This is a genomic window from uncultured Roseobacter sp. (assembly GCF_947501835.1).
In the GTDB taxonomy this organism is placed as follows: domain Bacteria; phylum Pseudomonadota; class Alphaproteobacteria; order Rhodobacterales; family Rhodobacteraceae; genus Roseobacter.
Genome location: NZ_CANMXR010000002.1, coordinates 396,908 through 452,693, shown reverse-complemented (window position 1 = coordinate 452,693; position 55,786 = coordinate 396,908). Strand labels below are relative to the sequence as shown.

Annotated in this window: 59 protein-coding genes (2 of these 59 cut by a window edge); 25 read left to right on the top strand and 34 right to left on the bottom strand. The window is 60.0% G+C overall.

Features of this window, described 5'->3' with window-relative positions; genetic code table 11:
• The 7 genes from Q1A20_RS06140 to Q1A20_RS06110 all read right to left on the bottom strand — a co-directional run.
• A protein-coding gene (locus Q1A20_RS06140; RefSeq protein WP_299916376.1) for a pitrilysin family protein crosses the window boundary here: on the bottom strand, positions 1-91 show its beginning. The gene continues 1,229 nt to the left of window position 1, outside the view; the window shows 91 of its 1,320 coding nt (coding positions 1-91); it begins with the start codon at positions 89-91; its stop codon lies beyond the left edge, outside the window.
• Positions 88-1,422, bottom strand: a complete 1,335-nt coding sequence (locus Q1A20_RS06135; RefSeq protein ID WP_299916374.1) for a pitrilysin family protein — start codon at positions 1,420-1,422, stop codon at positions 88-90. Before Q1A20_RS06135 ends, Q1A20_RS06140 begins: the two co-directional genes overlap by 4 nt.
• 111 nt (positions 1,423-1,533) lie before the next feature.
• Entirely contained in the window at positions 1,534-2,034 is a 501-nt protein-coding gene (locus Q1A20_RS06130) for a DUF3035 domain-containing protein (RefSeq protein ID WP_299400917.1), read from the bottom strand.
• 51 nt (positions 2,035-2,085) lie between these two features.
• Positions 2,086-2,571, bottom strand: coding sequence for a signal peptidase II (gene lspA, locus Q1A20_RS06125; protein ID WP_299916372.1), 486 nt, complete (start codon positions 2,569-2,571; stop codon positions 2,086-2,088).
• A gap of 13 nt (positions 2,572-2,584) precedes the next feature.
• Positions 2,585-4,171 (bottom strand): bifunctional phosphoribosylaminoimidazolecarboxamide formyltransferase/IMP cyclohydrolase, encoded by a 1,587-nt coding sequence (purH, locus tag Q1A20_RS06120; protein WP_299916371.1) that lies wholly within the window; start codon positions 4,169-4,171, stop codon positions 2,585-2,587.
• Positions 4,172-4,191: 20 nt separating this feature from the next.
• Entirely contained in the window at positions 4,192-5,937 is a 1,746-nt protein-coding gene (locus Q1A20_RS06115; protein ID WP_299501035.1) for a heparinase II/III family protein, read from the bottom strand.
• Between the two features lie 119 nt (positions 5,938-6,056).
• Positions 6,057-7,328: a transcription antitermination factor NusB gene (locus Q1A20_RS06110; RefSeq protein ID WP_299916370.1), complete on the bottom strand. Its 1,272-nt coding sequence runs from the start codon at positions 7,326-7,328 to the stop codon at positions 6,057-6,059.
• Positions 7,329-7,411: 83 nt separating this feature from the next.
• Between Q1A20_RS06110 and Q1A20_RS06105 the strand changes: the two genes are divergently transcribed.
• Positions 7,412-7,603 carry a DUF1674 domain-containing protein gene (locus tag Q1A20_RS06105; RefSeq protein ID WP_298968442.1) on the top strand — a complete coding sequence of 64 codons (192 nt, stop codon included), beginning with the start codon at positions 7,412-7,414 and terminating at the stop codon, positions 7,601-7,603.
• Positions 7,604-7,692: 89 nt separating this feature from the next.
• Here Q1A20_RS06105 and Q1A20_RS06100 read toward each other — a convergent pair whose 3' ends face one another.
• Positions 7,693-8,049: a dihydrodipicolinate reductase gene (locus tag Q1A20_RS06100; protein ID WP_299735573.1), complete on the bottom strand. Its 357-nt coding sequence runs from the start codon at positions 8,047-8,049 to the stop codon at positions 7,693-7,695.
• 84 nt (positions 8,050-8,133) lie between these two features.
• Positions 8,134-8,952 (bottom strand): 4-hydroxy-tetrahydrodipicolinate reductase, encoded by an 819-nt coding sequence (gene dapB, locus Q1A20_RS06095; RefSeq protein WP_299916368.1) that lies wholly within the window; start codon positions 8,950-8,952, stop codon positions 8,134-8,136.
• An 87-nt stretch (positions 8,953-9,039) separates the two neighbouring features.
• Here dapB and rbfA point away from each other — a divergent pair, with 87 nt between their 5' ends.
• The 12 genes from rbfA (at position 9,040) to Q1A20_RS06035 (ending at position 19,280) form a co-directional block, all read left to right on the top strand.
• Entirely contained in the window at positions 9,040-9,462 is a 423-nt protein-coding gene (gene rbfA / locus Q1A20_RS06090; RefSeq protein ID WP_298968448.1) for a 30S ribosome-binding factor RbfA, read from the top strand.
• Positions 9,462-10,196 (top strand): phosphodiester glycosidase family protein, encoded by a 735-nt coding sequence (locus Q1A20_RS06085; RefSeq protein WP_299916512.1) that lies wholly within the window; start codon positions 9,462-9,464, stop codon positions 10,194-10,196. Before rbfA ends, Q1A20_RS06085 begins: the two co-directional genes overlap by 1 nt.
• 107 nt (positions 10,197-10,303) lie before the next feature.
• On the top strand, positions 10,304-11,215 hold the full coding sequence (truB, locus tag Q1A20_RS06080) for a tRNA pseudouridine(55) synthase TruB (RefSeq protein WP_299400929.1): 912 nt from the start codon (positions 10,304-10,306) through the stop codon (positions 11,213-11,215).
• 187 nt (positions 11,216-11,402) lie between these two features.
• Positions 11,403-11,891 carry a hypothetical protein gene (locus tag Q1A20_RS06075; protein ID WP_298968452.1) on the top strand — a complete coding sequence of 163 codons (489 nt, stop codon included), beginning with the start codon at positions 11,403-11,405 and terminating at the stop codon, positions 11,889-11,891.
• A gap of 90 nt (positions 11,892-11,981) precedes the next feature.
• On the top strand, positions 11,982-12,503 hold the full coding sequence (locus Q1A20_RS06070; RefSeq protein WP_299916366.1) for a DUF1643 domain-containing protein: 522 nt from the start codon (positions 11,982-11,984) through the stop codon (positions 12,501-12,503).
• A 107-nt stretch (positions 12,504-12,610) separates the two neighbouring features.
• Complete coding sequence (locus Q1A20_RS06065; protein ID WP_299400931.1) at positions 12,611-13,312, top strand: hypothetical protein; 702 nt, start codon at positions 12,611-12,613, stop codon at positions 13,310-13,312.
• A gap of 163 nt (positions 13,313-13,475) precedes the next feature.
• Positions 13,476-13,745, top strand: a complete 270-nt coding sequence (gene rpsO / locus Q1A20_RS06060) for a 30S ribosomal protein S15 (RefSeq protein ID WP_011566963.1) — start codon at positions 13,476-13,478, stop codon at positions 13,743-13,745.
• A 174-nt stretch (positions 13,746-13,919) separates the two neighbouring features.
• A complete protein-coding gene (locus Q1A20_RS06055) occupies positions 13,920-14,510 on the top strand; it encodes a LysE family transporter (RefSeq protein WP_299400934.1) in 591 nt (196 codons plus the stop codon).
• Between the two features lie 71 nt (positions 14,511-14,581).
• Positions 14,582-15,010: an ion channel gene (locus Q1A20_RS06050; RefSeq protein ID WP_299916363.1), complete on the top strand. Its 429-nt coding sequence runs from the start codon at positions 14,582-14,584 to the stop codon at positions 15,008-15,010.
• A 30-nt stretch (positions 15,011-15,040) separates the two neighbouring features.
• Positions 15,041-15,568, top strand: a complete 528-nt coding sequence (locus tag Q1A20_RS06045; RefSeq protein ID WP_299916361.1) for a hypothetical protein — start codon at positions 15,041-15,043, stop codon at positions 15,566-15,568.
• A gap of 161 nt (positions 15,569-15,729) precedes the next feature.
• Entirely contained in the window at positions 15,730-17,868 is a 2,139-nt protein-coding gene (gene pnp, locus Q1A20_RS06040) for a polyribonucleotide nucleotidyltransferase (protein ID WP_299400942.1), read from the top strand.
• 179 nt (positions 17,869-18,047) lie between these two features.
• A complete protein-coding gene (locus Q1A20_RS06035; RefSeq protein ID WP_299400945.1) occupies positions 18,048-19,280 on the top strand; it encodes an SGNH/GDSL hydrolase family protein in 1,233 nt (410 codons plus the stop codon).
• Between the two features lie 39 nt (positions 19,281-19,319).
• On the opposite strand, the gene Q1A20_RS06030 is transcribed toward Q1A20_RS06035, so the two are convergent.
• Positions 19,320-19,973, bottom strand: coding sequence for a peroxiredoxin (locus Q1A20_RS06030; protein ID WP_299400948.1), 654 nt, complete (start codon positions 19,971-19,973; stop codon positions 19,320-19,322).
• A gap of 160 nt (positions 19,974-20,133) precedes the next feature.
• Between Q1A20_RS06030 and Q1A20_RS06025 the strand changes: the two genes are divergently transcribed.
• Positions 20,134-21,561, top strand: a complete 1,428-nt coding sequence (locus Q1A20_RS06025) for an aldehyde dehydrogenase family protein (protein WP_299400951.1) — start codon at positions 20,134-20,136, stop codon at positions 21,559-21,561.
• Positions 21,562-21,633: 72 nt separating this feature from the next.
• Here the strand turns inward: Q1A20_RS06025 and Q1A20_RS06020 are convergent, their stop codons facing one another.
• From Q1A20_RS06020 to Q1A20_RS05965, 12 genes are all read right to left on the bottom strand, one after another.
• Positions 21,634-22,386 (bottom strand): SDR family oxidoreductase, encoded by a 753-nt coding sequence (locus Q1A20_RS06020; RefSeq protein ID WP_299400954.1) that lies wholly within the window; start codon positions 22,384-22,386, stop codon positions 21,634-21,636.
• Between the two features lie 161 nt (positions 22,387-22,547).
• Entirely contained in the window at positions 22,548-22,973 is a 426-nt protein-coding gene (locus tag Q1A20_RS06015; RefSeq protein WP_299400957.1) for an SRPBCC domain-containing protein, read from the bottom strand.
• On the bottom strand, positions 22,970-23,287 hold the full coding sequence (locus Q1A20_RS06010) for a metalloregulator ArsR/SmtB family transcription factor (RefSeq protein ID WP_299916360.1): 318 nt from the start codon (positions 23,285-23,287) through the stop codon (positions 22,970-22,972). Before Q1A20_RS06010 ends, Q1A20_RS06015 begins: the two co-directional genes overlap by 4 nt.
• A 96-nt stretch (positions 23,288-23,383) precedes the next feature.
• Positions 23,384-24,031, bottom strand: coding sequence for an RluA family pseudouridine synthase (locus tag Q1A20_RS06005; RefSeq protein ID WP_299400961.1), 648 nt, complete (start codon positions 24,029-24,031; stop codon positions 23,384-23,386).
• A 114-nt stretch (positions 24,032-24,145) separates the two neighbouring features.
• A complete protein-coding gene (locus Q1A20_RS06000; protein ID WP_299400963.1) occupies positions 24,146-26,590 on the bottom strand; it encodes an FAD-dependent oxidoreductase in 2,445 nt (814 codons plus the stop codon).
• A 13-nt stretch (positions 26,591-26,603) separates the two neighbouring features.
• Positions 26,604-27,494 (bottom strand): homocysteine S-methyltransferase family protein, encoded by an 891-nt coding sequence (locus Q1A20_RS05995; RefSeq protein WP_299400965.1) that lies wholly within the window; start codon positions 27,492-27,494, stop codon positions 26,604-26,606.
• Positions 27,491-29,944, bottom strand: coding sequence for an FAD-dependent oxidoreductase (locus Q1A20_RS05990; protein ID WP_299916357.1), 2,454 nt, complete (start codon positions 29,942-29,944; stop codon positions 27,491-27,493). Before Q1A20_RS05990 ends, Q1A20_RS05995 begins: the two co-directional genes overlap by 4 nt.
• 3 nt (positions 29,945-29,947) lie before the next feature.
• Entirely contained in the window at positions 29,948-30,322 is a 375-nt protein-coding gene (locus Q1A20_RS05985) for a GFA family protein (RefSeq protein ID WP_299916355.1), read from the bottom strand.
• 1 nt (position 30,323) lies between these two features.
• Positions 30,324-30,944, bottom strand: a complete 621-nt coding sequence (locus tag Q1A20_RS05980; protein WP_299916353.1) for a LysE family translocator — start codon at positions 30,942-30,944, stop codon at positions 30,324-30,326.
• Complete coding sequence (locus Q1A20_RS05975; RefSeq protein WP_298968493.1) at positions 30,944-31,516, bottom strand: helix-turn-helix domain-containing protein; 573 nt, start codon at positions 31,514-31,516, stop codon at positions 30,944-30,946. The genes Q1A20_RS05980 and Q1A20_RS05975 overlap by 1 nt, the downstream gene beginning before the upstream one ends.
• Before the next feature lie 99 nt (positions 31,517-31,615).
• Complete coding sequence (locus Q1A20_RS05970) at positions 31,616-32,071, bottom strand: GAF domain-containing protein (protein WP_299400977.1); 456 nt, start codon at positions 32,069-32,071, stop codon at positions 31,616-31,618.
• 85 nt (positions 32,072-32,156) lie between these two features.
• Positions 32,157-33,329 (bottom strand): acetyl-CoA C-acyltransferase, encoded by a 1,173-nt coding sequence (locus Q1A20_RS05965; RefSeq protein ID WP_299400980.1) that lies wholly within the window; start codon positions 33,327-33,329, stop codon positions 32,157-32,159.
• A gap of 79 nt (positions 33,330-33,408) precedes the next feature.
• Between Q1A20_RS05965 and Q1A20_RS05960 the strand changes: the two genes are divergently transcribed.
• The 3 genes from Q1A20_RS05960 to Q1A20_RS05950 all read left to right on the top strand — a co-directional run bounded on the left by Q1A20_RS05960 (position 33,409) and on the right by Q1A20_RS05950 (position 36,066).
• Positions 33,409-33,747, top strand: coding sequence for an STAS domain-containing protein (locus tag Q1A20_RS05960; RefSeq protein WP_298968499.1), 339 nt, complete (start codon positions 33,409-33,411; stop codon positions 33,745-33,747).
• 26 nt (positions 33,748-33,773) lie between these two features.
• The gene (locus Q1A20_RS05955; RefSeq protein ID WP_299400982.1) at positions 33,774-34,217 is read left to right on the top strand and encodes an ATP-binding protein; all 444 of its coding nucleotides are present in this window, start codon (positions 33,774-33,776) and stop codon (positions 34,215-34,217) included.
• Positions 34,218-34,491: 274 nt separating this feature from the next.
• Positions 34,492-36,066, top strand: coding sequence for a gamma-glutamyltransferase family protein (locus Q1A20_RS05950; protein ID WP_299400985.1), 1,575 nt, complete (start codon positions 34,492-34,494; stop codon positions 36,064-36,066).
• 22 nt (positions 36,067-36,088) lie between these two features.
• On the opposite strand, the gene hspQ is transcribed toward Q1A20_RS05950, so the two are convergent.
• Positions 36,089-36,415: a heat shock protein HspQ gene (gene hspQ / locus Q1A20_RS05945; protein WP_298968503.1), complete on the bottom strand. Its 327-nt coding sequence runs from the start codon at positions 36,413-36,415 to the stop codon at positions 36,089-36,091.
• Positions 36,416-36,664: 249 nt separating this feature from the next.
• On the opposite strand from hspQ, the gene Q1A20_RS05940 reads away from it, so the two are divergent.
• On the top strand, positions 36,665-37,252 hold the full coding sequence (locus Q1A20_RS05940; RefSeq protein WP_298968505.1) for a lytic transglycosylase: 588 nt from the start codon (positions 36,665-36,667) through the stop codon (positions 37,250-37,252).
• A gap of 5 nt (positions 37,253-37,257) precedes the next feature.
• Here the strand turns inward: Q1A20_RS05940 and Q1A20_RS05935 are convergent, their stop codons facing one another.
• The 4 genes from Q1A20_RS05935 to Q1A20_RS05920 form a co-directional block, all read right to left on the bottom strand.
• On the bottom strand, positions 37,258-37,863 hold the full coding sequence (locus Q1A20_RS05935; protein WP_299400990.1) for an outer membrane lipoprotein carrier protein LolA: 606 nt from the start codon (positions 37,861-37,863) through the stop codon (positions 37,258-37,260).
• 117 nt (positions 37,864-37,980) lie between these two features.
• Positions 37,981-40,791 carry a DNA translocase FtsK gene (locus tag Q1A20_RS05930; protein WP_299916349.1) on the bottom strand — a complete coding sequence of 937 codons (2,811 nt, stop codon included), beginning with the start codon at positions 40,789-40,791 and terminating at the stop codon, positions 37,981-37,983.
• An 18-nt stretch (positions 40,792-40,809) separates the two neighbouring features.
• Positions 40,810-41,994, bottom strand: coding sequence for an aminotransferase class I/II-fold pyridoxal phosphate-dependent enzyme (locus tag Q1A20_RS05925; protein ID WP_299400996.1), 1,185 nt, complete (start codon positions 41,992-41,994; stop codon positions 40,810-40,812).
• 105 nt (positions 41,995-42,099) lie between these two features.
• Positions 42,100-43,428 carry an amidase gene (locus Q1A20_RS05920; protein ID WP_299400999.1) on the bottom strand — a complete coding sequence of 443 codons (1,329 nt, stop codon included), beginning with the start codon at positions 43,426-43,428 and terminating at the stop codon, positions 42,100-42,102.
• A gap of 84 nt (positions 43,429-43,512) precedes the next feature.
• On the opposite strand from Q1A20_RS05920, the gene Q1A20_RS05915 reads away from it, so the two are divergent.
• Positions 43,513-44,739 (top strand): UbiH/UbiF/VisC/COQ6 family ubiquinone biosynthesis hydroxylase, encoded by a 1,227-nt coding sequence (locus Q1A20_RS05915; RefSeq protein ID WP_299401002.1) that lies wholly within the window; start codon positions 43,513-43,515, stop codon positions 44,737-44,739.
• Here the strand turns inward: Q1A20_RS05915 and Q1A20_RS05910 are convergent.
• The 5 genes from Q1A20_RS05910 to Q1A20_RS05890 form a co-directional block, all read right to left on the bottom strand.
• The gene (locus Q1A20_RS05910) at positions 44,736-44,921 is read right to left on the bottom strand and encodes a Trm112 family protein (RefSeq protein WP_299401004.1); all 186 of its coding nucleotides are present in this window, start codon (positions 44,919-44,921) and stop codon (positions 44,736-44,738) included. The genes Q1A20_RS05915 and Q1A20_RS05910 overlap by 4 nt on opposite strands.
• A complete protein-coding gene (locus Q1A20_RS05905; RefSeq protein WP_298968516.1) occupies positions 44,918-45,562 on the bottom strand; it encodes an LON peptidase substrate-binding domain-containing protein in 645 nt (214 codons plus the stop codon). The genes Q1A20_RS05910 and Q1A20_RS05905 overlap by 4 nt, the downstream gene beginning before the upstream one ends.
• A gap of 27 nt (positions 45,563-45,589) precedes the next feature.
• A complete protein-coding gene (trxA, locus tag Q1A20_RS05900; protein WP_299401010.1) occupies positions 45,590-46,507 on the bottom strand; it encodes a thioredoxin in 918 nt (305 codons plus the stop codon).
• A gap of 52 nt (positions 46,508-46,559) precedes the next feature.
• Positions 46,560-47,348: an exodeoxyribonuclease III gene (locus Q1A20_RS05895; protein ID WP_298968520.1), complete on the bottom strand. Its 789-nt coding sequence runs from the start codon at positions 47,346-47,348 to the stop codon at positions 46,560-46,562.
• Between the two features lie 257 nt (positions 47,349-47,605).
• Complete coding sequence (locus Q1A20_RS05890) at positions 47,606-48,292, bottom strand: response regulator transcription factor (RefSeq protein WP_298968522.1); 687 nt, start codon at positions 48,290-48,292, stop codon at positions 47,606-47,608.
• Positions 48,293-48,453: 161 nt separating this feature from the next.
• On the opposite strand from Q1A20_RS05890, the gene ribA reads away from it, so the two are divergent.
• Both ribA and Q1A20_RS05880 read left to right on the top strand, forming a co-directional pair.
• The gene (gene ribA / locus Q1A20_RS05885; RefSeq protein WP_299401015.1) at positions 48,454-49,542 is read left to right on the top strand and encodes a GTP cyclohydrolase II; all 1,089 of its coding nucleotides are present in this window, start codon (positions 48,454-48,456) and stop codon (positions 49,540-49,542) included.
• The gene (locus Q1A20_RS05880) at positions 49,539-50,036 is read left to right on the top strand and encodes a L,D-transpeptidase family protein (protein ID WP_299916313.1); all 498 of its coding nucleotides are present in this window, start codon (positions 49,539-49,541) and stop codon (positions 50,034-50,036) included. The genes ribA and Q1A20_RS05880 overlap by 4 nt, the downstream gene beginning before the upstream one ends.
• 20 nt (positions 50,037-50,056) lie before the next feature.
• On the opposite strand, the gene Q1A20_RS05875 is transcribed toward Q1A20_RS05880, so the two are convergent.
• Together Q1A20_RS05875 and Q1A20_RS05870 are read right to left on the bottom strand one after the other, a co-directional pair.
• Positions 50,057-50,710 carry a YggS family pyridoxal phosphate-dependent enzyme gene (locus tag Q1A20_RS05875; RefSeq protein ID WP_299916311.1) on the bottom strand — a complete coding sequence of 218 codons (654 nt, stop codon included), beginning with the start codon at positions 50,708-50,710 and terminating at the stop codon, positions 50,057-50,059.
• A gap of 103 nt (positions 50,711-50,813) precedes the next feature.
• Positions 50,814-51,794: a porin gene (locus Q1A20_RS05870; protein ID WP_298968529.1), complete on the bottom strand. Its 981-nt coding sequence runs from the start codon at positions 51,792-51,794 to the stop codon at positions 50,814-50,816.
• Positions 51,795-52,080: 286 nt separating this feature from the next.
• Between Q1A20_RS05870 and Q1A20_RS05865 the strand changes: the two genes are divergently transcribed.
• From Q1A20_RS05865 to holA, 4 genes are all read left to right on the top strand, one after another.
• Positions 52,081-52,563: a DUF3576 domain-containing protein gene (locus tag Q1A20_RS05865; RefSeq protein WP_298968531.1), complete on the top strand. Its 483-nt coding sequence runs from the start codon at positions 52,081-52,083 to the stop codon at positions 52,561-52,563.
• 89 nt (positions 52,564-52,652) lie between these two features.
• A complete protein-coding gene (gene leuS / locus Q1A20_RS05860) occupies positions 52,653-55,214 on the top strand; it encodes a leucine--tRNA ligase (RefSeq protein ID WP_299916308.1) in 2,562 nt (853 codons plus the stop codon).
• Positions 55,201-55,680: an LPS assembly lipoprotein LptE gene (gene lptE / locus Q1A20_RS05855; RefSeq protein WP_299401031.1), complete on the top strand. Its 480-nt coding sequence runs from the start codon at positions 55,201-55,203 to the stop codon at positions 55,678-55,680. Before leuS ends, lptE begins: the two co-directional genes overlap by 14 nt.
• Positions 55,677-55,786, top strand: the start of a protein-coding gene (holA, locus tag Q1A20_RS05850; RefSeq protein ID WP_299401033.1) for a DNA polymerase III subunit delta. Its footprint extends 892 nt past the window's final position; only the first 110 of its 1,002 coding nucleotides appear in the window; the start codon lies at positions 55,677-55,679; the stop codon falls past the right edge of the window. Before lptE ends, holA begins: the two co-directional genes overlap by 4 nt.

The window sequence follows — 55,786 nt, the reverse complement described above, 5'->3', positions numbered from 1 at the left end:
CATCAGACTTCACTTCCTTGATGTTTACTTCTGCACCGGCAGGCAGCGCCAAAACCACAAGCGCGCAGAACGACAGGATTAAACGGATCATTGTGTCACCTCTTCACGCATCAACCAGCCCGTGACCGACGCACGCCTATCAAACACATCGCGCGCGGCCTGCATGATATCTTCCTCTGTCACAGCCTCCAGAATATCCGGCCAGGCCTTCACATCCTCGATGGTCAACCCAGAGGTCAGCGCCTGACCATACCGGTTGGCAATGCGGTCCACGTCATCGCGCGCATAGATCTGATCCGCACGGATCTGCAGCTTGATCCGGTCCAGCTGTTCCGGATCCACGCCATCGATCAGAAATTGATCCAGCGCGACGTCCATCGCATCCTCAGCCTCCTGCAGGCTCACACCCGGTCTTGGTACAACGATCACATTAAACGTCGTGTCGTCCAACCGCACACCGCTGTAGAAAGCTGCGGAATAGGTGGCGATCTCTGTGTCGAACTGCAAAGCATCCGCCAGATAAGACGTTGTACCCCCGCCCAGAATCTCGGCAAGGAATGTCAGCGCCGCAGCGGTTTCCTGTGCACCGGGATCCCGTTCTGGCGCCAGATAGGAGCGTCTCACGTAGGGTTGCGCCACCCGGGCATCCCGGAAAATCAACCGCCGTTCCGCGGTTTGCGGTGGTTCTTCGGTACGCAACCGTTCGGGCAGGTCGGGATTCGCTGGGATCACACCATAATATTTATCTGCCAGCGTCCGAACCTCCGCGGGCGTCACATCCCCGGAGACCACAAGAATTGCATTGTTGGGCGAATAATAGATCTCGTAAAACCCCAGCGCGTCTTCCATATCCAGCGTTTGCATCTCGTGCATCCAGCCGATGATCGGCACACCGTAGCGGTGGTTAAGATATTGCGCCGCGCTCAACTGCTCGCCAAAAAGTGCACCGGGGCTGTTTTCCGTCCGCTGATTGCGCTCTTCGATGATCACGTCCCGCTCGGTCAGAATGTTTTCCTCGGTCAGTCGGATGTTGCGCATCCGGTCGGCTTCCATACGCATCATCAATTCCAGCCGGTCGGCTGCAACCCGCTGAAAATAAGCCGTGTAATCGTAGGAGGTGAACGCGTTGTCGCGCCCCCCATTACGCGCCACGGTCGCAGACAGCTCGCCAGCTTCCAGCGTGTCCGTCGCCTTGAACAGCAGATGCTCCAGGAAATGCGCGACGCCGGAGGATCCAACAGGCTCATCAGCAGAGCCCGCTTTGTACCACACCATATGCTGAACAACGGGGGCACGGTGATCTTCGACCACAACCACCTGCATGCCGTTATCTAGTTTGAACGTCGTCACCGCCTCTTCGTCGGCGATCAGGAAACCGGGTAAAAGCGCAAAGACTACAGCAAAAACAGGCAATCGGATCATGGGCCGTCCTTTATGTGATCAAAGACCAAAGCATGACCCTCGAAATACGCCACAAGGCCAACGGTTCAAGACCGTTGTCACGAATGTGAGGGATGTTCGCTGAAAAATTGGTTAATTCAGCGGTGGATAGCTTGGTGTTTTCGCCCCGGCGCGGCGCCAGAGGTCTGCCGTGGCTTCGGCATCCAGCCGCTGACGACGGTAGGCCCGATTGTAAAGGTCTTCCGGGAAGAGACGATATTGCGTGAAACGTGACTGCCGACGGCGGAACTCCGCGTCTTCGCGCGCCAGATCCTGGCGGATATCGGGCGTCACACCAAACCGGCTGGCGGCGGTCACCAACGCGCCGTCAGACGCGGGGATGGCGGTCCCCTGCGAGGGGCGGCCCCCCAAGGCCACTACGGCGTCGCTATTCGGGTCCACATCCGTCAGGTTCCCCTGCCCCGGCGTCGGTGTCGGCAACGCGGTCAGATCATCGGGCGTTTGCAATTCGGCCTTGGGTTCAACAATGAATTCATCAGGTCCGCGCGAATTCGACCGCAAATCGCGCAGGCCTTGATTGGCGCAGGCGCTGACACATGCAGTTATCAAAATGAGGGCCAAAATCCGGCTCATATCAGGTCTCCTCGCGAACAACTCGTTGATACGTCATGCATGTGGGCAATGTCACTGGCCTTTTTTGGGCTTCGTCTTGGGGTCGGGCGCCAGAAACACCAGCGCAATCGCACCGGCGAAAATAAACACATCCGCCAGATTGAACACAAACGGATTGTCGATGCCGCAGCAGGACATGTTCAGAAAGTCCAGCACATAGCCATAAAGCAACCGGTCCAGCACATTTGCCAGGGCCCCGCCGACCAGAAGACCCGCCCCAATCTGGGGCCAGACCCCCAAATTCTGCCGCCAGGCCCAGATTACGACCGCACAAGAGATCACAAGGGCCAGGGCAATCAGTACCCACTTGCTGGCATCCGGCGCATCGCCGAAGAGGCCAAAATTGATACCCCGGTTTTCGCCGTATCTGAAATTGAGAATGGGGGGCAGCACGTCGATGGCTCGAATGCGCCACAGCTCCATCACATGGATCACGAGGTATTTACTCGCCTGATCAAGGATAAATGCCGCCAAAGCAGCCCAACCTAGGATGCGCATGATGCGTCCTTTCTCAGTGCCGGAAATGGCGCATGCCGTTGAAAACCATGGCGAGCCCGGCGTCATCCGCCGCCGCAATCACATCATCGTCCCGCATTGAGCCACCGGGCTGGATCAGCGCCGTGGCCCCGGCCTCCGCCGCCGTGATCAACCCGTCTGCGAACGGGAAAAATGCATCCGATGCCACGACCGACCCCTGCGTCAGGGGGGCAGGCAGACCCATCGCCTCGGCCATATCCTGCGCCTTGCGCGCGGCAATGCGCGTACTGTCCACGCGGCTCATCTGTCCGGCGCCAACACCGACGGTCGCGCCGTCCTTGACGTAGATGATCGCGTTGGATTTCACGTGTTTCGCCACCGTCCAGGCAAAAAGCAGATCCGCCATTTCCTGATCCGACGGCTGCCGTTTCGTGACAACCTTCAGATCATCCATGGCGACGCGCCCCACATCCTTGTCCTGCACCAGATAGCCGCCCGACACCTGCCGCACCGCCAATGCCGCCGTCGCAGGGTCTGCCAGGCCATCGGTTGTCAGCAGACGTAGGTTCTTCTTCTGGCTAAAAATATCCATTGCACCGGCATCCGCGCCGGGCGCGATCACCACTTCTGTAAAGATGCCGGTGATCTCTTCGGCAGTGGCTGCGTCCAGGGGCTGGTTCAACGCGATGATCCCGCCAAAGGCCGAGGTGCGGTCGCAGTCAAACGCCCGCGTGTAGGCCTCGGCCAGCGTCGCGCCTCGCGCCACTCCGCAAGGGTTCGCGTGTTTGATGATCGCACAGGCCGGACCCTGCGCAGGATCGAATTCACTGACCAGCTCAAACGCCGCATCGGTGTCGTTGATGTTGTTGTAGCTCAGCTCCTTGCCCTGATGCTGCATGGCGGTTGCGACACCGGGCCGTGCCGACCCATCGGTGTAAAACGCCGCCTGCTGATGCGGGTTTTCGCCGTAGCGCAGCGATTGCGCCAAGGCACCGCCAAAGGTCCGGCGCCGCGGTGTGCCGTCCACCTCACCCGCCATCCATGTGCTAACCGCCGTGTCATAGGCTGCGGTGCGCGCATAGGCCGTCTGCGCCAACCGCTGACGCAACGCATATGTCGTCTGCCCGTCCTGTGCGGCCAGCTCGTCCAGCACGGCGCCATAATCCTCCACATCCACGACCACCGTGACAAACCCGTGGTTCTTCGCCGCCGACCGGATCATTGCAGGCCCGCCAATATCGATGTTCTCGATCATTTCAGCATAGGGCGCGCCCTTTGCTAAGGTGGCCTCAAACGGATAGAGGTTCACCACCACCAGATCGATGGGCCCGATGTCATGCGCCTGCATGGCTGCCACGTGATCATCATTGTCGCGCAGCGCCAGCAACCCGCCATGCACCACCGGGTGCAGGGTCTTCACGCGCCCGTCCATCATTTCCGGAAATCCGGTCACGTCGGCGACGTCACGCACCTCCAGCCCGGCATCGCGCAGCGCTTTCGCGGTCCCGCCAGTGGAGAGCAGCTCCACCCCACGCGCCGCCAGAGCCTGGCCGAAGTCCACCAGCCCCGTCTTGTCGGACACAGAAAGAAGTGCGCGGCGCAGCGGAGCGAGGTCGGTCATGGGTGTCAGGTCCTTTAAGGCTATTCGGTCAGATCAGGCGTATCCTGGCTCAGATCCCGCACGCCAATCGCAGTTTCCTGCGCCTTGGACAAGGACCAGCGGACACGCGTGGCGTATGACATAGCCTTACCCGAAAGGACAATCTGATTTGCACCGCGCGGCTTCAATCGCCCGGTTTCCAGATAAACCGACGGCTGCAGGGTCAGATTTTGCCCACCATCGTGGCGAAACACCCAGATCTCACCACTTTTCAAGGCCATGGACACCGCCGCCCCGCCCAGATCAAGCGTCGCATCCACCTCCGGGTGCAGATGGAACCTGATGTCAAAGGCGATCCCCTGCAGCTGCGTCGCATCCAGCGCCAGATCGAACCGGCGTTTCTCGCCATCATCAAGCGCCAGCAGCATATCTTCCCCGGCCATCGCGCGGCCGTCGAATGTCATCTCCAGCGTGCGTGCATGGGTCAACCCATGGGTACTGGCAAATCCGTTGTGCCCGCCCTGAAACCGCAACCCGTCACTGACATGGCCAATCTCGATGGGCACTTTCGTGGGCGCCTCGATCAATTCCTCGCGCCCGGTGGCCCGGTCCACATCCCCCAAACGCGCGCTGGAATAGCCATCCAGCGACAGCGTCGAATGCGACGGTGTGGCCCGCCCGGCACGGCGCCACTCCGGCCCGAATGACCGGCCCGAGCCGCAGTTGACCACGAGCGGCCGACGCCCCGAGGTCAGTTCCAGCGCGAGGGTCGATGCATGGGCATTATAGGACGCGCGGCCTTTGGGCGGCTTGCTGGCATCGATGATGACGCTGGTCCGCCCGGCAGAGAGCCGCGCAAACCCCATCGACAACCCATCCGGCTGCCGGGTCTTGACCTTTGCCTGCGCCAGCGCGTGATCCAGCCACCCTTCAGGACCGCGCCCGCCCCCATGGAACCGCGCCAGCGCACCATCGGCGTGGCGCAATGTGCGCAGCGTTGGCGCAATCCGTTCAATGGCCTCCAGATGTTCCTCGGGCGTGGCATGCCCCGCATCTGACAGTGCCGCCGCCGCCCATGTCAGCAAGGTAAAAACGTCCAGTAATTCTTCGGGGTTGCGCGTCGGCAGACCACCCTGATGATCGATCTGCGTGCTGCATTCCCGGGCCAGCGCATTCACCGCCGGCATCGCCACTGTCTCCATCCCTTCCAGCGACAACCCCGCGTAAATCAGACCCGTCAAGGCCTCGAACCGGGGCAATCCGCTTGCCGCGCCATGCCAGCGTTTGGCCAGAAAATGGGTCTGCTGATGCAGGCTGCGGTAAAATACATCGCTGTCGGGGGCGTCATTGCCCTGCAGCATGAAGAGCGCGTGGTTGATCCAGCGGATGAGCCGCCGTCCCGTCAGATCCGGCGTCCAGCCCGCACCGCGCCCACGCCCGTAGCGGTCAATCCAGCCCCACAACCAGCGCCGCGCCGCCGCCCTTGCGGGCAGGTCTCCCACTGCGGCCAGATCGTCCAGCCAGGCAAAGCCATGAATTTCCTGTTCATAGTCAACGTTGGGGGCAGGCAGGTCCCAGAGGTCAATGTCTTTGTGCTCCAAGAGGTGACCGGCAAAGAGAAAATTTCCCGCCAGCAGTTGCCGCCCCTTGGCGAAGCTCCCGATTGTGCGGGGTTCTGGTGAGGATACGAACCCCACAGCCTGCGCGCGCATCCGGCCCGCACGCGCAGCGTGCCAGCGGTTTAGAAAATGCACCTTGCGGGCGGCAAAACTTCTGGTTTCGGACATGTGGGTCTCTGCCTGGGCGCGCTCTGACGGCGCTTTGCGGCATGTTAGCGCGACAGGTTGAGCGAGTCACCGGAATATATTTGATGTCGTCAGATTTTGCCCGCTGCAGAGCATTACCTTCATGCGGTCTTGCGCAAACACACCATGTAAAAGCCATCCATACCGCCGAGAACAGGCCACAAGTCAGGCCGCAGCCGCAACCCGCCTTCGGTTGTGCGCCATGCCGCGTCGACGCCGGGGCGGTCGAGCGCTGCTTCGTCGGTCTGCATATCCGCATGGCGCGCCAGGGCCTCATCCACCTGCACTTCACCTTCATCCGGCAGCAGCGAACAGGTGCAAAAGACCATGCGCCCACCCGGTTTCAGCAGGGACCACGCGTGATCGATCAATTGCGCCTGCAGGTCGATCAGATCCGCGAACTCCGAGCCGTCTTTGGCATGGGGCAAATCCGGATGGCGCCGGATCGTGCCCGTCGCAGAACAGGGCGCATCGAGCAGAATGGCGTCATATTGACCGGTCGCCTCACGCGCGTCCTCGACGACCAAGCGCGCCTTGAGGCCGGTGCGCGCAAGGTTGTCTCTCAACCGTGCCATCCGGCCCGCAGAATCGTCAACGGCGGTGACATCGGCACCAGCGGCGGCCAGTTGCATCGTCTTGCCACCCGGTGCGGCGCAGAGATCCAGCACGCTTTCACCCGCTTGCGGCGCAAGGATCTGAACCGGCAAAGCCGCCGCCGCGTCCTGCACCCACCACTCTCCCGTAGCAAATCCAGGCATGGCTGACACCTGCCCGGCGTCCTTGATCCGCACCGACCCTGTGGGCAGAACCGTACCACCTGTCGCCGCCGCAACCGCCGCCACATCGTTTTTGGCAGTTAAATCCAAAGGCGCACCGGCAAAATGCGCGGCTTCCATCGCCGTCATCGCCTCTGGCCCCCAGGCCTGAACCAACGGCCCGCGCAGCCACTTGGGCAGTCTTGGCGACCGCAGCGCGTTCCAGGCGTCGGGTCCATCCGCCGCGATTTTGCGCAAAACCGCGTTTGTCAGCCCCTTCAGATGACCCAACCGATTGTGACGCGACACCAGTTCAACCATCGCATTCACAACACCATGCGCCGCCGCGCCCTGGCAAAGCTCCACCGTGCCAACACGCAGTGCATTGCGCACGGTCAGGGGTGGATATTTGTTGAGATGTTTTTGCAAAAGCCGATCTGCACGCTCCAGACCACGCAATGTATCCTGAGCCAGTCGCGCGGCCCGCGCGCGGTCCTCCACGGGTAACTTGTCGAGAACCCCCGCTCCCATCAGCTCCGACATCAGCCGCCCCTCGCCCAATATCTGGTCAAGCAGGTAAACGGCGCTTCTGCGTGCCGGAACGCCGGTGTCGGACATCTCAGTGGCTCCTTTGGTGGTGGCGGGTTGTCTGCGCCAATGTGCGGCGTATATCAAGGGCAGACCCATCGGAAAGTGACCAAATGGCTGACGACGCAGAAAACCATGAGCCGCCCCAACTGCCCCCAGCGGCGCAGCGCGCATTGGCTGAAGCAGAAGAACGCCGCAAAAAGGCCAAAGCGCTGGATCTGCCACCCGAGCTTGGCGGGCGCGATGGGCCGGAGCCTGTGCGCTATGGTGATTGGGAAAAAAAGGGACTGGCCGTAGATTTCTGAAACGCGTCCGTTGCAACAAACGCCAATGCCCGGAACGGGCGTATCGTGTACGCGCGCAGCGCGTTCCTTTGGATCAAGATTGCGTTAAATCACTTCAGGCGAAATTCAGCGGAATCGCCAGCGCCTTTGTCAGATGTGAATTTGATGCGGTTGTCCTTGGCCTGAACTTCCTGGCAGTTATACCCCAAGGCATCGCCGCCCCAAAAGAGGTCGCGACAGAAATACCCCTCGCGCCACGTCCAATTCCCCGACACAGCCCAGGCCGCGCCGATACCGGAAATCTCGCCTTCGGGGGATACTTCCAGCTTAACAAAAGGGCGCCGCAGCTCTTTACCTGAAATCAGCGACACAAACTGCGCCTCGCTGTCCACCTTGGTGAATTCAGCCGCCGCAGACGTCCCGATCACAAGGGCGATACTCGCAGTCATCAAGAAAGTAAGGCGCATCTTCACAGGCTCCGCATATGTGCTTTGAAAAAGATACGTGGCGCAGACCCATTTGGTTCAAAAACAATGCCTGCCACCAGCAAATTATTGCTCAGACAGCCCCAGCACATCGAGCATGTCATAATGCCCCGGCGCTTTGCCCTGCGTCCAAAGCGCGGCCTTCAAAGCGCCGCGCGCAAACACCGACCGATCCGAGGCCACATGCCGCAGGGTGATGCGCTCACCCGCTGCGGCAAACATCACGTCGTGCTCCCCCACGATGTCGCCACCTCGGATGGCCGCAAATCCGATCTCACCGCGCCTGCGCGCACCGGTAATCCCATCGCGCGCACGGTCCGAGACATCCTCCAGCACAACACCGCGGCCTTCGGCGGCGGCTTCACCCAGCATCAACGCGGTGCCTGAGGGCGCATCGACCTTTTGGTTGTGGTGCGCCTCGATCACTTCGATGTCGTAATCTGCGTCCAGCGCCGCAGCCACCTTTTTGGTCAATTGCACCAGAAGGTTGACACCCAGGCTCATGTTCCCGGCCCGCACGATCAGCGCACCCTCCGAAGCAGGGGGCAGCTCCGCAATCTCATCTGCGGTCATGCCCGTCGTTCCGATTACATGCGCCACATTGGCCTGCGCTGCGGCTCTGGAAAACGCAATCGTGGCTGCAGGTGCCGTGAAATCGATCACGACGTCAGCGTCGCCGAGCACCTCGGCGATGTTCTCAACCACCTTCACGCCGGTCTCAGCGCCCCCCATCGCCGCGCCCAAATCGCGCCCCAGCCAAGCGTGACCAGATCGCTCAACGGCCCCGATCAGATGCGCGCGCGCCGAAGCCGCGATGGTCTCGACCAACATCTGGCCCATGCGGCCGGAAACGCCTGTCACCACCATTCCCATCGACTTGCTCATGCCATGCTCCGTTTTCCGCTGAACCCGCCCTGCTTATCGCGGCAGCACTTGCTTGGCAAAGGGACGATGACCGCTTAGATGACCTCTATGGGAAAGAACAAGTTTCACGAGGGCGCAGGCCCCTCACAAAGACAACTCAGAGTTGGAGAGCTGATCCGGCGTGCCCTCTCTGATGTGCTGGCACGCGGCGATGTGCACGACCCGGAGCTGAACCGTTTGTCGATCACGGTGGGCGAAGTGCGCACCTCGCCCGATTTGCGGATTGCGACCGCCTACGTGCTGCCTCTGGGTGGACAGGGCCGGGATGAGGTGATCGGGCTGCTGGCACGCAACAAGGGCGAGCTGCGGCGCGTTGTTTCCAAGAAGCTGTCGCTGAAATTTGCCCCCGATCTGCGCTTCCAGCTCGACGAAACTTTCGACCGGATGGATGAGACGCGCGAAATGCTCAACCGCGAGGACGTGCGGCGTGATACGGGCAACGATGCGTCCGAGGAGCGCGGGCCGGAATGATGCGCTTGGCGTTGGCTGGGGCTTTTGCCGTCATGGCGCAGACCGCCGCGGCCGTTGAGTGCCAGTCCATCACTTTCGACGACACGCAATACACTGTGTGCGAGGTGGATGCCGCGCAAGAGGATCTGCAACTGTTTCTCTACGATGAAACGGGCGCGGTTCTGGGGCACTTTCTTGCCATCGACCGCGCGCTGGCGCCGGAGGGCAAACAGCTGAGCTTTGCCATGAATGCGGGCATGTATCACGAAGACCGCGCACCCGTTGGTCACTACCTCGAAGATGGCGAGGAAGTCATGCGCGTGATCGAAAGTGCCGGGCCGGGCAACTTCGGGTTGCTGCCGAACGGTGTCTTCTGTCTGCGCGAGGGCCGTGCGGACGTGTTTGAGACATCTGAGTATGTGCGCGACGCACCTGCCTGCGAGGATGCCACCCAATCCGGCCCGATGCTGGTGATCGACGGGGCGCTGCATCCCCGGTTTCTGGCCGATGGCACCTCGAAATTCATTCGCAACGGCGTCGGCACCTCTGCGGACGGGCAGCGGGTGGTCTTTGCCATCTCCGACGCGCCGGTGAATTTCTACGATTTTGCGCGGCTTTTCCGGGACCAGCTGAAAACGCCGAATGCGCTCTACTTCGACGGCAATATCTCGCGGCTATATGCGCCGGACCTGAACCGCAATGACATCGGGTTCCGGCTGGGCCCAATCGTCGGCGTTGTCGCCCCGTCGGAATAGGCGAAACACGAAACGATCGCGGCGAAAGACTGCAGAGGCGCGAAAAACCTCTGGCCCCGCAGGCATTCGCTCGCTATGGGGCCTGTCGCAGAACCAATGAGGACACCATGGGACGCAGACGCAATGGCAGAGAGATTTCCGGCTGGCTGGTGGTGGACAAACCCGCCGGGCTGACCTCCACGGCGGTGGTCAACAAGGTGCGTTGGGCGCTGGATGCCAAGAAAGCGGGTCACGCAGGTACCCTTGACCCCGATGCGACGGGGGTTCTGGCCGTGGCCCTTGGGGAGGCCACAAAAACCGTGCCCTACATAACCGATGCCCTCAAAGCCTATGAATTTATCGTCCGGCTTGGTCAGGCGACCAATACAGATGACGCTGAGGGTGAGGTCATAGCTACCAGCGATCTGCGGCCCACCGACGAGGAAATCAAAGCGGTTCTGAGCACATTCATTGGCGACATCGAGCAAGTGCCGCCGCAGTTTTCCGCCGTGAAGATCGACGGCGAACGTGCCTACAAACGGGCCCGTGATGGCGAGACCATGGAGATTGCCGCTCGCCCGCTCTATGTCGACAGCCTGCTGTTGATCGACCGACCGGATGAAGATCACGTGACCCTGGAGCTGACCTGCGGCAAGGGCGGCTATGTGCGGTCCATCGCCCGCGATCTGGGGAACGCGCTTGGATGCTATGGCCATGTACGCGCATTGCGGCGCATCTGGTCCGGCCCCTTCGAGGCCGACGACGGCATCACGCTGGAACAGATTGAAGAAATCGCCCGCACTTCGGCGCTCGACGGCCACCTGCGTCCCGTCGAAGAGGCCTTTGTCGACATGGCCGAGGTCAAGGCCACGCCAGAAGGAGCCACGCGCCTGCGCAATGGCAATCCCGGCATGGTTCTGGCGACGGATGTGGACTACGGCGAGGAGTGCTGGGCCTCCTACGAAGGGCAGGCCTTGGCCATCGGGCGCTACAAATCCGGCGAGCTGCACCCGACACGTGTGCTGAACATAAAGAACTGATCGGTTCCGAATATTACAATCTGTCGCAAACCTCGCGCCGATGTCAGCAGATTTCGGTGTTTATTACAGAAATTATTACGAAAATCAGCCTCTCGGTAAGCCCTGTGTGAGGAGACTGCACATCGCAGGCGCGCACTGCCATATCGGGGTCAGACGCAAACTTCTGATCCAACATGGAGATACCGACATGCAACGCACACTGCTCTCGATCCTAACCGCCGGCGCCTTTGCCACCATCGCATTCGATACCTTTGGCCAAGCGCTCAGCCCGCTCTTTGGCTACGCCAAACTGGCCCCCGTTGGCCTTGCCGGTGCCACGCTGAAATCCGTCTTTGGCGCTGCACCTTCCGGCGCGGCCTACCTGCTGCACACGGTCACGGGCCTGCTCTTCTATGTCATCGGATATTTCGCCATTGCCCGGCCGATCCAACGGGCGGTTCTGCCGCAATTGCACTGGAGCATCACTGCGGCGGTCTATGGCGTGGCACTATGGGTCTTTGCCCTTTACGGCATGGCGCATCTGGTCGCAGGCATGAAACCGTTCCTCGGCTTCACCGGCATCACCTGGGTGGCGCTCTGGGGTCACGTGGTCTACGCGCTTGTCGCCGCCGCCGTGCTGGAACTGCGTGGCGAGGTGTTTGACCTGCCCCGCAAGCGCGTTGCCGCCCTGGGATAATCACGGACTAAACTGCTACACAGGCCGCCCCGACCGGGCGGCCTTTTTTGCGCTCTTGCCATGGATTGACCGCGCTGGCATCACCCGCGCATGCTGATCCGAACCCATGAAGACGCCGAAAAATGGTCCGAAGCGGTCTATTCAGACTGCGGATCCTATCGCTACAGCCTCACCCGGGTGTGGGACGGCAATGGACCCCGCGTGAATTTCGTGATGCTCAACCCGTCGAAAGCGGATGAGATCAAGAACGACCCGACGGTGGAGCGGTGTGAGCGGCGCGCACGGCATCTGGGGTTTGGGGCCTTTCGGGTCACAAATATATTCGGCTGGCGCGACACGGATCCATTTGCCATGCGGCGCGCCAAGGCGCCGGTTGGCCCGGAAAACGATGAGCTCCTGCTCGCAGCGGCCCGATGGGCGGATCAGATCATCGCCGCCTGGGGGGTGCATGGCGCCCATCGGCAGCGCGGGGAACAGGTCGCGCACTTGCTGCGCCAGGCCGAAATTAAGATGTTCCATCTGGGTCTCACCAAGAAGGGACACCCGCGCCATCCGCTCTATCTGCCATACGCCAAACAACCCGAACCCTGGATCGCTGCGGACGGGCATTAACCTGTTGGTGAGGATTTCCACCTAAAAAAGCGCATAAGGGTGCGCAAGTGTCGGCAAAATTGCCGGTGTAATGCGTTGTGTGGGTTGCGAAGAAAAGGTGTTGAGTCATGCTGTGGTTGGCTGGTTTGATGGGGTTGGCCGGTGTCGGCGCGGCGTCTTTCGTGGGTCTGAAGTCTTCTGAAATCGAAGAGGAAGACGAAGTGCTCGAAGCAGAAGAAATCCACGCTGATGGTGCCACCGACATGCTGCAAGAGATTCACACGCAAAGCGACGCCGCTGGCGGTTTGTTGGCCTCGGGAACCGAATTCGTTGAACCAGAAGCTGCCCCGGCCTCCACCACAACGGATGGATGGGGCGACGACATCCTGAACGAGGTCATGGCGGAATTCGACACAGCAGAAGGCCCCGCCGCGCCCGAACCGGGCACCACTAACGTTCAGCCCTTGATTTTGCAGGATCCGATCCCGGACGAACTAGAGGAAGAAAACGCCTTTGACCTCTCCCTGTCCGACTGGATCACTGAAAGATCGGGTGCCGAAATCCTGGATTACTCCGCCGAGACAGAAAGCCTGATGCTGGTTTGGGACGATACGGATGCAGGAACCATCGAACCCGACGTCGATGTTGCACCGGATCCAGACGATCCGGAGGTCATGCAGGTTTCGATGAATGGCGAAAACGTGGCCGAAGTATATGGCGATGCGGAGATGAGCGTTGCCGATCTGACGCTGATCCCGCTGAGCTCCGCCATCATCATTGGTCTGGCGCCCGCAGTGGCGAACTTCCGGACGCAAAGCCGCGCGGTCTGAGCGCAGGATTTCACAATTCAGCATTTGCCATTTCCCGGTGCTGCGTCTATACGCGCGCATCGCCATCGGGAATCTATTGTCTTTGGCGATTTCTCCACGGGCCTGTGCTGGACGACATCCCGGCCTGCGCCATTCCTGAAACTCTTTTGAAAAGGAGACCCCGATGTCGATTACTGCTGAAGAAAAAGCCCGCGTCATGAAAGAATTCGCAACCAAAGAAGGTGACACAGGGTCGCCCGAAGTTCAGGTTGCCATCCTAAGCTCGCGCATCGCGACGCTGACAGAGCACTTCAAGACGCACAAGAAAGACAACCACGGTCGCCGTGGTCTGCTGAAGATGGTCGCAACCCGTCGTAAGCTTCTGGATTACACCAAAGCCAAGGACGAAGCGCGCTATCAGGATCTCATCAAGCGTCTGGGCCTCCGGAGATAATCCCGGAGACAAATCGCAGCGCGATTTTCTCCGAGTGCGGACAAGTGGGTTTGCGTGGCAAACCTGCGGTCCAGCACCCGGTTCAGTTTGAGAGCAAACCACGCCCCATCCGGCGTGGTTTTTTCATATGCAAACAGACCTTTACCGCGGCAGGCGCCACCCTATGATCCGCCCATGTTGACCTTCGCCGCTGCCGTCTTCTTCCTGATGATCACACCCGGGCCCGGCGTCCTCTCCACCGCAGGTGTGGGGGCGGCTTTTGGCGCGCGTGTCGGCACACGCTACGTTGTGGGCCTCTTCATCGGCACCAATCTCGTCTGCGTGGCCATCGTCAGCGGGTTGACCGCCGCGATACTGGCGGATGATCGTCTGCGCACCATCCTCTTTGCCGCCTCCATCGCCTATCTGACCTACCTTGCCTTTCGCATCGCCTTTGCGGGCAGCAGGATCGCCTTTATCGAACGGGCAAGCCCGCCGGGCATTGTCGGTGGCATCATGTTGCAGGCCATCAACCCCAAAGCCTATGCCGTCAACACCGCCCTCTTCACCGGTTTCGGTTTCTGGGCCCAGAATCTGACCGTCGAAATCGCCCTGAAATTCCTGATTGTGAATGCAATCTGGATTCCCATTCACTTCACATGGCTCTGGCTTGGCATCACCCTGCGCCGCATGAACCTGCGCCAACGCACCCAACGCATGATCAACATCGCCATGGCACTCTCGATGATGATGGTGGTTGTCCTGGCGGCCCTTGCCCAGATCTGAGAGCGTTGGACTTCCCCGAAATGACCTCGTAAACCAATGCGGGTCGCGCAACTGAAAACATGGGATCATCGATGCTTGTGCTTTTCCAGATCGTCCTTGGCAGTGCGGTGCTGTTGATCTGCGCCATGCTGCACATCCTTGTCATCGCAAGGATGATCCGTCACCTGCGCACCCATGAATACTTCTCGCCAGACAGGAGCACGCGCTATCAGATCGTGACGGTCTGCCTACTGTTTCTGGTCCTGCTCGGCTCCCATACGGTGCAAATCTACATCTGCGCCTTTTCGCTTTGGGTGATCGGCGCATTACCCGGATATGAAGCACCGATTTACTATTCCCTCGTCACCTATACCACCGTGGGCTACGGCGACGTGGTGCTCAGCCCCGGGTACCGGATCAAGGGCGCGATGATTTCGGTCACCGGTATTTTGATGTTCGGCATGACCACCGCCTTTGTCGTTGGCCTTTTTTCCCGCATTCTGGGCGAAAAAGAAGTGTGACGCCGACCCGCGCGGCGCTATCTCCCAAGCATGTGTGATCTGCCGCGTCTTGCACTTTCCGTGCGCCAGCCTTCCGCCTGGGCGATCATTCACGGCGGCAAGGTGGTCGAGAACCGGTCGCTGGGATCGATCCGGGCGGGCCGGATGGTGCCGGGCCGCATCTGCATCCATGCCGCCACGGGCCTGAAAGAAGATGAGTTCCGCTATCTGCATTGGCGGTTGGCCCAGCACGGCGTGACCTGTCCCAGACCGGACACGCTGATCCGCGGCGCAATCATCGGCACGGTTGAGGTGACCGAGATCATCACCGAAAGTGACAGCGAATGGTTTGGCGGCGAGGCAGGCCTGCTGCTGTCGAACCCCAAGGCCATCGACCCCATCCCTGCCAGCGGGGCGCTGGGGTATTTCGTATGGACGCGCGGTCAGAACTTTGCGCCGGTGAAACCCTGGATGCGACGGTTCGACCGCGCCAATGCCGATATGGCGACGGGTGAGCTCTTTCCAGACGCGCAGCCCTCCTACAAAGAACCACCGCAAAGGCCTTGGCGCAAAGGCTGAACCTTGCGTAAAGCGTCCCTTTCCAAGCCCCCCATTCTCGTGTACGTACGCGCAATCTGAAAGCCGGCGCCCGGACCTCAGCGCCAGATAAATAAGATACCGAGGTCAGGGGGAATACGCCCCCTATGCAAATGGCCAATGGGCCAACTTGAGGAACCTAGATGTTCAACGAAACGAAAAAATCGATGCCGTGGGGCGAAGAGACGCTCACACTGGAAACTGGAAAAGTGGCCCGTCAGGCGGATGGGTCGGTGATTGCAACGCTGGGCGAAACCAGCGTCATGGCAAACGTCACCTTTGCCAAGAAACAAAAACCCGGTCAGGATTTCTTTCCGCTGACCGTGCACTATCAGGAAAAATACTACGCCGCCGGTAAGGTACCGGGTGGCTTTTTCAAGCGCGAAGCGCGCCCAACTGAAAAAGAGACCCTGACCGCGCGTCTGATCGACCGTCCGATCCGCCCGCTGTTTGTCCCCGGCTTCAAAAACGAAGTACTGGTGATGTGCACCGTGCTTTCCCACGATCTGGTCAATGACCCCGATATGGTGGCGATGATTGCGGCCTCCGCGGCGCTGACCATCTCCGGCGCGCCCTTCATGGGCCCGATTGCCGGTGCACGCGTTGGTTTCGAGGACGGCGAATATGTTCTGAACCCAACTGTCGATGACATGCAGGATCTGCGCCTGAACCCTGAACAGCGCCTTGATCTGGTGGTGGCCGGGACCAAAGACGCCGTGATGATGGTCGAATCCGAAGCCTATGAGCTGTCCGAGGCCGAAATGCTCGGCGCGGTGAAATTCGCGCATGATGCGATCCAGCCGGTGCTCGACCTGATCATTTCGCTGGCCGAAGACGCCGCGAAAGAACCGTTTGACTTCGCCCCTGCCGATTATTCTGAGTTGTCTGCTGCTGTCAAAGCCGCAGGCGAGACAGAGATGCGCGCAGCCTTCGCGATTTCGGACAAGCAGGAACGCACGACAGCCGTTGCTGCGGCCCGTGAAACGATCACCGCCGCCCTGTCCGAAGAGCAGTTGGAAGATCCCAACCTCGGCTCCGCGATGAAGGGTCTTGAGGCCTCCATCCTGCGCGGCGACGTGGTGAAAACCGGCAAGCGCATCGATGGTCGGAAAACCGACGAAATCCGCGACATCGTCTGTGAAACAGGCCTGCTGCCACGGACCCACGGTTCTGCACTGTTCACCCGCGGTGAAACGCAGGGACTGGTCGTGACCACGCTGGGCACCGGCGACGATGAACAATTCATCGACGCGCTGCACGGCAACTTCAAATCCAACTTCCTGCTGCACTACAACTTCCCGCCCTACTCGGTTGGTGAAGCGGGTCGCGTGGGCCCTCCCGGACGCCGCGAGATTGGCCACGGGAAACTGGCTTGGCGCGCGCTGCAAGCGGTGCTGCCAGCAGCCACCGACTTCCCCTACACCGTGCGCGTGGTCTCCGAGATCACCGAATCGAACGGGTCGTCCTCCATGGCGTCCGTTTGCGGTGGGTCCTTGTCGATGATGGACGCGGGCGTGCCGCTGAAATCGGCGGTGGCCGGTGTGGCCATGGGTCTGATCCTCGAAGAGGACGGTTCCTACGCGATCCTGTCGGACATTCTGGGGGATGAAGACCACCTGGGCGACATGGACTTCAAGGTTGCAGGTACCGAAAACGGCATCACGAGCTTGCAGATGGACATCAAGATCGCAGGCATCACGCCCGAGATCATGGAGAAAGCCCTGGCACAGGCCAAGGACGGTCGGATGCACATTCTGGGCGAGATGAATAAAGCGCTGACCGGTGCTGCGGACTTCTCGATCCACGCACCCCGCATCGAAACCATGCAGATCCCAACGGATAAAATCCGCGAAGTGATCGGTTCCGGTGGTAAAGTCATCCGCGAAATCGTGGAGGTTTCCGGCGCCAAAGTGGACATCAACGACGAAGGCACCATCAAGATCGCGTCCCCGAACGGCGATTCGATCAAGAAAGCCTACGACATGATCCACTCCATCGTGGCCGAGCCCGAAGAGGGCATGGTCTATACCGGTACGGTCGTGAAAATCGTCGACTTCGGCGCCTTCGTGAACTTCTTTGGCAAGCGCGACGGTCTGGTGCACGTATCCCAGATCGAAAACCGCCGTTTGAACCACCCTTCCGACGTCCTCAAAGAGGGACAGGAAGTGAAGGTCAAACTGCTGGGCTTTGATGACCGCGGCAAGGTGCGCCTGTCGATGAAAGTCGTCGACCAGGAAACCGGCGAAGAGATCAAGAAAGAAGAGGCCCCGGCGGAAGAATAATCCGTCTGGCAGGCAACTGCCGCCTCCAAGCGATGAGCTCCGGTGGAAACACCGGGGCTTTTTTTCGTAAATTGCCGCGCGACGCAACGTCAGTGCGGTAGGCTCACCCTGCGTCACCCTAGGCGGCGGGCAGATTCGCCGCGTATCGTTTGCGAAGTTTTGTGAGAGGGGGAGTTCACATGATCAGAACATTAGTCATTGCCATCGGCCTCAGCACGGCCTCAGTCGCATCGGCGGATCCGGGGTTGGAGGCCTTTACCAGCTACTACGCCTTTGGCGACAGCCTCAGCCAGGACGACAAGCTGCCGCAGCTTACGCCACCCAGCCTCGATGGCCGGTTTTCATCGGGCCGCGTCTGGACCGAATACCTTGCGGACGTGTTCAACGATGCGGGTAAAGACACCCGAAACTTTGCTTTGGGTGGCGCAACGGCAGGCGCAGAAAACACGACACCCTATGAGGGGTTCTTTCCCGCACCGCGCACGCCAGCGCAAGACGCTCAACTGGCCCAGCTCCGTGCGATCTCAACGTTTGATGGGCAGGTTCAGGTCGCACAGGCCACCGTCCCTGATCCGGGTGACAACCCGCTTGTCTCCGTTCTGTTCGGCGCCAATGACATCTTTCAGAAACTGCCGAACGTGGTTGCAGAGGCTTTGAACACCTCCGACCCCCTGGAAATTCCCGGGCGTGTGGCGGCAGGCATCGGCGCGCTGGCGTCGGAAACGGTTGGCTCGATCGTGTCGGGGATCAACAAGCTACATGCGGGCAATGACGCCTTTGACGACTTTCTGGTGGTGAACCTCGCCGACATCAGCAAAACCCCGGCCTTTGGCGCCTGGGGGATTGGCGCGGCACAGGCGGAATTGGACGCGTTGATCACGGCAGGCGCGCCGTTGGATGACATCCGCGCCGCAGCGCTCCAGTTGGAATTCCTGTCCGCCGATCCGTCCTTTGCGAAATTGGCCTCACTTGCCTTCAATGAGACCTTGGCCGCGGCACTTGCCGGTGTGGCGCCCGGGATCGAAACGCTGGATGAAGACATCCAGATCAGCGTTTTCGACCAGGCCGCCTTCCTTGAGGATTTCATTGCCACATCCGCACTCAACGGCATCAACGTGTCGGAACCCTGCACACCGTCCTTCACGGCGAATGCGGGCATCAGCTGTGTCTATGTCACTGATGACGCGGGCAATATCATCGGGTTGGACCTGCCGCAGGCCGAAAACTTCTTCTTTGGGGACAGCGTGCACCCAACCGGGTTTGTGCAGGAAGAATTTGGCCGACGCGTGATCGCGTCGCTGGAGGGTCAAATGCCCGCCCCCGTGCCGCTGCCCGCAGGGTTGCCGCTGTTGGTTGCAGGTCTTGGTGCGTTTGGGTTAATCGCCCGGCGCAAAACCAAACGCGCGGCCTGAAACGCCGGGCGGTGCAGACTGCACCGCCCGCGCCAATCGCTATTCTGGCGCTTTGGTCGTGCGCAGATAGGGCAGGATCTTGTTGAACGAGCCAAACTTCGCCGTCGCATCCTCGTCCGATACGGTGGCTGGGATGATCACATCATCGCCGACATTCCAATTCGCCGGGGTCGCGACCCCTTTGCCAATCGACATCTGCAACCCGTCCAGAGCGCGGAGCACTTCAGCAAAATTGCGGCCCACGGTCATCGGGTAGGTCATGCTGAGCTTCAGCTGCTTGTCCGGGCCAATGATAAACACCGACCTTACCGTCGCGCTGTCGGCTGGCGTCCGGCCATCGGGCATGTAGGCCTCGGCAGGTAGCATATCAAAGGCCTTGGACACTTCCAGACCATCATCCGCGATGATCGGGAACCCGGCCTTGGCGCCACCAAAGGTTTCGATGTCCCCTTTCCACTTCTTGTGATCCTCGACACCGTCCACCGATACGCCGATTACCTTGGTGCCGCGCTTTTCCCATTCGTCGGCCAATTGCGCCACGGCACCGAATTCGGTGGTGCACACGGGCGTAAAATCCTTGGGGTGTGAAAACAGGATTGCCCAGCTGTCGCCGATCCAATCGTGCAATTCTATCGTGCCGTGGTCTGTTTCGACCGTTAAGTTCGGCACAGTGTCGTTGATGCGCAAGCCCATAGTGTCCTCCGGAGCAATGTTGTGAGCGACTCGTGCCGTTAACCTAATGGCTTCGCGCGGGTCTTTCATCCCCTCTCTTGCAGAGGTTCGCCCCCAGTGACAGAGTGCCGCTAAACCATCCACGCCGCAGTATCGGCGCCACAGAAACAGGAGAGAACCCATGTTGGAAAAACGTGATTTCTATATCAACGGCCAATGGGTCGCGCCCGCAAAAGCGAAGGATTTCGCCGTCATCGACCCTTCCACCGAGGAACAATGCGCGGTGATTTCCCTGGGCGATCAAGCGGACACGGATGCAGCGGTTGCCGCGGCGCGCGCGGCCTTTGACAGCTGGTCGCAGACCAGCAAGGAAGAGCGTACCGCGCTGATGCGGAAGCTGTTGGAGGTTTACAACGCGCGGTCTGAAGAGATGGCGCAGGCCATGTCGATGGAAATGGGCGCCCCGATTGATCTCAGCCGAGCGCAACAGGTCGGGGCAGGCAGCTGGCACCTTGGTGGATTCCTGAAAGCTTTCGAGGACTTCAGCTTTGAGCGGGACTTCACCGCCACGGAAAAGACCCTGCTGGAACCCATCGGTGTTTGCGCGTTGATCACACCGTGGAACTGGCCGATGAACCAGATCATCCTCAAGGCTGTGCCCGCAATGGCGACGGGCTGCACCATGGTGCTGAAGCCGTCAGAAATCGCGCCGCTGTCGGGTCTGCTCTTCGCGGAATTTGTACATGAGGCGGGCTTCCCCGCGGGCGTCTTCAACATGGTCAATGGCGATGGCGCGGGTGTAGGCAGTCAACTCTCAGCGCATCCCGGCGTTGATATGGTCAGCTTCACCGGCTCCACCCGCGCCGGCATCGCCATTTCCAAGGCCGCTGCGGATACGCTCAAGCGGGTCAGCCTTGAACTGGGTGGCAAGGGCGCCAACATCATCTTTGAGGATGCGCACCCCAAGGCCGCCAAGGCGGGTGCGATCCGCTGTTTCCGCAATACCGGCCAGTCGTGTAACGCGCCAACGCGGATGCTGGTGCACAGGTCGCGTTATGACGAGGCGGTTGAGATGGCCGCAGAGACCGCGATCAATACCCATGTCGGTCCGGCCTCTGAGGAAGGCAAGCACATCGGACCAGTGGTCTCCGAGACGCAGTTCCACAAGATCCAGAAGCTCATCGAGGTCGGCATGGGCGAAGCCCGGCTGGTGGCGGGCGGTCTGGGTCGACCGGACGGGTTGAACCGTGGCTACTATGTAAAACCAACCGTGTTCGCGGATGTCACCAACGAGATGACCATCGCGCGCGAAGAGATCTTTGGCCCGGTGCTGTCGATCATCCCCTTTGAGAGTGAAGAAGAGGCCATCGCCATCGCCAATGACACGCCTTACGGCCTCACCAACTACGTCCAGACAGACGATGATGAACAACGCCGTCGCGTCGCGCGCCGCTTGCGGTCCGGTATGGTCGAAACCAACGGTCAGGGTTTTGCGCAAGGATCGCCCTTTGGTGGCTACAAGCAGTCGGGCAATGGTCGCGAAGGCGGTGTTTTCGGTCTTGAGGAATTCCTCGAGGTCAAAGCCGTCTCTGGCTGGGCTGCCGAATAGCGCCTTTCTCTTTTGACGAGCCCCTTCAGGTCACCCCGATACGCTGGGGTGACCTTTTTATGGTGACCCTGGTCAGGTCTTGTTGATCGAATTGCCGCCATCCGCGATCATCGCTGTGCCGGTGACAAACGACGCCTGATCCGAGATCAAGAACTGCGCGGCCTGGGCGATTTCCAGCGGCTCAGCCATTCTTTTGAGAGCGTGAAGCCCTTTGATCCACTCAATCGCCTCCGGATCATCCCCTGCCATTTCCGTATTGGTCCCCCCGGGCAAAAGCGCGTTGACCCGTATCCCTTCAGGACCATGTTCTGCGGCCAGGACCTGTGCCAGACCGATCAGACCGGCTTTGGCAGATGCATAGGCCGCCATACCGGGAAGACCGATGGTATGGCCGACGAATGACGAGGTAAAAACGATAGATCCCCCGCCGCGTCTGCGCAGGGCGGGGATTTGATTTTTTGCCGCAAAGAACCCGCTGGTCAGATTTGTTGCAAGCACCTGGTGCCACGTCGCCTCGGCCATCTCCGGCAGCGGCCCCATATCTCCGGTCACGCCGGCATTGTTGAAGGCTGCATCCAACCCGCCAAATGCGGTTTCCGCCAAGGACACAAGCTCCTCCGCATAGACGGCATCGCCCACATCCCCGGCCAGACACACAGCCTCACCGCCTGCTTGTGTGATCTCATCGACGAGGGCCGCCAACCGGTCGCCCCGCCGCGCGCCTAAGGTGACTTTGCCGCCCGATTGCGCAAAAAGCCTCGCTGCCGCGGCGCCAATCCCACTGCTGGCGCCCGTTATGATGATAGATTTTCCTTTTAGAACCATGCTCGCCTCCATGTGTTAAACATGGAAGCGGCATAGATCAGCAGCCTAGGGCGATGCGACCCGCTTCCTGCGCAAGTCGCCTTGGCAGGAATTTTTCCAAGGCGGTTCGTCACATTTGCGCCAAAGCGAAGCGTGGCCGCCCGGATCGGGCGGCCAGGTGTTTAGGCGGGCACAGGCTCGTGGATGGCTTCGCGCATCTGCATGAAATGACCATCCCAACCTTTGTCGAGCGACAGCACCAGATCGAAGGCTTCGGCAGCCGCAGGCAAGCCGGAATGCTCCAGCGACAGCTGCGTGCCCCCGGGCACTTCGGAAAGGGTCCATTTCACCAGGCTCACAGCATCCCCCATCGGCTTCACCGTAAATGTATGCTCCAGATATTCCGGCGCACGCGCGACCTTGACGTCGCCCCAGATTAGCAGATCACCGCTGGTGGTGCCGTACATTTCCAGCTTTTGCCCTTCGGCCAGCGTGTGCTTGGGCGCGTGGAACCATTTGGCCAGCTTTTCCGGATCCGTGAGGTAGTCCCATACTTCCGCCCGCGAGGCTCTGAGGAAAATCGTTTTGCGCAATACTGGGTTGGTCATGTTTTGTCCTTTTCAATTTCAGATTTCAGTGTGGCCAGGCGGTCATCCCAGAAGATGTCGAAGACCTTGAGCCAGTCCACAACCGGGTTGACCCCCTTGGGGTTGAGCGTGTTGATACGCTCCCGCCCGCTGGCGCGAACGGTGATCAGGCCGCCATCGCTGAGCACGGTCAGGTGCTTTTTGACAGCGGCGCGGGTCATGTCGAAATTTTCCGCAACCTCGGCAATCGTCAGATCGCGGTCGCGCAGCATGACCAGAATATTGCGCCGTGTCGGATCCGCCAAAGCGCGGAAAGTGGATTGTACCGGGGGCATGTGTCCTCCTATATGATACCTTACGGTATCTCTTTTATGAAACCATATGGTATCACGTCAAGTGATTCCTTCTCACTCGGTGCATCAGGTGGATTTTCAGAAAGGCAGCGGCGCGCGGACCTTGGTCGAGTGACCCCCTTGCGGGTGGTTGAACCGAAGTTCCTGGCTGTGCAGCATCAGACGATCATAGGCGCGCGCAGGCCCCGTGGCATAAAAGGGATCACCGAGGATCGGATGACCGAGGCTCAGCATGTGCACCCGTAACTGATGGCTGCGCCCCGTGCGCGGCTGGAGCCGGACCCGCGCAGTATCGCCTTCGTCCTTGAGCACCCGCCAGTCGGTTTGCGCGGGTTTTCCTGTCTCGTGGCAGACCATCTGCTTCGGCCGGTTTGGCCAATCCACGATCAGGGGCAGATCGACAGTCCCCGATTTTGCCTGCGGCACACCCCAGACCCGCGCAACATAGGTTTTCTTGGTCATGCGCTTTTCGAATTGCAGCCCAAGATGGCGTTGCGCATGTGGGGTCAGGGCAAAGATCATAACCCCGGATGTGTCGCGGTCGAGGCGGTGCACCAGCAATGCGTCGGGAAAGGCCGCCTGAACCCGTGTGAGCAAACAATCCGCCAGCTCCGGACCTTTGCCCGGAACCGACAGGAGCCCCGCCGGTTTGTCGACCAGCAGCACTTCGGCATCTTCATGCAAAACCACCAAGGGGTCCTGGGGCGGGTCATAGGCATCGTTCATGGCGCCTGCTCGCAGATGCGGGCGGGATGTTCAACCCTCGTCGCCCCGCAGGAGGCGCAGTGGCCCGACACCTACGTCCCTCATTGCGGGGACCGTGCCCGGGCCACGCCAGCCTCAGACCTTTACGCGCTCAGACTTGGGATCGTACATCGGTTTCAAAGAGGCTTCGGCCTTCACAAGCGTACCAGCCACGTCGATGTGATACTCGGACGCCAGCACCTCAGCAGCTGCTTCGCCTTCGCACGGCACATAGCCTAGCCCCATCGCGCCGCCCAGCGTATGCCCATACGCGCCGGATGCCAGGTATCCAACAAGCTCGCCGTTCCGCATCACAGGCTCGTTGTGATAGAGCAGCGCTTCCGGGTCGGTCAGCTTGAACTGCACCAGTCGGTTCTTCAGGCCTTCCTCTTTCTTGCGCAGCACCGCGTCACGGCCCACGAAATCCGGCTTGTCAGTCTTCACCGCAAATCCAAGCCCTGCCTCAAGCACATGATCTTCACAGGTGATGTCATGCCCGAAGTGGCGGAAGCCCTTTTCCATCCGGCAGCTGTCCATCATATGCATGCCGCAGAGTTTCAGGTTTAGATCCGCCCCGGCTTCGATCAGCGTTTCACAGACATGCGCCGCCATCTCGGAGGAGACATAGACCTCCCAGCCCAGCTCACCCACGTAAGTGACCCGGTGCACCCGCGCCAAGCCATGGCCAATCTCGATTTCCTGCGCTGTCCCGAACGGGTTCACCTCATTGGAGAAATCATTCGGCGACACCAGATTAAGCAGGGCGCGGGAATTGGGGCCCATGACCGCCAACACGGCCTCACCCGCCGTCATATTCGTGATCACCACGTTGAAATCACCCACATGACGGCGCATCCAGGTCTCATCGGCCAAACGCGTCGCCGCTGGCGTGACCACCAGATAAGCGGTCTCGCTGACCCGCGTCACCGTCACATCCGCCTCGATCCCACCGTTCGGGTTCAGAAACTGGGTGTAGACGATCTTGCCCACCGGCACGTCGTACTGCCCGCCGCCCACGTAGTTCATGAAGGCCGTGGCATCCCGCCCCTCGACCCGAATCTTGCCGAAGGAGGACATGTCATACATGCCGACATTGTTGCGGATCGCGGTGTGCTCTTCGGCGATGTTGTTGAAGAAACTTTGCCGTTTCCAGCTGTACTCATACTCCGGCGTCTGCGTCGGCTTGGCGATCCAGTTGGGCCGCTCCCAGCCTGCAAACTCGCCCATGACCGCACCGCGATCGAGGAACTGCCAATAGACCGGCGAGCGGCGGATTTTCCGCGCGGTTTCTTTCTGCCGGAACGGGAAGTGGTCGGCATAAAGCAGGCCCAGTGACTCGGTCGAGCGCTCGTAAAGGTAGCTTTTGTTACCCTGAAACGGCTCCATCCGGGAAATATCCACATCGCCCAGATCAAAGGGCTTCTGCCCGTCTTCCATCCACTGTGCGAGCGCCATGCCCGCGCCGCCCGCGGACTGGATACCGATGGAATTGAAGCCAGCCGCCACCCAGAAGTTATCCAGCTCAGGCGCCAACCCTAGATGATAGGCATCGTCGGGCGTAAAACTCTCGGGCCCGTTAAAGAACGTATGGATGCCCGCTTCGGCCAGCATTGGCAGACGCTCGACCGCCGCCTCTAGGATCGGCTCGAAGTGGTCGAAATCCTCGGGCAGCTGGTCAAACTCGAAGTCCGCCGGAATGCCGCCCATGCCCCAGGGTTTCGCGTTGGGCTCAAAGGCACCCAGCAACATTTTGCCCGCATCTTCCTTATAATACGCGCATTCATCCGGCACCCGCAGCACCGGCAGCTGTTTCAACCCCTGAATGGCTTCCGTCACGATGTAGAAGTGCTCGCACGCATGCAGCGGCACGTTCACGCCCGCCATGCGGCCCACCTCATGCGCCCACATGCCGCCGCAGTTCACCACCATATCCGCCGCGATGTGGCCGCTCTCGCCGCCCTGCTCCCAATCGACGCCGGTCACCCGGCGACCGTCTTTCACGATGCGCGTGGCTTTGGTGCGCTCCAGCACCAGCGCGCCGCGTTGACGGGCGCCTTTGGCCAGCGCCAGCGCGATATTCGCCGGGTCGCCCTGCCCGTCCTTGTCGAGGTAGACCGCGCCGGTCACCCCGTCGATGTTCAGATGCTCATAACGCTCCTTGACCTCGGTGGGCGAGATTTCCTCGACCTCCACACCAAAGGCCCGCGCCATCGCGGCCTGGCGCAAAATCTCTTCGCGGCGTTCTTCGGTCAGGGCCACAGTGATCGACCCGCAGCGTTTGAAGCCGGTAGCCACGCCGGTTTCTTCTTCGAGATTGCCGTAAAGCTCCTGGGAATACTTCGCCAGTTTGGTCATATTCGCCGTCGCGCGCAGCTGCGCAATCAGGCCTGCCGCGTGCCAGGTGGTGCCCGAGGTCAGCTGCTTACGCTCCAGCAAGACCACATCCTTCCACCCAAGTTTGGTCAGGTGATAAGCGACGGAGCATCCAATGACGCCCCCTCCGATGATGACAACGCGCGCGTGCGACGGTGGCAAAGCCATGAGCAGTGTTCCTTTAAACGATGGTATGACCGACGGCTTCAAGCCGCCGTGCGATTTCAGCGATATGCGCGGGGCTGACTTCACAGCACCCGCCAACGATGGTGGCCCCGAGGCCCACCCATTGCATGACGTACCCCGCATAGGCGCGCGGCCCCATGTCCCGCCGGGCCTTCAGGGCGTCGACGGTGGGTTTCTCTTTCAGAAAGTCTTCGGTGATCTGCTCAAAGGCATTGGCGTAGCCGCCAAACGGCTTGCCCAGCTTTGCAATCACGGGCATGGCCTGTGTGACCGCTTCGGGGGCGGAGCAGTTGATCAACACCGCGTCTGCCGCTGCCGCCACCTCCAGCGCTTCGGTCAGTGGTTCGCCGGAGCGCAACCGGGTGCCATCCGTGTCCGAGACGGTGAGCGACAGCCAAACCGGCAGATCGGTTTGCCGCGCACCCTCAAGCGCATCACGGGCATGCACGATCGAGGCCACGGTCTCCAGCACCAGAAAGTCGCACTCCTCCGCCAGGAGCTGCGCGACCTCGCCAAAGAGGCGCACGGCCACATCTGACGGGGGGTGCAGGTCGGGCCGGTAGCTGGCCCCCAGCGGACCGATCCCTCCCGCAATCTTGCCCGATCCGTGGGCGGCGCGCGCCGCCTGGGCCTCCGCGATGGCTTTGGCGTGCAGCGCGCTGAACTGATCCTCCAGACCCGTGCCTTCCAGCCGGTCACGGTGGATCGCGTAGGAATTCGTCGTGGCAATGGTCGCGCCTGCGGCAAAGAAATCCGCATGCACCCCCTGCACCATGCCCGGGTGTTCGGCCATGACCTGCGTCGACCACAAGGGCGTGGGCCGATCCCCTGCGCGGTGGATCAGCTCCTGCCCCATGCCCCCGTCCAGAAGCGTGATCTGTGTCACGCCCGAATTCTTTCGTTCTCCGGATCCCACAGGGGTTGGTCCGGCTGCACGATTGCCTTGCGGCGGTGACCGTAGATTTCGACCTCAACCTCGGTGCCCGGCTGCGTCAGGTCCTTGCGCAGCATGCCCAAGGCCACGGATTTGTTGATCCGGTAGCCCCAGTCGCCCGAGGTGGTCTCGCCCACAACTTCGCCATTATGGAAAAGCGGCGACATGTAAGGCGCGTCCTGATCACCTGCATCGACCACGAGGGTGACGAACTGCTTCTTGCTACCCTGCTGCTTTTCATTCAGCAGCGCGGCCTTACCGATGAAATCCTGTGGCTTGTCAAAGCGGATGAACCGCTCCATCCCGCCTTCGAGCAGGGAGTAGTCGGTCGACAGATCGCCCTTCCAGCTGCGATAACCCTTCTCGATCCGCATGGAGTTGAGCGCATACATCCCAAAGGGTGCTGCCCCCGCGTCGCGGGTGGCGGTGTAGACGGCGGCGCTGTCCTCAAAGGACGTATGCACCTCCCAGCCCAGCTCGCCCGCAAAGGAGATGCGGAAGAGTTTCACCGCTTTACCCGCGACAGTGGCCTCCTGAATGGTCAGCCAGCCGGTGGAGAGGTCCGCGTCGTCGGTCAGGCCCGCCAGCATCTCGCGCGACTTCGGCCCGGTCAGCAGATGCGTGGACCACTCCCGCGTGATGTCGGTCATGCTCAGGGATCCGTCCGCAGGCAGGCGGCTTTGCAGGAACTCAAAGTCATGCCATTGCGCCACGGCGGCTGTCATCAGCCAGAAGTCATCTTCCCCCCAGCGAATGATCGTCACCTCGGTCACGATCCGGCCCCGGCTGTCGGTGAAATAGCCCAGGTTCATGCGGCCCGCCTTGGGCAGCGCACCTGCGATCTGGCCGCGCAGCCATTCCGCCGCACCGGTCCCCTTCAGCGTGTAACGCGAGAAGCCGGGCATATCGAGCACGCCCGCGCCGGTGCTGACTGCCTCGACCTCTTCTTTCACACGCACCGCCCAGGGGCCGTTGCGGTCCCATGTCTCGGTCGCTTCCTCGGAGGTGTCGTCGCCCTCCTTGGCGAACCAGTTCGCGCGCTCCCACCCGTTATAGTCACCCATCTGGCCGCCATCGGTCAAGAGGCGTTCGTGGTTCGGCGACAGCTTCTTGTCGCGCCCGGCAGGCCATTCGTGATGCGGGAAGTGCATCGCGTATTCGTGGCCATAGGTCTCCAGCGCCTTCGACAGGCAATAGTCGTGATCCGCATAGTCCGTATAGCGGCGCGGATCGACGGCCCACATGTCGAGCTCGGTCTCGCCGTGCATGATCCATTCAGACAGGCACTTGCCAGCCCCGCCGCCCTGCGCGATCCCGAAGGTAAAGCTATGCGCCTCAAAGGCGTTCTTCACCCCCGGCATCGGGCCGATCATCGGCAACCCGTCGGGCGCATAGGGGATCGGCCCGTTGATGTTCCGGCCCACACCGGCGGTGCCCAGCGCGGGCACCCGCTCCATCGCGTCCTCGATGTAGAACTCCAGCCGCTCCAGATCGTCCGGGTAGAGCTGGAAGGAGAAGTCCTCCGGCATCGGATCGTCCGGCGTGACCCAGTGTGCTTTACAATTCCGTTCATACGGTCCGAGGTTCAGGCCGTTTTTGTCCTGCCGCAGATAGTACGAAATATCCACGTCCCGGATCATCGGCATCTTGTGGCCCTTCTCCTTGGTCCACTCCGCCAGCTCCGGGATCTCGTCGGTCAGGAAGTACTGGTGCGACATCACCACCATCGGCACGGTGCGCCCGCCGAAGGGCTTGAACATCTCGCCCACACGCTGCGCGTAATAGCCCGCACAGTTCGCCACATACTGACAGCGAATGTCGCCCTTCTCGGTCTTCACGATCCACTCGTCACCATCCCGTTCGATGCCTGTGACCGGGCAGAAGCGTTCAATCCGCCCTCCCGCATCGCGCGCGCCCTTGGCCAGCGCCTGCGTCAGCTGCGCGGGGTCGATGTCACCGTCGAGCGGATCCCAAAGACCCCCCGCCAGATCATGTGTCTCCATGAAGGGATTGTACTCTTTCAACTCTTCGGGCGTGCAGATGCCCATCTCCAGGCCTTGGTACCGCCCCATCGAGGCGACTTTCTCAAACTCCATCATCCGGTCTTTGGAATGCGCCAGACGCACCGCTCCGGTCACGTGATAGTTCATCGGATAATCAACGTCTTCCGCCAGTGTGCGGTACATCGACAGCGAATAGCGCTGCATGTTCATCACCGCCCAGGAGCCTGCAAAGTTCGGACAGTTACCCGCCGCGTGCCAGGTGGAGCCCGCCGTCAGCTCGTTCTTCTCCAGCAGCACACAGTCGGTCCAGCCCGCCTTGGCGAGGTGATAGAGCGTCGAGGTGCCAACGACACCGCCGCCGATGATGACCACGCGGGCCGTTGTTGGAAAATCTGCCATGGTTTAGGTCTCCCTTTGCGGCTCGTCGGCCGCGATGCTGTAGTAATCGCCCTTCGTGGCGGTATGGATGTGGCCGCGCAGGCGCAGCCCCGTCGGCCCGTCAATCGAGCCGGTGGAAAAACAGATGAAATCGTCGTCGTCGTGCTGCCAGAAGAGCGCGGAGCCGCAGGTGGGGCAGAAGCCGCGCTTGGCTTTCTCCGAGGATTGGTACCAGCGGACCTCGCCTTTGATCTCAAGCGTACCATCATCGACATAGGACGACGCCCAGACATGCCCCGACTGCTTACGGCACTGCGTGCAATGGCACGCGGCGGGTGCACCGGGCTCCCCTTTGGCAGCGTAGGTGATGGCCCCGCAGAGACAGCTGCCGGTGATCATATCACACCCTCCCCGGCGTGGCTGAGGTGCCCAGAAGCACGCCGTAAATCACGAAACAGGCCGCCATAATTCGGCGCACCCAGACATTGAACACGGCGCCCAAGGCAGCCCGTCCCAGCCCGGCGCCCAGAAGCGTAAACCCGGTATAGCTTATCGCGGTGATCACCAAAGCCGTGGGCATAATCACCCCCATCTGGCTCCAGATCGGTACATCCGGTTGTACGAATTGCGAAAAGGCGGCGAGATATCCAGCCACACTCTTGGGGTTGATCGTGGCGATGGCCAAAGCGTGAAGATAGACCGATTTCGCCGGGCGGTCGCCGACGATGACAGGCCGCTTGGCCAGAATCCAGCCGCGCACACCCAGATAGATCAGGAACCCCGCACCCACCAGCTTGGCAACAAAGAACCCCGTGGGTGAGGCCGCGATCAGCGCGGTGATTCCCAGCGCCGAGAGCACCAGAAACAGGCTGGCTTGTGTCAGGATTGCAAGCACGCCCACCATCGCGCGCGGAAAGCTCAGGTGCATCCCGTTGGTGATGCAATTGACCGCATTCGGCCCCGGCGTGGTGACGAACACCACCCAGAACAGCGCGAATATGGTCCAGGCCTCGAAGCTCATCAATACACCGGTGGCGCGATGACCCAGATCGCCAAAGCGGGCGCATCATAGGGGTTTGACCAGCGGAAAGGCTCGCCGCGAATGCGGAAGCTGTCGCCGGGGTTGATGGTGTGGCTTTTGCCCGCAATCTCCAGGTCGAGCGCACCGTGTACAAGATAGCCAACTTCCTGCGTCGGCCTGGTGACGGGCTCGGTGATCCTGCTTCCCGGGGCAAAGGTGGAATGCACCATTTCAAAATCATCGGTGAGGTCGGGCGAGAGAAGCTCTTCGACCAACCCTGCCACGGATGATCCAATCGGGCGGCGCGCGGTCTTGCGTACCACATAGCCCGCCTCATCCGAGGGGGCCGCTGCGTGCCGAAAAAGCATTGAAACAGACACATCCAGGGCCGCTGCAATCTGGCGCAGATCGGTGATCGAGGGATCGGATTTGTCACGCTCCACCTGGCTCAACCAGCCAACGGACCGGCCCAACATCGCGGCCAGATCGGTCAATGTCAGCCCGCGCGATTTCCGCAGAGCACGCAAATCTGCGCCGAGCGTGTGGGGATGCGAAGGAAGACTGTGATGCATGGCTCGTGAAATTTCAGAGGTTTTTTTCACACTGCCGTGAGTCGGTGAAAAAATCCAGAGAATTTTCACTTCATTAACAAATCAAACCCATTAACCCCATCAGCATCGGCCAAATACCGCCTTTAGCAGTGCCGCAAGCGCGTGTGCATCTGCTGTGGTAAAGGCATCCGGTTGGTCGCTATCGATGTCGAAAACAGCGATCAGCACACCGGATGCATCATGCACCGGCAGTACCAATTCGGAGCGGGTCGAAGAGGCGCAGGCAATGTGGTCGGAAAATGCATCAACATCCGGCACCAATTGAATTTCACCGCTACGCGCCGCGGCCCCGCAAACGCCGCGCGAAAACGGGATCGTCAGGCACCCGTGTCCGCCTTGATAGGGACCGATTTTAAGAAGCTCCGGTTCCGTCACGCGGTAAAACCCGGTCCAGTCAAAGCGGTCGTCCGAATGGTGCACCTCGCAAGCCACTGTGGCCATCAACGCCACCGCATCGCGCTCATTCTCGGTCAGCGCTTGGATTGTCTTGTGCAGGTGGTCGTAGTCTACGATCATTCTTATGCCTTCTGGTTATGCAGGCTGGGGGGCTGTCTGCCCCCGCCCTCCGGGCTCCCCCGAGGATATTTGTGGCCAGAAGAAATCAAGCGCGCTCGATTGCAATGGCCGTGCCTTCGCCACCGCCGATGCAGATGGCGGCGATACCGCGCTTCACGTCACGTTTTTCCATGGCATTCAGCAGCGTGACGATGATGCGCGCACCCGAAGCACCGATGGGATGCCCCAATGCGCAGGCACCGCCGTTGACGTTGACGATCTCATGATCGAGCGCCAATTCCCGCATGAATGCCAGCGGCACCACGGCGAAGGCCTCATTCACTTCCCACAGGTCGACGCTCTCCTTGGTCCATCCGATCCGATCGAGTAATTTTTGTGCGGCAGGCACAGGCGCAGTTGTGAAGAGACCCGGCGCCTGCGCGTGACTGGCGTGGCCGATGATCCGCGCGCGGGCGGTCAGGCCCTGCGCCGCGGCGATCTCTTCCGCCGCCAGCACCAGTGCCGCCGCGCCATCGGAAATCGAAGAGGAATTTGCCGCCGTGACCGTGCCGCCCTCGCGAAAGGCCGGTTTCAACTGTGGGATCTTGTCCGGTCTCGCCGTCGCGGGCTGTTCATCCGCCGCAATCGTCATGCTGCCCTTGCGGGATTTGACCTCAACCGGTGCGATCTCATGATCAAATGCACCGGTGGATTGCGCCTCAAGCGCCCGGGACAGCGAGGCCAGCGCATAATCGTCCTGCACCGCCCGAGTGAATTGAAACCGTTCTGCGCAGTCTTCGGCAAAGGTGCCCATCAGGCGGCCCTTGTCGTAGGCATCTTCCAGACCGTCCAGAAACATGTGATCCACGACCTGACCATGACCCAACCGCGCCCCGCCGCGCATCTTCGGCAAGATATAGGGGGCGTTGGTCATGCTCTCCATGCCCCCTGCAACCATCACATCCGTCTGTCCCAGCGCGATCTGATCAAAGGCAATCATCGCTGCCTTCATACCCGACCCGCACATTTTATTCAGTGTGGTTGCGGGGATATCTTCGCCTAATCCAGCCTTGAAACCTGCCTGCCGCGCGGGTGCCTGACCTTGACCGGCGGGTAGGACGCAGCCCATCAAAACCTCTTCCACCGCAGCAGGCCCGGCCTCTTCTATGGCTGCCTTGATCGCGGCGCCGCCCAAGTCAGAGGCATCCAATGCCGTAAAATCTCCCTGGAAGCCACCCATCGGTGTGCGGGCCGCCCCGGCTATCACGACTTGGCGCATATGAAGCTCTCCTTGATGCCTAATAGTTTCGTAAGACTTGCCCGCTAGACAAATCCGAAACGAGTCATGAGGCTATATAATGCAACTCGCCACCAAAACAGAAGAAGCACTGCGCATCGTCTCTGTACAGGAAGAACGGATTGATGCGGCTGTGGCGCTTGAGTTCAAGGACGCCATGCGGGTGGAAACCGATGGTGGGCCTGATACCGTGGTTCTTGACCTCAGTATGGTCGAATTTATCGATTCCAGCGGGCTGGGCGCAATTGTCGCTGCAATGAAACATCTCGGAACCGAGCGAAAGATGGCGCTGGCCGGGCTGACGCCCACTGTCGAACGGGTTTTTCAGCTGACCCGAATGGATACGGTTTTCAGTGTTTTTACCACCGTCGACGGTGCGCTCGCTGAGTTGCGGCATTAATGGTTGAGCAGGAGAGGTTCGAACACATGAGCATACTGCCCCCGTTCGATTTTTCGGTTCAAAGCAGCGAACTGGCGGTGCGCGAAGCCCTGCAAAAGCTCCTTGATGCGCTTGGGCCTCTGGATTTGGGCGTTGAAGAGGCGGGCACGGTCGAATTGGTGCTGGCAGAGGCGCTGAATAACATCGTCGAACACGCTTATCCGGACCAGAACACGGCAGGACAGATCGCGATCTCCTGCAAACATCTTTCCGATGGGCTCCATTTCAAAGTCGTCGATCAGGGCAAAGAGATGCCGGACGGGCAGGCCCCGCTCGGCATGCAAGCATCGCTTGACGTCGATCTTAACGATTTGCCAGAGGGCGGATTTGGTTGGTTCCTCATTCAGGACTTGGCAAAAGACGTCTCATATCAAAGAGTTGGCGCCGAAAACCAGCTTTCGATGCGCTTGGCTGTTGCCCTTCAAAGCTAGGGGGCATGTTAACACCCACGGCAGCCGGGCCTTAATTCTTCCGTAATAATTCTCCAAAGCGCCGCGTTACAATCATATTAACGCCTTGATCCACACGCATAACTGAGCCTGTAGCTGCATATAGCTTCCCTCGGCGCTGCGTGTAATAGCCCCCACCCAGTGCGCGGCGTCGAGGATCTTACATTCCCCAAATTTACAAGCAGAATCGCGCCACCATGGACTTTGCCGTGCGCGTGGTTAGGGTGCAGCGAGATAAGCTGCAAAGGGGTCGCTTATGCGCGATTTTCATCTTCCCGGGCGCTCGCCCGTTCTCGCAACAAACGGCATGTGCGCGACATCCCATCCCCTGGGCGCAAAGGCTGCCATCGACATTCTTGAACGGGGCGGCAACGCAATGGATGCCGCGATTGCGGGTGCATTGGTCCTGGGCATCTGCGAACCCCAGATGACCGGTATCGGCGGGGATTGCTTTGTGCTCTGGCACACGGGCGACGATGACATCCAGGCCCTGAATGGCTCGGGGCGGGCACCGGCGGCTTTGGATGCTTCCGATCTACGTGATGCAGGCGAAACCACGGTACCGATCCAAAGCGCGCATTCTGTCACAATCCCTGGTGCGATTGATGCGTTTTGCCATCTGTCTGAAACCGTCGGTAAACTTGGTCTTGATGCAATATTGTCCCCGGCAATTAAGGCAGCGAAGACCGGTGTTCCCGTGGCGCCGCGTGTCGCCTTCGATTGGATTCGGGACGAATGTGTCCTTCAGGGAAAGGCACGAGAATACTACCTCGTGAACGGCCAGGTGCCAAAAACCGGCCAGATATTTCACGCCCCCGGTCAGGCCTCCGTGCTGCAACGGATCGCAGATAAAGGGCGCGACGGCTTCTATGCGGGCGAGATCGCCGAAGACATGGTCCAAACGCTCAACGCTCTGGGCGGACGGCATACGCTAGACGATTTCGCACAGGTCAGCTGCACGCCCACCACGCCGATTTCGGGCAGCTATAAGGATATCGAGATCGTCGAGCACCCGCCGAACGGTCACGGCGCCACCGCGTTACTGATGATGAACATCCTGTCGCAGTTCGATGTCGCAAGCATGGGTCCACTGGGCAGCCAGCGCACCCACCTGGAGGCAGAAGCCGCGAAACTGGCCTATGACGCGCGCAATCGCTTCCTTGCTGATGCCGATTATGTGACGCGTCTCGATCATATGCTCAGCATGGACACCGCCAAAGCACTGGCCGGGTTGATTGACCCTAAAAAGGCCATGGCAAATGCGACCAGCATTTCCGAAAACATCCACAAGGACACGATCTACATCACAACAGTTGATCGTGACGGCATGTCCGTTTCGCTGATTTATTCGATCTTCAATGGGTTTGGGTCAGGCATTGCGTCCGACAAATTTGGCATTCTGTTCCAAAACCGAGGCTCCGGCTTCTGTCTGGAAGAGAGCCACCCCAACGAACTGAAAGGCGGCAAACGGCCGATGCACACGATCATACCGGGCATGGTGCGCAAGAATGGCAAGGTCATCATGCCATTTGGTGTCATGGGAGGCGCGTATCAGCCTGCGGGTCACGCCCGATTTGCCTCAAACATTGCGGATTTTGGCATGGACCCGCAAACAGCGATCGATCTGCCGCGGGCTTTCTCCGACAACGGGGACATGAAGGTTGAGCGCGGGTTCTCGGACCAGGTGCGGCAGGATCTGAGCGATATGGGGCATAACGTCAGCATCCCGGACACGCCCATTGGCGGCGCGCAGGCCATCTTGATCCGTGATGATGGGGTTCTCGAAGGCGCAAGCGATCCGCGCAAGGATGGATGTGCTTTGGGCTATTGATCCCCATCAGCCGAAAGCCGTCTCAATTCAGCTGGAAGTGCAGCGGGTATGTCCCGTTTTGAAACGGACCGAATAGATCGGCAATATCGGGGTGATCCACAGGTTCGCCCGAATAGTCCGCGATCAGGTTCTGCTCCGATACGTAGGCGACGTAATAGCTTTGCTCGTTTTCGGCCAGCAAATGGTAGTAGGGCTGGTCTTTTATCGGGCGGCTGTCTTCGGGAATAGCCTCATACCACTCCTCGGTATTCGCAAATTCGGGGTCGACGTCAAAGATCACACCGCGGAAGGGGTGCTTCTTGTGGCGGACCACCTGGCCCAAATGATATTTTGCACGCGTTCTTAACATTACAAACAAGCCCCTTACCGAGCGATTTTAACCGCTTCAAGAGGTATTTGTCCAATCACAGCCGCCGATTTGAAAGAAACAGTTTGTGAACGCCGGGCAGACAGTACCGTTTCAAGCGCGATGGCGCCGCATTATTGGCTAACACCCTCAAAAACCGAGTTTGAACCGTCAAAGTTTAGAAATCATGATTTCCTAGACCGGCTTTTTCGGCTAAACTGCTTCAAAACATATAAAAGAAGCGAGAGGCAGATGAGCAGAACTCTTCGCGCTATGACACTGGTTCTTTTGGTCGCCTCTTGCGGGGGTGGGCAAGGAAGTGCGCCGCGTCACCTCGACGACGCGTGCAGAATCGCCAGCGAGCGCCCCGAATACCTCAAGGCATTCCGCAAGACGGAGAAGAAATGGGGCGTGCCCGTGCACGTGCAGATGGCGACGATCCATCAGGAAAGCAAGTTCATCTCGAACGCGCGCACACCACAGAGATACGCCTTGGGGGTGATCCCGATGGGTCGTCAGTCCAGCGCTTATGGCTATGCGCAGGCGCTGGATGGCACGTGGGACGACTATAAAAAAGCGACCGGCAAGCGTTTTGCGCGCCGGGACCGGATCAGGGACGCCTCCGACTTCATGGGATGGTACATGGTCACCAGCCGGTCCAAAAATGGCATTCCTCTCACGGACACGCGCAACCAGTACCTCGCCTATCACGAGGGCCATACCGGGTACGCCCGTGGCAGCTACAATCGCAAATCCTGGTTGTTACAGGTGGCGAACAAGGTCGATCAGCGCGCAGGCGTCTACCAGGCACAGTTGGCGACCTGCAACCTGCGGCGATAACGGGGTCAACGGTCCCGGTTTCGAAGCGCGACGCTGCGATCGAACAAGGAACTGTCGAGACTGACGCCGGTTTCAAAAGCGCCAAGAATCACGGTCGTTTGCCCGCCGTTTGCGTCATTGATGATCCACTGACGCAACTGGACCGGCGCATCGGTAAAACTCATCTGGATGGTGCCATATTCCGCATTGTCCGGGTCCTGCGCGGTCACGATGGTCGCGGTCCCGTCATAGTCATGGCCCATCACCATCCGCGCTCGATCCAGGTTCACTTGACGGGCCAGGATCAACGACAAGGGCGTGCGGTTCAGCGGGTAGGTCTCTGGCGGCTGGTTCGACTTTTTGTCGATGATTACCACCGCATTGGCGCTGGCAACCACAAGGGCTTGTTCCGGCGGATCGTACTCAAACCGCATTTTTCCAGGACGGCTGATATAGAGGGTACCAGTGCTGATCGTGCCGTCGTCGTTGATCTGCGTGAAAGCACCCTGAGCTGTTTTGAGACCGTTGAGATAGGTCGATATTGCGTTGAGCGACAGTTTTTCTGCTGCGGCGGGCAGGGTGGACGCAACGTTAAGGCCAACGATCAAAGCCACCAAAATCAAGTTTTTCATCAAGAGCTCTCCGAGCGATCTACACACCATCGCACTTAGGCACGATGGGGCTGTTATGCGATATCAACACCGGAAAATTGACCCCGATGCTGTCGCCCAGAGGTAACGCGCGGAATGCTACGCTTGTTCCGGCACCAGAATTTCGCGTTTGCCGACATGGTTTGCAGGGGACACCAGCCCCTGATCTTCCATCTGCTCCACAAGACGTGCAGCCTTGTTGTACCCGATGGCCAGTTTCCGCTGAATGTAACTGGTGGAACACTTGCGATCCTTGATCACAACCGCGACGGCCTGATCATAAAGCGCATCCTCTCCATCGGTGTTGCCACCAAGACCCAACACCAGATCAATGTCGTTTTCCTTGTCATCCGATGGCCCTTCGACAACACCCGAGACATAGTCAGGTTCGCCGTAGGCCTTGAGGTGGTTCACGATCTCTTCAACCTCCTCATCAGACACAAACGGGCCGTGGCAGCGCGTGATTTTCGCACCACCCGCCATATACAGCATGTCACCCATGCCCAGGAGCTGCTCCGCGCCCATCTCGCCCAGAATGGTGCGACTGTCGATTTTCGAGGTCACCTGGAAGGAAATTCGGGTTGGGAAGTTCGCCTTGATCGTCCCGGTGATCACATCCACAGACGGGCGCTGCGTGGCCATGATCAGGTGAATACCCGAGGCCCGCGCCATCTGCGCCAGCCTCTGGATGCAGGCCTCGATCTCCTTACCGGCGACCATCATCAGATCCGCCATCTCATCGACGATCACCACGATATAGGGCAGCGCGACGGGGGTGTTTTCTTCGGTCTCGAAAACCGGTTCCCCAGTTTCCTCATCAAATCCGGTCTGCACGGTGCGGGTGAAAAGCTCGCCCTTGGACAGCGCTTCGCGTACGCGGCTGTTGTAGCCTTCGATGTTACGCACGCCCATTTTGGACATCTTGCGATAGCGCTCTTCCATCTCCCCCACGACCCATTTCAGGGCCACAACCGCCTTTTTAGGGTCTGTTACAACGGGTGAGAGCAGGTGCGGAATGCCGTCATAAACACTGAGTTCCAGCATCTTGGGGTCGATCATGATCATCCGGCATTCTTCCGGTGTCAGCTTGTAAAGCAGCGACAGGATCATCGTGTTGATCGCCACGGATTTACCGGAACCGGTCGTCCCCGCAATCAACAGGTGCGGCATCTTGGCGAGGTTCGCGACCACCGGGTCGCCCCCGATGTCCTTGCCCAGGGCCAGCGGCAGGCGCATGTTGCTATCGCCAAAGTCACGTGCAGAGAGGATTTCACGCAGCACGACTTTCTCACGGCTCTCGTTGGGCAGTTCGATGCCAATGACCGACCGACCGGGCACGGTGGAAACCCGTGCCGACAGGGCGGCCATGGACCGCGCGATGTCGTCGGCCAATCCGATGACCCGCGACGCTTTCAAACCGGGTGCCGGTTCCAATTCGTACATGGTGACCACGGGGCCGGGGCGTACGGCGACGATCTCGCCCTTCACGCCATAGTCATCCAGCACCGATTCCAGCATACGAGCGTTTTCCTCAAGGGCCTCGTCGCTCAGGTGCAGCCGCGGCACTTCCGTCGGGTTTTCAAGCAGGCTCAGCGGCGGCAGTTCAAAGCCCGGGTGGGTATCGTCAAACGACAGTTTCGGCTGCGCCTCTGCCTTGGCCCGAGTCGAGGGCTGCACCGGTTTGCGGTTCAGTTGTTGGATCACCCGGCGCGGCTCAGCCGTCGGGATCGCGGGCGCGTCCACCTGTGGGGTTTCGACATAGGGATCGATCATGTCCATGTCGTCCGGCGCGGGCGGAATGGAGGAGGCCGGAGACGCGGTCAAAGGCGGCTCAGCCCGCACCCCATCCGTGTCCAGAACCAGCGGATCGGGGCCGCGCCCACGACCTTTGGTCAGGGGGGCCGTTGCAGGTACCTGCACCGCTTTGCTGGTCCGCGCCCGGGATTTGATGACATCGGCGATACGGGCCCTGATCCGATCCTCGCCCGGCGCATCGTCGAAATCATCCGGGGTGTCGAATTCAACCAATTCGGGTTCGGGCATGACATCGGGCCGCTTCACCAGCCCCGGCATTCGCGAAAAGAGACCACCTTTGGGCTCAGACCGCATGTCCTGAAACCCTGGTGCATCCTGTAGCGGTGCAACTTCCGTATGCACGGTTGCATCCGCAGCGGCCTGCGCCGCCGCCGCGCGGGCTTCTTCGCGCCGTTCAGCATGGCGAGCAGACAGGTTTTGCGCTGTGCTCAGGGCACCGCTTGCACCCCGGCCCAGCACAGCCATGATCCCGGCGTAAATCATCACCAGACCCACCAACAGGAACCGCCCGATGCGCATCAGTTCAGGTCGGGTGAAGCCGGTGACAAATGCGCCCAATGCGAGGATGCCCACGGCCATCAGAAGCGACATCAGTTTGACGGTAAAGGTCGACCCGATCGGCAGCAGCGTCAGCAGCGCGCCCATGACGGTATCGCCGAAAAGCCCGCCCAGACCAAAGCTGTGCGTATCGAGCCAATTGCCATCCGGTGTCAGAGTTGCCGCGTAAATCGACCCCAAAGCGATGGCGATGGGTGCAAAAATCAACCGCCCGATGGCCCGTTCCGCGCCCTGGTGCAGCGCAAACCGCGCGCCCCAGGCCAAGAGCACGATGCCAATGCCCCAGGCGCCCCAGCCCACGATCATGAAGAGCGGGGCCGCCAGCGATGCGCCGGGCCGCCCGAGCCAGTTCTGCACTGGTGCGTCGGTCGACACCATCCAATTGGGATCATCCGGGGTATACGACGCGATCATCGCACAGGCCATGCACCCCAGAGCAATCAGCACAAACCCCAGCAGTTCCTTGCCACGCTTTTCAACCGCTTCAGCCATTGAACTGTCCAACAATGGGTCTCGCCCCCGTGTTTGATATGCCATGCTCTGATCCCTCGTTAATTATTGCGAAAAAAGGCACGCGCGGATCAGTTCGATCCCACGCGCCGTTTCCGCTTTTGGGGCCACCATCGCGGCCCGAATATATCCCTGGCCCGGGTTCACCCCGTTCCAGTCTTGCGCCAAATACCCGCCGGGCAAAACACGCACACCGGTTTCACGCCACAGCTTCACCGCAGCGGCCTCGTCATTCTTGACCGGTAACCACAAAAAGAACCCGGCCTCGGGGCTGGCGTATCCCGGCACATTGCCCAACATCCGGTCAGCAATGTCGTATTTCTCCACGTAAAGGCGCCGATTTTCCACGACATGCTCTTCGTCGTTCCAGACCGCGGCGGCTGCTGCCTGCAAGGGGAGCGGCAAGGGCGCGCCTGCATAGTTGCGCAACTGTTTGATCTCGCGAATGTTCTCCGCCCCGCTGGCCACGAATCCGGACCTAAGTCCCGGCAGGTTGGAGCGTTTGGACAAGGAATGAAAGATCACGACGCGGTTGAGGTCCGCGCCCATTTCCTGTGCCACCTGCAGCGCGCCTACTGGCGGCGTGTCGCGGTAAATCTCCGAATAACACTCATCCGCAAAGACCTTGAAATCGTATTTCTCCGCAAGGGTGATCAGCCCGCGCCAATAGTCGCGGCTTGCCACTGCCCCCTGTGGATTGGCAGGTGAGCAGACATAGGCCGCCGTGGTGCGGTTCAACACCTCTTCGGGCAGATCCGCGAAATTCGGCAAATGGCCGTTTTCGACCGTTGCCGGCACCATGATCGGATCGGCAGCAGCGGACAGGGCCGCAATCATATAGACCTGATAGAACGGGTTGGGCATCAAAATCGCCGGGCGCGCACCGTTCTTTGTTTCAGGACAAAGCGCCATGACGGCGTTATAGAGCCCTTCGCGCGTGCCATTCAGCGCCATCACCTGCGTCTGCGCATCAACCGGCACGCCGTAACGGCGGTTCACAAACCCCGCGATGGCCTGCCGCAATTCCTCGGACCCATCGTTGGGCGGATAGCTGTTAAACCCGACGGCATTCTGCGCGATAATATCGGTCACCCAGGCCGGAAATTCATGTTTGGGCTCGCCAATGGTCATGTGAATGGTGGGGCCACCCCCTTCGGACACGTCCAAAAGAGCGCGCAAACGCGGCCACGCATGTGCCGGAAGGTTCGAAAACCGCTCGGGGTACACCATCAAAACTGCCTCAGATCGGGATCATTACGTCCCGTTTGCCTCAAACTACCCAAGGCGGGCGGCTGCGTCCAGAAAAACGCGCAGCTTTGTCGTGATTTGTGGCTTTTAGGACAATGCCTGCTCAGCGGCCGCCCCAAGCCGCAACAGCGCCCCTTCGCAATCGGGTGCCGCCATCATCATCAAGCCACAGCTCGGGACACCGGTGGGCAGGCTCAGCGCGCAAAGACCCATCAGATTGCCGATCCGGGTGTTGCGCAGCGCCATCAGGTTTTCGGTGATGTAATAATCATGATCCGAATTCAGCCGCTCCAGGTTCGGCGGCATGATGGGGGCGGTCGGCAAGATCACGGCGTCATAGCCAGCAGTTGCGCGGTCATAGGCCATCCGCGCCGCATCAAGCGTTGCCCAGGCCGCCACATAATCCGGGCCGGAGTGATTTTTCCCAAGCTGGAACCGCTGCAGAATTTCGCTGTACATCGCCTCCGGATTGGCTTCGATGACATCACGCCAAAGGCCGTAAGCTTCTGATGTATAAACACAAGTGCTTTGCGCGAGGGCCGTTTCGACCTCGGGGATCTCGATGTGATCGATCCGGGCACCCGCATCCTGCAACCGTGCGACAGCACCTTCAAATGCGGCCATGGGCGTGTCACGCACCTCTTGCGTCGCAATCGTGTCCAGGACCGCCAGGCGTCTGCCCGCAAGCGATGCCCCGGCCAGATCGAAGGGCTTGCGACCTTCCATCACCGCAGTGAGCAGATTGGCGTCCTCAATCGAGCGGCAGAGCGGCCCAACCGTGTCGAATTTCAGCGCCAGCGGCACGACACCTTCCAGGCTCAGCCGACCCGCGGTTGTTTTCAGACCCACCAGATCGTTCCAAGCGGAGGGAATGCGCACGGATCCGCCCGTGTCAGAGCCGATACCAGCCGCCGCCAGCCCGAAGGCGACCGAGGCCGCCGCCCCGGACGACGACCCACCGGGCACAGCGCCCGCATCATTGACGCAGGGCGGCGTATCGGTGCTTGGGTTGTAGCCCAGCCCGGAAAACGCCAACTCGCTCATGTGGGTTTTACCCAAACACACAAGACCCGCAGCCGTGGCATTCTGCAAGACGCGGGCATCATGGTCTGGCACGCGATCCTTCAGCAGTTTGGACCCGGCTTCTGTGCCCACCCCGGCCGTATCGAATAAGTCTTTCCAACTGATCGGAACGCCATCCAAGGGCGACAAACGTTGGCCTGTCGCGGCACGTTCCGCCGCTGCAGCAGCCTCGGCCAGGGCGCGATCTTTGGTCAGCCGGGCGTAAATCCGGTCTTTCAACGCGTGGCCCTCGATGGCGTCCAGATAGGTCTGCGTGAGCGCCACCGGATCAATATCCCCTGCGGCAATGCCGCGTCCAAGATCAGCGGCTGTCATCTGCAACCAGTTCTGCATGTCATCTACCCCCGATATTTTGCGCGGAGGGTAGCGACGCAAGCGCGCATGGACAATCCCCCGCCCACGGTCCTATTGAGGCACATGGCATTTGATTGTGACATTGTAATCGTGGGGGGCGGCCTGAATGGTCCGGCGCTCGCTTTGGCGCTCGCAAGCGCGGGTCAGACCGTGACACTCGTTGACGCGCTGCCGATCAAGGTTCGCAAGAATGATGGCTTTGACGGTCGCTCCTACGCCCTTGCGCTGACCTCCGCCCGATTGATCCGTGCCCTGGATGTCTGGGACGCCCTCGAGGACGAGGCCCAACCGATGCTGGACATCAAGGTCAGCGACGGTCGGGCGGGCGAAGGTCCCTCGCCATTCTTCATGCACTTCGATCATGCGGAGATCGAAGAGGGGCCCATGGGCTACATGGTCGAAGACCGCCACCTCCGTCCCGCCCTGCTGAACGCGGTGAAGAAGGTCAAAGCCATTCGCCAGATCAGCGAAGATCAGGTCACGGGCCAGGAGGTCGATGCCACCGGTGTCACGGCGCATCTGGCATCGGGAAAATCCGTGCGCGCCAAATTGCTGGTGGGGTGCGACGGGCGCAGCTCCGGAACAGCGCAGCGCGCCGGGATTTCGCGCACCGGATGGGGGTATGGCCAAACGGCGCTGGTCTGTGCCCTGAACCACGAATTGCCGCACCACGGCGTCGCGCATCAGTTTTTCATGCCGCCTGGTCCCCTGGCCATCCTGCCGCTCAAGGGCAACCGATCCTCCATCGTCTGGAGCGAAACCACTGAGAACGCCAGTCATATCAATGATATGTCCGATGCTGACTACCTTGACGTGCTACGTCCGAGGTTTGGCAGTTTTCTCGGTGAGATTTCCTTGGCCGGTGCGCGTTTTACCTATCCGCTGTCCCTGTCACTGGCGAATGCCCTGGTAGCCAAACGCGTGGCACTGGTGGGCGACGCGGCCCATGGTGTGCACCCGATTGCGGGTCAGGGCCTGAATGCAGGCATCCGCGATGTCGCCGCGCTTGCGGATGTGATTGCAGATGCCGCGCGGCGTGGCGAAGACATCGGATCCGCCCCGGTCCTGTCCCGTTACCAGCAGTGGCGACGGTTCGATAACACGACGCTTGCCATCGCGACAGATGCCTTCAACAGATTGTTTTCAAACGACAATGCGATGCTGCGCGGCGTGCGCGATCTTGGCATGGGGCTGGTTGGAAGGTTTCCGGCGCTGCGCCGAAGCTTCATCCGGGAGGCCGCTGGCCTGACCGGGTATCTGCCGCGATTGCTCAAAGGCGAAAAGCTCTAATCCAGCGTCCTGGCCTCATCGACTAACAAGATCGGAATGCCATTGCGGATCGGATAGGCAAGATTTGACGACTGCGAAATCAGCTCCTGCTTTTCCGCGTCATACTTCAGCGTTGTGTGACTGCGCGGACAAATCAGGGCCTCCAGCATCCGCCGGTCAAAGCTGACGGCTGTTTCGCTCATTGGATCATCTCGCTCTCGCTGCCACCTCTGAGCTGGTATTCGATCAAGGTCACCAGCGTCTCGCGCCGCGTGGTCAGCGATGGCGCCTCCAACAGCGCCTGCTTATCTTCAGGATCGAAGTCGAGCATCATCGACAGGGAATTGATCAGCAGTTCATCGTCTGCCTCTTTCAACGTGTCCCAATCAGCTGAGAGTTGTCGCGCATCGAAATATCGCTCCAAGAGCTCCATGAAACCGCTGCGTACAAATGCGGTGTCTTTCTCTTCGGGCCCCAGGTCACGGTCAAACCCATCCCATTTCACATCGCAGCGCCGGTAGGGCGTAAACCCCTGCACTTCCTGCACAACCCGAAACCGTGAAACACCACCCAGAGTGATCAGATAGCGCCCGTCTTCGGTCTCTGAAAACTGTGTGATCCGGCCCGCGCACCCGATGGATTGCAGACCATTCCCGCCGCGCCCCGGTACCTCATTGGGCTGCAACATGCCGATCAGCCGCGTCGATGTTTTGAGCGCATCTTCAAGCATTTGCAGATAGCGCGGCTCGAAAATATGCAGCGGCAGCCGTGCGCGCGGCAACAGCAAAGCGCCAGGCAATGGAAATATTGCAATCGTGTCAGGGAGCTCTGCGGCTTTTATCATAAAAGACCACCTAGCCCGCAGTGCGGCTCAGGCAAATATCATTGAGCTCAATTTGCGACGGCCGTTTAACATAATCGGATCGTTCGGCTTCAGCGCCTCGAATATGGTGAAAAGCTGCGTTTTGGCAGCACCTTCATTCCAGTCGCGGTCCCTTCGGAACAGCTCCAATAGTGCGTCGACCGCGCCTTCGACGTCGCCATTCGCGTGCATGGCCTGGGCCAGATCAAAGCGCGCCTGCAGGTCATCCGGGTTGGCCTCGACCGCTTTGCGCAGGTCATCAACCGGCCCCGCACCTTCGGCCTGGCGGGCCAGTTCAAGCTGCGCGTGCGCGGCTTCAAGCTCGGGCGAGGCAGAGATTTCTGCGGGCGCACCGTTCAGGATCGCCTCGGCCTGATCCAACTCGCCTAGGGCAATATGCGCGCGCACCATGCCGCCGTAAGCTGCCGCATGGTTTGGATCTTCACCCAGAATGGCCGCAAAGGTTTGCGCGGCATCTGTCGCTGCACCTTCGGCCAACATCTCCTCAGCCGCGGCAACGGCCTCGCCCAGGGCTTCCCCCGGCGCGTCACCACCTGCGGCTTTCACCACACGATCAACAAAGGCCTTGATCTCGGATTGCGGCACCGCGCCCTGAAAGCCGTCAATCGGCTGACCTTTGTGGAAGGCATAGACCGTCGGAATCGACTGAATTTGCAACTGTCCCGCGATCATCTGGGCCTCGTCCACGTTGACCTTGGCCATCTTCACCGCGCCCTTGGCGGCGCGAACGGCCTCTTCCAACTGCGGACCCAGCGTTTTGCAAGGGCCACACCAGGGCGCCCAGAAATCAACAATCACCGGTGTGGTCTGAGAGGCCTCAACCACATCCGCCATGAAACTCGCTTCGGTCACGTCTTTGATCAGATCGTCGGCCGCCGGAGCGGCACCCAGGTTCAGGTCCATCATCTTGTCGTCCTTACGCTCGCGTCAGAAGTTATATGGGAGGCTGCCCGGCTTTTCAAAGGTCAAAACTGGCAAAAACAGGCGCGTGGTCGCTGGGCTTCTCCCATCCGCGCGCCGACCGCAGGATGCGGCTTGAATGTGCAGCCTGCGCGATATCGGGGCTGGCCCAGACGTGATCGAGGCGGCGGCCCTTGTCGGCCCCGTCCCAGTCTTTCGCACGGTAGGACCACCAGCTGTAAAGCCGCCCATCCGGGATGTCTCGGCGGGTGATATCCACCCATCCGCCAGCATCCTGGGTGTTGGCCAGATGTTCGACCTCAATCGGCGTGTGGCTGACGACCTTCAGCAGCTTCTTGTGGTCCCAGACATCGTCTTCGCGCGGGGCAATGTTCAAATCGCCAACCAGAATGGATTTTTCGGGGCGATTATCCCGGAACCAGTCACGCATCTCCGTCAGGTAATCCAGCTTTTGGCCAAACTTCTCGTTGACCGCACGATCGGCAACATCCCCACCTGCGGGAACATAGAAATTATGGACGGTCACGCCATTCTCAAGCTCTCCGGCAATGTGGCGCGCATGACCCAGGGAGGCGAAATCATGAGACCCGGCTTCCTGCATCGGAATCTTCGACAGGATTGCGACCCCGTTGTAGCCCTTCTGCCCGCGTGCCACGACATGGCCGTAGCCAACGGCGGCAAATGCCTCCAGCGGCATCTTGTCCACCGGGCTTTTGCATTCCTGCAGGCACAGCACGTCAGGCCCCTCCTCCGCCAGCAATTTCAGGACCAGCGCTTCGCGCAATCGGACCGAATTGATGTTCCAGGTCGCAAGGGAGAATGTCATGAGGCGGGCTCCGTGTTTCGTGTCGTGGCACCCTAGCGCAGGCAGAATCCATGCGCCACGCGATTCCATCGCCGCGCGCCGTTTGCAGAGGGTATCGGAGCTTTGGACAAAAAAAGACCGGGCACGAAGCCCGGCCAAGTCCAACAGGGAGGTACATGCCATTACCCGGGCATGCGCGGGATCTCATCGCCAGCGAGCCTGAATTCTCGCTGATAAATTCAATATAGGCGCTAATTGGTTAATAAAAACCCAACGCTTTACGCCATCAGACGATATCCGCCTGATTCGGTCACAAGAAGGCGTGCATTTGACGGATCTGGTTCGATTTTTTGACGCAGCCGGTAGATATGGGTCTCCAATGTATGGGTGGTCACGCCAGCGTTGTATCCCCAGACTTCGTGCAGCAGCACATCTCGGGCCACCACACCATCGGTTGATCTATATAGGAATTTCAGGATGTTAGTCTCTTTTTCGGTCAGACGGACTTTCTTGTCGTCCTCCGTCACCAACATCTTCATCGAGGGTTTGAACGTGTAATGACCCAGTTGGAAAACGGCGTCCTCGGATTGCTCATGCTGGCGCAACTGCGCACGAATCCGCGCAAGCAACACCGGAAATTTGAAAGGTTTGCTGACATAGTCATTGGCACCGGCATCCAGACCGAGGATCGTATCCGCGTCGCTGTCATGCCCCGTCAGCATCAGGATCGGGCTCTTGACCCCCTGTTTGCGCATCAAACGGCACAATTCGCGCCCGTCCGTATCCGGCAGACCCACATCCAGGATCACCAGATCGTAAAGCGCCTCCTTGGCGCGCACCATGGCATCCGCGCCATTAGCTGCCTCAAAGACATCGAAGTCCTCGGTCATGATCAACTGCTCGCTCAGCGCATCGCGCAGATCATCGTCATCGTCGACCAAGAGTATCTTTTTCAGTTGTGCCATCAGCTTTCTCCCTTTGGTGACCTAGAGATGTGGTTTCGCGCACAATCTGGCAAGCGCGCGACAAAATCTCTCACGCGCTCGTGTTACAGGACCCGGCAAATGTTTCAATTCCGGCGGAATTGGCCTAGATCAAGCGCAGATTATGCAGGCACTGTAACATCATGAACATCAGACCGGACATCACAGAACAGCTTGCACGGGCCCGGGCGGACCTGCGGATGGGCGTACCAGTGGTGCTTGATGGGCCTTCTCCGGTGATCATCGCGGCGGTCGAGACACTGGATCGGGAGCGGTTGTCATCGCTGATGGAGCTGCCCGGTGATGCTGTTTTGGCCATTACCGCGCGGCGGGCGGAAACGCTCAAGGCCCGGGCCTATGACGGCGACCTCGCGCGTGTTGTTCTGCCCGCGGACGCCACGCTGGCCTGGGCGCATGGGATCGCGGATCCGGCAGGCGATCTGATGGCACCGATGAAAGGGCCGCTCATCTGCGCACGCGGGGGAGGTGTCGAGGGCCATCGCGCGGCGCTGCAATTGGCAAAATCCGCGCGGCTGCTGCCCGCATGTCTGGTGTTGCAGATTGCCGCCGGTGCCGATTTTGCGCGGGAGCATGGTCTGACGTCCTTGTCTCTGGAGGAGGCGCTGCCGCATCTGTCCGGGCGCAGCCCTTTGCATGAGGTCGTCAGCGCGCGCTTGCCGTTGGAGGTATCGGAAGCCGGGCGACTGCATATTTTTCGGCCCGAAGACGGCGGCGAAGAGCATTACGCCATCGAGATCGGCAGGCCTGATCGGTCCGCGCCGGTGCTGACCCGGCTGCATTCCGCCTGTTTTACCGGTGATCTGATGGGGTCGCTAAAATGCGATTGTGGCCCGCAGTTGCGCGCAGCCCTCGCCCAGATGGGACAGGAAGGGCACGGCATCCTGCTCTATATGAATCAGGAAGGGCGCGGGATCGGCCTTGCCAACAAGATGCGTGCCTACTCGCTGCAGGACCAGGGTTTTGACACGGTTGAGGCCAACCATCGATTGGGTTTTGAAGACGACGAGCGGGATTTTCGCCTCGGGTCCGACATTCTGGCCTCCTTGGGGTTTTCCGCCGTTCGGCTTTTGACAAATAACCCCAAGAAGGTCGAGATGATGCAGGCCAGCGGCATTGACGTGACCGAGCGTGTCCCACTTCAGGTGGGCGGCAACCGGCACAACCATGCTTATCTGGCCACCAAAGTCGCGAAGTCGGGTCACCTGTTGTGACCGCTGACGATCTGGTTCTGACACCTATGGGGTTGCGGTTTCAGGGACAGACCTACCCCTGCACCATCGGCAAATCGGGGTGTACAGCGCAAAAGCGCGAAGGCGACGGCGGCACCCCGGTTGGCGTGCACCGGCTTGTTGGCATGCTCTATCGTCCCGACCGGATTGCGCGCCCGACGGATTGGGCGCTGCCCATCGGGCCACGCGATCTGTGGTCTGACGATGCGAAGGATGTGGATTACAATATGATGGTCCGCGCACCTTATTCTGCCAGTCACGAAAAACTGCGCCGGGCGGACCCGCTTTATGATCTTGTGATCCTGACGGATTGGAACTGGCCCTATGCCGTAAAGGGGCGTGGTTCAGCGATCTTCATCCATCAGTTCCGCAGACCGGGCTATCCGACGGAAGGGTGCGTGGCTCTATCTCGCACGCATTTGCACAAGATAGCCGGTCGCATCACCTATGGAACGCGTTTGATCGTCACGGCGTAGGTCTATGGTAACGGGGTGGTTCAGGTTGCCACCCGTTCGCCGAAAATGGCGGAGCCCACACGGATATGGGTCGCACCGAGCGCAATCGCCTTCTCAAAATCGCCGCTCATGCCCATGCTGAGCCCGGCAAGACCATTGCGGGCGGCAATCTTGGCCAGAAGGGCGAAGTGAAGGGAGGCCTCCTCTTCCGCAGGCGGGATGGACATGAGCCCGGTGATCGGCAAATCCATGGCAATACAGTCCTGGATGAATACATCCGAATCCGCAGGTAAGATGCCTGCCTTTTGGGGTTCTTCACCCGTGTTCACTTGGATGAACAGATCCGGGCAATGCCCCACCTCCTGCGCCAGTCGCGCGAAGGTTTTTGCCAGCTTGGGTCGATCAAGAGAATGGATGCTTTGAAACAGGTCAAATGACAGTCGCGCCTTGTTCGTCTGCAGGGGCCCGATCAGATGCAGATCGATCCCATCAAACTTTTCTCGAAACGCAGGCCATTTTCCTGCCGCTTCCTGTACGCGGTTTTCGCCAAAGCACCGGTGTCCCTGTGCGAGGACAGCTTCGACACGTTCATTGGGCTGAACTTTGGACACCGCAATGAGCTTGACCGATTGGGCGGGACGACCGGCAGCGCTTTCAGCCTTGGCCACCCGGTCGGCAATCTCCTGCAGTCCCATCTTCAACTCCGCTCTGTGCTTGGGGTCACAAGATAACAGCCCAGCGCAAAAGAAAAGGGGCAGACCAAAAGGCCTGCCCCAAATTCAGGTTGTAGCGTTCAACTTAGAAGTTGAAGAGCACACCAAGGTCAGCAATGGTGTTGCCGCCTGTGTCACGGCCAACCATACCTTGCAGTTTAACACCGCCACCGAGGCTGTGGTCGAAACCAAGGCCATAGGCTGTGTCAAGTGCGTCGGCACCGCCGCCAGCAACGGATGCTTCGATCACTGTGGCTGCGCCAACTGGGATCGCTGCGGAGATACCGTATGCTACGTCGTCGCCAGCTGCATCTGTGTCACCAACGAAGAAGACCAGGTCAGCAATGCCAACCGCGCCCGACGCGGACAGAGCCCAGAAGTCGATTTCTTCTGCCACACCAACAGTTGTCTGCTCGGACATACCGTAAACGGCGCCCAGCGTCCAAGCGGAGAAGGTGTAAGCTGCACCAAGTTCGAATGTTTCGGCGAAGGACTCGTCGTCAGTTGTGACGGCAGTGTTTTCGTCGTAGTCGTCGGTATAGCTCGCCATGACGACGAAGTCACCCATTTCGTACTTCGCAGAAACGCCGTTCGCGCCTTCAGCACCAGTTGCGTACGCAGGGAACAGGCCAGCAACGTTGGCGCCCCATGTGCTGTAGTGACCTGTGTTGAATGTCAGGCCTGGCTCGAAGCCGTAGGTGTTGATCGTGGAAGCCGCGTCGGAAACACCGGAGATGTTACCAACTTCAACACGCAGACCGCCGCTTTCGATGTGGAAGCGCGGACCGTTGAAGGATGCAACATTGCTGGAACCATCGGATTCGTCGTTGTCCGACTGGATCCGCAGACGTGCGCCGAATTCGATGCCGCTGTCTGTTTCTGTTTCCGCGTCAATGTTGAGACGCATCCGGCTGTCGAGAACTGTTTCGTTTTCGTCGCCTGCGTCGCTTGTGCGGTCTTCTTGGTAGTCAAGACCGAAGCGGCCCAGACCGGAGATGTTTACCTCAGCAACGGCTACTGTGGTTGTGGCCACCAGTGCTGTTGTCGCGATGAGAATCTTTTTCATTATCTTATCCTCGGTTTCTAGTAACGTTCAAAGAGAGAATCTCGACTGAACCCGAGGTGCTTTTCGCTCGTAACCGGGTCCTTTTGCAAGAAGTTGAGGCCCGCGTTAATCAGAGTAGTTAAAGATGGTGCAGCAATGCCACACTCCATTTGCGCACCCCGTTACCAGAGCTGCTTGGCAAATACTGGACACCTCAGGTAATACCGACTTGTCCATTTCGGACCAGATAGAATATAGCAAGTATAACTTAGGCTTTACGCAGGTCGGGCACATAATGAGAATACCCTTGAGCATACGCCAAATCATGGCAGGTTGCGCGCTCGCGCTTTTGATCGGTTGCGGTCAGGGCGCATCAACAACCAACCAGCAAGGCAACGTCTCTGGCGCGGTCGATGCCCGCGCCATTGATCGGGGCGATGCGGTCGGCGAGACAACCATCTGGGATGCCTTTCGTCGTCAGAACACCGAGACGGTTGTCAGCGTGAACAAATACATCTGGTCCGCTTCTCTGGAGGTTCTGGACTTTTTGCCGGTGCAGTCGGTTGATCCCTTCACCGGCGTCATCATCACCGGCTTTGGCACCCCTCCCGGCGGTGGCCGTGCTTATCGCGCAACCGTGCTGATCAACGATCCGGCGCTCGATGCACGCTCGCTAAACGTTTCGCTACAAACAAGAAACGGCCCGGCAAGTGCGGCGACCGTGCGCGCGGTTGAGGACGCCATCCTGACCCGGGCACGCCAAATCCGCATCGCCGACGGCAGGCTCTGAAGCCGGTCCACCACCTGTGATCAACACCAGCGCCGGGCCCCGTAGATAAAGACGGCTCCCGGCGCTCTTTCGTTAAGAAGGACGCCACCATGACGCGTTACACCCCCGCAGAGATCGAGGCCCGCTGGCAAAAGGTCTGGGACAGGGACGAAGTCTTCAAGGCCGTGCGTTCGGCCGACAAACCCAAGTACTATGTGCTCGAGATGTTTCCCTATCCGTCCGGGCGCATCCACATGGGCCATGTGCGCAACTACACCATGGGTGATGTGATCGCACGCTACAAGCTTGCGACGGGGCACAACGTTCTGCATCCCTTTGGCTTTGATGCTTTTGGTCTCGCCGCTGAGAATGCGGCGATGGAACGGGGTATTCACCCCAAGGACTGGACCTACCAGAACATCGACGACATGATCGCACAGATGAAACCGCTCGGTTTCGGCCTTGACTGGTCCCGCCTGTTTGCGACCTGCGATGTCAATTACTATGGTCAGCAGCAATCACTGTTTCTCGACTTCCTCGAGGCCGGATTGGTCTACCGCAAAAATGCCGTCGTCAACTGGGACCCGGTCGATATGACCGTGCTGGCCAACGAACAGGTCGAGCAGGGGCGCGGCTGGCGCTCAGGTGCCTTGGTTGAACGGCGCGAGCTGACGCAGTGGTTCTTCAAGATCAGCGACTATTCCGAAGAGCTGCTGGACGCCCTGGACACGTTGGAGAACTGGCCCGCCAAGGTGCGGCTGATGCAGGAGAACTGGATCGGCAAGTCGCGCGGGTTGCAGTTTGCGTTCTCCACCATCGACGCGCCGGAAGGTCATGACCGGATCGAGGTCTATACCACCCGGCCTGATACGCTGATGGGCGCCTCCTTTGTCGGCATTTCACCGGATCACCCGCTGGCGAAAGTGCTTGAGCGGGACAACGCGGAGGTGGCCGCCTTCTGTGCGGACTGTCGCAAGATCGGGACAACCGAAGAGGCGATTGAGACAGCGGAAAAGCTGGGCTTCGACACCGGCATCCGGGTGCGCCACCCCTTTGACACCGCGCATGAGCTGCCTGTCTATATCGCCAACTTCATCCTGATGGACTACGGCACCGGTGCGATCTTTGGCTGCCCGGCGCACGATCAGCGCGATTTCGAATTCGCCACGAAATACGGGCTGCCCATCATTTCGACCTATCTGCCGTCCGAGGACAGCCCGGAGACGCTGACCGAGGCCTATGTGCCTGCTAAAACAGAGAAAGTCTTTTACAACCGGGGTTTTGCCGGTGAGGCTCATCAGACCGGGCTAGAGGCCATCAATGCGGCCATCGATTTCTGTGAGAGCAGTGGCGTCGGGCAAGGCGTTACAAAATTCCGACTGCGTGATTGGGGGCTTTCCCGCCAACGCTATTGGGGCTGTCCGATCCCGGTGGTACATTGCGACGCCTGCGGCGTGGTGCCGGAAAAGAAAGAAAACCTGCCGGTTGAGTTGCCCTATGACGTGACCTTCGACACGCCCGGCAATCCGCTGGACCGGCACCCGACCTGGCGCGACACCCCCTGCCCGTCCTGTGGCAAGCCCGCGCTGCGTGAGACCGACACGATGGACACCTTTGTGGACAGTTCGTGGTATTTCGCGCGCTTCACCGCACCGGACGCCAAAACGCCAACGGTGATGGAAGACGCCGCCTATTGGATGAACGTCGACCAGTACATCGGCGGTGTTGAACACGCGATCCTGCACCTGCTCTATTCGCGTTTCTTTGCGCGCGCGATGCAGATCACCGGCCATTTGCCGAAGTCGGCGAACGAACCTTTTAACGCGCTTTTCACGCAAGGCATGGTCACCCATGAAATTTACCTGACCCGAGATGAGAAGGGGCGCCCGGTCTACCACCTCCCCGAGGACATCCATTGGACGGAATCAGGCGCACGGCTTGGCGCTGACGGACCGGAGGTACAGGTTGTCCCCTCGGCCAAGATGTCGAAGTCGAAAAAGAACGTGGTCGACCCGATCAACATCATCTCAGCCTATGGGGCCGATACCGCGCGCTGGTTCGTGCTGTCCGACAGCCCACCTGAGCGGGATGTGGAATGGACAGCAAGCGGCGCAGAAGCGGCCTTCAAGCACCTCACACGTGTCTGGAACCTCTGCGACCGGATCGGCAAAATGGAAAAAGACGCACCGGGCGTCGGAGACGAAGAGCTGCTGCGCGCGATGCATCTCTGCATTCATGACGTGACAATGGGTATCGAAAGCTTTGGCTTTAACGCGGCCATTGCGAAGCTTTACGCCTTTACCGCAACGCTGCAGAAATCCAAAGCCGGCCATGCAGCACAGCGTCAGGCGGTCATGACGCTGGCCCAGCTGATGTCGCCAATGACCCCGCATCTGGCCGAGGACATCTGGGAGCATCAGGGCGGTGACGGGCTGGTGACGACAGCCGCCTGGCCCAAAGCGGATGAGGCGATGCTGGTGTCTGACACAGTGACCCTGCCCGTTCAGGTCAATGGCAAACGCCGGGCGGAAATCGTGGTCCCTGCGGATATGCCCAAAGAAGAGGTTGAAAAAGCCGCCCTTGCCGATCAGGCTGTGCAACGAACGCTTGATGGCGCGGAACCCAAAAAGGTCATCGTTGTGCCCGGACGGATTGTGAATGTTGTCGTTTAGCCGCAAATTCCTGCTGATGATCCCGCTGGCGCTGGCCGCCTGCGGCTTCACGCCTGTCTATGCGCCGGGCGGCACCGGTGCGCAGCTGCAAAACAGCATCACCGTTCAGGCCCCCAATACCCGGGATGAATTTCTGCTGACCCAGCGATTGGAAGAGCGTCTGGGCCGTGCGTCCGAGGCCCCCTATGCCCTGAATTACACGCTACGCTCAAGCCGGGCCAACCTTGCTGTCGATAGCGAGGGCAGCACCACGCGGTTCAACATTATAGGCTCGGCCGATTATTCACTGGTCGAAACCGGTACGGGCCGGGTCATTGCTTCAGATCGTGTGGATAACTTCACCGGCTATTCCGCGGCGGGCACAACCGTGGCCACCCTTGCCGCAGAACGCGACGCGCAACAGCGGCTGATGATCCTGCTGGCGGATCAGATTGTGACACGGATCCTGACCACGGATCTACAATGAAGCTGTCGCCGCGCGATGCCAACGCCTATTTCGCCAAACCCGACGCCGACAAGACCGGGCTGCTGATCTATGGCACCGACGCCATGCGCGTGGCGTTGAAACGTCA

Coding starts and splice junctions, on each gene's coding strand:
- Q1A20_RS06135 (WP_299916374.1), bottom strand. CDS start 1,422: ATGATCCGATTGCCTGTTTTTGCTGTAGTCTTTGCGCTTTTACCCGGT.
- Q1A20_RS06130 (WP_299400917.1), bottom strand. CDS start 2,034: ATGAGCCGGATTTTGGCCCTCATTTTGATAACTGCATGTGTCAGCGCC.
- lspA (WP_299916372.1), bottom strand. CDS start 2,571: ATGCGCATCCTAGGTTGGGCTGCTTTGGCGGCATTTATCCTTGATCAG.
- purH (WP_299916371.1), bottom strand. CDS start 4,171: ATGACCGACCTCGCTCCGCTGCGCCGCGCACTTCTTTCTGTGTCCGAC.
- Q1A20_RS06115 (WP_299501035.1), bottom strand. CDS start 5,937: ATGTCCGAAACCAGAAGTTTTGCCGCCCGCAAGGTGCATTTTCTAAAC.
- Q1A20_RS06110 (WP_299916370.1), bottom strand. CDS start 7,328: ATGTCCGACACCGGCGTTCCGGCACGCAGAAGCGCCGTTTACCTGCTT.
- Q1A20_RS06105 (WP_298968442.1), top strand. CDS start 7,412: ATGGCTGACGACGCAGAAAACCATGAGCCGCCCCAACTGCCCCCAGCG.
- Q1A20_RS06100 (WP_299735573.1), bottom strand. CDS start 8,049: ATGCGCCTTACTTTCTTGATGACTGCGAGTATCGCCCTTGTGATCGGG.
- dapB (WP_299916368.1), bottom strand. CDS start 8,952: ATGAGCAAGTCGATGGGAATGGTGGTGACAGGCGTTTCCGGCCGCATG.
- rbfA (WP_298968448.1), top strand. CDS start 9,040: ATGGGAAAGAACAAGTTTCACGAGGGCGCAGGCCCCTCACAAAGACAA.
- Q1A20_RS06085 (WP_299916512.1), top strand. CDS start 9,462: ATGCGCTTGGCGTTGGCTGGGGCTTTTGCCGTCATGGCGCAGACCGCC.
- truB (WP_299400929.1), top strand. CDS start 10,304: ATGGGACGCAGACGCAATGGCAGAGAGATTTCCGGCTGGCTGGTGGTG.
- Q1A20_RS06075 (WP_298968452.1), top strand. CDS start 11,403: ATGCAACGCACACTGCTCTCGATCCTAACCGCCGGCGCCTTTGCCACC.
- Q1A20_RS06070 (WP_299916366.1), top strand. CDS start 11,982: ATGCTGATCCGAACCCATGAAGACGCCGAAAAATGGTCCGAAGCGGTC.
- Q1A20_RS06065 (WP_299400931.1), top strand. CDS start 12,611: ATGCTGTGGTTGGCTGGTTTGATGGGGTTGGCCGGTGTCGGCGCGGCG.
- rpsO (WP_011566963.1), top strand. CDS start 13,476: ATGTCGATTACTGCTGAAGAAAAAGCCCGCGTCATGAAAGAATTCGCA.
- Q1A20_RS06055 (WP_299400934.1), top strand. CDS start 13,920: ATGTTGACCTTCGCCGCTGCCGTCTTCTTCCTGATGATCACACCCGGG.
- Q1A20_RS06050 (WP_299916363.1), top strand. CDS start 14,582: ATGCTTGTGCTTTTCCAGATCGTCCTTGGCAGTGCGGTGCTGTTGATC.
- Q1A20_RS06045 (WP_299916361.1), top strand. CDS start 15,041: ATGTGTGATCTGCCGCGTCTTGCACTTTCCGTGCGCCAGCCTTCCGCC.
- pnp (WP_299400942.1), top strand. CDS start 15,730: ATGTTCAACGAAACGAAAAAATCGATGCCGTGGGGCGAAGAGACGCTC.
- Q1A20_RS06035 (WP_299400945.1), top strand. CDS start 18,048: ATGATCAGAACATTAGTCATTGCCATCGGCCTCAGCACGGCCTCAGTC.
- Q1A20_RS06030 (WP_299400948.1), bottom strand. CDS start 19,973: ATGGGCTTGCGCATCAACGACACTGTGCCGAACTTAACGGTCGAAACA.
- Q1A20_RS06025 (WP_299400951.1), top strand. CDS start 20,134: ATGTTGGAAAAACGTGATTTCTATATCAACGGCCAATGGGTCGCGCCC.
- Q1A20_RS06020 (WP_299400954.1), bottom strand. CDS start 22,386: ATGGTTCTAAAAGGAAAATCTATCATCATAACGGGCGCCAGCAGTGGG.
- Q1A20_RS06015 (WP_299400957.1), bottom strand. CDS start 22,973: ATGACCAACCCAGTATTGCGCAAAACGATTTTCCTCAGAGCCTCGCGG.
- Q1A20_RS06010 (WP_299916360.1), bottom strand. CDS start 23,287: ATGCCCCCGGTACAATCCACTTTCCGCGCTTTGGCGGATCCGACACGG.
- Q1A20_RS06005 (WP_299400961.1), bottom strand. CDS start 24,031: ATGAACGATGCCTATGACCCGCCCCAGGACCCCTTGGTGGTTTTGCAT.
- Q1A20_RS06000 (WP_299400963.1), bottom strand. CDS start 26,590: ATGGCTTTGCCACCGTCGCACGCGCGCGTTGTCATCATCGGAGGGGGC.
- Q1A20_RS05990 (WP_299916357.1), bottom strand. CDS start 29,944: ATGGCAGATTTTCCAACAACGGCCCGCGTGGTCATCATCGGCGGCGGT.
- Q1A20_RS05985 (WP_299916355.1), bottom strand. CDS start 30,322: ATGATCACCGGCAGCTGTCTCTGCGGGGCCATCACCTACGCTGCCAAA.
- Q1A20_RS05980 (WP_299916353.1), bottom strand. CDS start 30,944: ATGAGCTTCGAGGCCTGGACCATATTCGCGCTGTTCTGGGTGGTGTTC.
- Q1A20_RS05975 (WP_298968493.1), bottom strand. CDS start 31,516: ATGCATCACAGTCTTCCTTCGCATCCCCACACGCTCGGCGCAGATTTG.
- Q1A20_RS05970 (WP_299400977.1), bottom strand. CDS start 32,071: ATGATCGTAGACTACGACCACCTGCACAAGACAATCCAAGCGCTGACC.
- Q1A20_RS05965 (WP_299400980.1), bottom strand. CDS start 33,329: ATGCGCCAAGTCGTGATAGCCGGGGCGGCCCGCACACCGATGGGTGGC.
- Q1A20_RS05960 (WP_298968499.1), top strand. CDS start 33,409: ATGCAACTCGCCACCAAAACAGAAGAAGCACTGCGCATCGTCTCTGTA.
- Q1A20_RS05955 (WP_299400982.1), top strand. CDS start 33,774: ATGAGCATACTGCCCCCGTTCGATTTTTCGGTTCAAAGCAGCGAACTG.
- Q1A20_RS05950 (WP_299400985.1), top strand. CDS start 34,492: ATGCGCGATTTTCATCTTCCCGGGCGCTCGCCCGTTCTCGCAACAAAC.
- hspQ (WP_298968503.1), bottom strand. CDS start 36,415: ATGTTAAGAACGCGTGCAAAATATCATTTGGGCCAGGTGGTCCGCCAC.
- Q1A20_RS05940 (WP_298968505.1), top strand. CDS start 36,665: ATGAGCAGAACTCTTCGCGCTATGACACTGGTTCTTTTGGTCGCCTCT.
- Q1A20_RS05935 (WP_299400990.1), bottom strand. CDS start 37,863: ATGAAAAACTTGATTTTGGTGGCTTTGATCGTTGGCCTTAACGTTGCG.
- Q1A20_RS05930 (WP_299916349.1), bottom strand. CDS start 40,791: ATGGCATATCAAACACGGGGGCGAGACCCATTGTTGGACAGTTCAATG.
- Q1A20_RS05925 (WP_299400996.1), bottom strand. CDS start 41,994: ATGGTGTACCCCGAGCGGTTTTCGAACCTTCCGGCACATGCGTGGCCG.
- Q1A20_RS05920 (WP_299400999.1), bottom strand. CDS start 43,428: ATGCAGAACTGGTTGCAGATGACAGCCGCTGATCTTGGACGCGGCATT.
- Q1A20_RS05915 (WP_299401002.1), top strand. CDS start 43,513: ATGGCATTTGATTGTGACATTGTAATCGTGGGGGGCGGCCTGAATGGT.
- Q1A20_RS05910 (WP_299401004.1), bottom strand. CDS start 44,921: ATGAGCGAAACAGCCGTCAGCTTTGACCGGCGGATGCTGGAGGCCCTG.
- Q1A20_RS05905 (WP_298968516.1), bottom strand. CDS start 45,562: ATGATAAAAGCCGCAGAGCTCCCTGACACGATTGCAATATTTCCATTG.
- trxA (WP_299401010.1), bottom strand. CDS start 46,507: ATGATGGACCTGAACCTGGGTGCCGCTCCGGCGGCCGACGATCTGATC.
- Q1A20_RS05895 (WP_298968520.1), bottom strand. CDS start 47,348: ATGACATTCTCCCTTGCGACCTGGAACATCAATTCGGTCCGATTGCGC.
- Q1A20_RS05890 (WP_298968522.1), bottom strand. CDS start 48,292: ATGGCACAACTGAAAAAGATACTCTTGGTCGACGATGACGATGATCTG.
- ribA (WP_299401015.1), top strand. CDS start 48,454: ATGAACATCAGACCGGACATCACAGAACAGCTTGCACGGGCCCGGGCG.
- Q1A20_RS05875 (WP_299916311.1), bottom strand. CDS start 50,710: ATGGGACTGCAGGAGATTGCCGACCGGGTGGCCAAGGCTGAAAGCGCT.
- Q1A20_RS05870 (WP_298968529.1), bottom strand. CDS start 51,794: ATGAAAAAGATTCTCATCGCGACAACAGCACTGGTGGCCACAACCACA.
- leuS (WP_299916308.1), top strand. CDS start 52,653: ATGACGCGTTACACCCCCGCAGAGATCGAGGCCCGCTGGCAAAAGGTC.
- lptE (WP_299401031.1), top strand. CDS start 55,201: ATGTTGTCGTTTAGCCGCAAATTCCTGCTGATGATCCCGCTGGCGCTG.